The organism is Sphingobium sp. Leaf26 (assembly GCF_001421665.1).
Lineage (GTDB): Bacteria > Pseudomonadota > Alphaproteobacteria > Sphingomonadales > Sphingomonadaceae > Sphingobium.
In genome coordinates this window covers 56991-112945 of record NZ_LMKV01000033.1, presented here as the reverse complement: position 1 = coordinate 112945, position 55955 = coordinate 56991, and the positions used below count along the sequence as shown (strand labels likewise).

The following is a 55955-nucleotide window of genomic DNA, read 5'->3' as shown; positions in this document are numbered from 1 at the left end:
AATGTCCGACGTCAAAGTAATGAGCAGCTCGCTCTGGGCCGATTCGGTTTCCATTTTACCGTTTCCTACAAGGCTATATTGTTGTGCGACCCGCCCGAGGAATTTGTTTCAGGAGCGGTATATGTTCGCTAGACCTTGCCACAGGATTTCGCAAGGGCCTATTGTATCAACTCAGCATGTCGATGCGGAAACTCAGCGCATCATGAAGTTGACCGTCATTACCGCGATAGTAACCGGGGCGACGATGCACATATTCGAATCCTGTTTTCTCGTATAGTTTGACGGCCTTATTTGTCGAACGCACTTCCAGGTTCATGGAAGTGATGCTTCTGCGCCGTGCGGTGTGCAGACTGTGTCGTAACAGCGTTTCGCCGACGCCGCGTCCGCGCCAGATCGGATCGACCGCCAGCAGCAGCAATTCGCATTCGTCCAGCACCGACCGTACCAGAGCGAAGCCCAGTGGTGCGGCATCCAGTCGCGCAACCGTCAGCCATGTGCCGGGCATCAACATCACCCCGGATAGTTGGGACAGCGTCCAGGCCTCGCCATAGACGGGATCGAAGGCGCGGACCATGACATCCATCGTGTCACCCAGCGCATTGCGCTCGCCGTCGTCATAGGTGTCGAGTTGCACGGCCGGGATCATGACGCCGCGCGTTCTGCGATCGTCTTTGCGTCGGCGCCACGTCCGTAGATCGGGCTGGGCGGCAATGGCTCCAGCCCCGCGATCAGGCCATAGTCCGCCGCATCGGGATAAAGGCTGACGGCCGTGCCGCCACCACGCGCTGTCACCAGCGCCTCTGCGCCGGTGCCATATAAAAGGTCGGCGCAGAGCGTCGTCGCCAGTTCGGCGATCGGCGTGGAGGTAATGGCGCTGGTCGCGCACAACCCGTCCGCAGCGAAGCATTGCCAGAACAATTCGCCATGGCCGCCCGTGATGGTCACGGCGATCGGTCCGTCGCCATGTGCCTGTGCTGCCTTGGCGGCGATCATGGCAGGCGCGCTGTACCCGTATAGCGGAATCGACCAGGCCAGCGCCAGGGCGCGGGCCGCGGCGATGCCGATCCGTACGCCGGTGAAACTGCCCGGTCCCACGTCCACCGCAATCGCGTCGGCACGGCCGCCATCCGGCAGCGCGGCGATGGCCGGAAGCAGGGCTTCGGCATGGCCGCGCCCGACGACTTCGTGAAAGCGTCCGATAGGCACCCCATGTTCCAGCAGCGCGACGGACAGGGCCTGGGTGGCGGTGTCGATCACCAAAAGGCGCAAACGAAACTCCCCTTACGCATCCACATCCTATGGATTCGTCCTGCGGTTAGTCCATCCGCCGGGATTTGCCAAATGTCGCGCGGTGCGAAACGGTCGATCAGACCGCGCGCACCTCGGTCACTTCGGGCACATAATGTTTGAGCAACTGCTCGATGCCGTTCTTGAGCGTCGCGCTGGACGAAGGGCAGCCCGAGCAGGCACCCTGCATCTGGAGATAGACGGTGCCCTTGTCGAAACCGCGATAGACGATGTCGCCGCCGTCATTCGCCACGGCGGGGCGAACGCGGGTGTCGATGAGGTCGCGGATCTGCTCGATGATCTCGGCATCTTCCGGATCATCGGCGAAACTGGAGTCTTCGGCGGGGACGGTGATGCCGGACGCGCTGCCGGGGGTAAACAAGGGCATGTTCGCCGAGAAATGCTCCAGCAGAGTCGCCAGGACATCGGGCTTCACGTCGGACCATTCCGCGCCGGGCGCGATCGTGACCGACACGAAGTGGCTGCCAAAGAAGACGCCGGTCACATCGCCCAGCCCGAACAGTGCATCCGCCAGCGGAGAGGCTTCGGCATCCTCGGGCGTAGCGAAATCGCGCGTACCAGCGCCCATGACCTCGCGGCCGGGCAGGAATTTGATGGTCGCCGGATTGGGCGTCAGTTCGGTTTCGATCAGCATGGGCTCCATGTGGCGATGCCAGTGGAAGAGATCAAGCGTGTCACTTGCCGTGCCTGCATTTTCCGGCAAGGCTGTCCGGGTGGAAGAGGGGGACTGAATGCGTGATTTAGAGACTGCCGGGGGTGCGCGGACGAAGTGGTTGGGGGCTTTGTTATGCCTGTTCATCCTGATCGAAGGCGCGACGGCGATATCGCGGGCTTTTACCATTGCATTATTGTCGGGGGTGCGTGCCGGCGTCGGTGTCGATCCGGCTGCGGCTCAGGCCGATGACGATCGCACGGCGCTTCTGGCGGTCGTTTACCTTCTGATATTGCTGGTGACGATGATTGCCTATTGCCTGTGGCTCCGCCGTGCGTCGCACAGGGCGCATGCCGTGAGCGGCGGCAATATGGGAACCACGCCCGGATGGGCCATCGGCTGGCATTTCGTGCCGTTCGCCAATCTGGTCATGCCCTTTCGGACGATGGTGGAAATCTGGAAAGTCAGCGCCAATCCCCATGATCCCGAAGCGGTGCTCTGGCCGGAAGCGCTTCTGCGCGGTTGGTGGGGGCTATGGCTTGCGGGAAATTTTGCCGCCAATATCGCTTGGCGGTTCAATGATCCCGACCATCTTGATCTTCTCATCTTCGCGCAATGGCTGGACATGTTTTCGTCCCTGTTCGCGATCGGGGCGGGTGCATTGCTGATGGTCATCGTGCGTCGCATCGAAAAATTACAGGGGGAATCGCAGCGGGTGATGATGGTATTCGCCTGATCCATGTCGGAACTTCGGCGCGTTCCAGCCATTGAACCAGCAAACCGCAACAGGAGAGTTTCATGGCCGACGACACCGATATTCGCGACCGTTTCTGGGCCGAACTGTCGGCCAGTCCCTTCCTCATGATGGGGCTGAGCCACAGCACGGAGCATAGCCTGCCGATGACGGCACAACTCGATCCGAAGGCCGATCATTGCTTCTGGTTCTACACATCGCGCGACAACAGGCTGGCGCCCGGCGGCCCGGCCATGGCGCAATTCGCGGCGAAGGATCATAATCTCTTCGCCTGTATCGAAGGGGCGCTTGCGCCGGAAACCGATCCCGCGATCATCGACCGCTACTGGTCTAAGGAAGTGGAAGCCTGGTACCCTGAAGGACGCGACGATCCCAATCTGTTGATGCTGCGCTTCGATCTTGGCAACGCTGAAATCTGGCGGTCCGACATGTCGCTGAAGGGCGTGTTCAAGATGCTGTTCGGCGGCGATGTCCGTGACGAGATGAAGGGCAAGCATGCCGAAGTGGCGCTCTGACGCCATATCCGATTAAAGGGCGGCCGCGCATTTATGCGCGGCCGCTTGCTATTTGCATGCAACTTCGCCATATGCGTTGCAGCGCAGCAGACGGACCGCGTCGGTCCCCTAGCGATTGGCAGCGTGATCGTCCGCAATCCCAAGTGACCATCAGGTCAGGCGAGGACCACGGACCGGCCAATGAGAGTCTGCGCCGAGCTTGAGGCTTCCCTTTTCACGCGGGTCGTTTCGTAACCCGCCTCGCGCCCTTCCTGCGTCCGCAGAGCAAGTTGGCGCATGGCCCACTTGTGAGTTTTCCAAATGCAATTCAACGAACTTGGTCTCGCCGAGCCCATCATGAAGGCGCTCGCCTCCAAAAATTACGTCACCCCGACCCCGATCCAGCAAAAGGCGATCCCCGTCCTGCTGGAAGGCCGCGATCTGTGCGGCATCGCCCAGACCGGTACGGGCAAGACGGCGGCCTTCGCGCTGCCCAGCCTCGATTATTTCGCCCGCAATCCCAAGCCGACCCCGATCAAGGGCTGCCGCATGCTGGTCCTGGCCCCGACCCGCGAACTCGCCGCGCAGATCGCGCAGAGCTTCCGCGATTATGGCCGCTTCCTGAAGCTGTCGGTCGAAACCGTGTTCGGCGGCGTGCCGATCGGCAAGCAGATCCGCGCCCTGTCGGCCGGCGTCGACATCGTCGTCGCGACGCCCGGCCGCCTGCTCGACCTGATCGACCAGCGCGCCTTCACCATCAAGGACACGGAAATCTTCGTCCTCGACGAAGCGGACCAGATGATGGACATGGGCTTCATCCATCCCCTGAAGCGCGTCGCCAAGATGCTGCCGCAGGATCGCCAGAATCTCTTCTTCTCGGCCACCATGCCCAAGGAGATCGAAGCGCTCGCCGCGCAGTTCCTGAACGATCCGGTCAAGGTCAGCGTCGCCCCGCAATCGACTACGGCAGAGCGCGTGCGTCAGCAGGCGACCTTCGTCAATCAGGCGGAAAAGCAGGCGTTGCTGCACATCGTCCTCAAGAATGAGGATATCGACCGCGCGCTCATCTTCACCCGCACCAAGCATGGTGCCGACCGCGTCGTGCGTTTCCTGGAAGGTGCAGGCATCGATGCCTTCGCCATCCATGGCAACAAGAGCCAGGGCCAGCGCACCACCGCGCTTCAGGCGTTTCGTCAGGGCAAGGTGAAGTTGCTGGTCGCGACCGACATCGCCGCGCGCGGCATCGACGTGTCGGGCGTCAGCCACGTCATCAACTTCGAAATCCCCAACGTCCCCGAACAATATGTCCACCGCATCGGCCGCACCGCGCGCGCGGGTGCCGAGGGCGTAGCGATCAGCTTCGTGGCGGATGATGAACGGCCTTATCTCAAGGCCATCGAGCGTGCGACGCGCGTGAAGCTGGAAATCGAGCCGCTGCCGGAGAATTTCATGGAAGCGGTCCGCAACCTGCCCAAGCCCGCCGCGCCCAAGAAGGGACCGAGCCAGACGCCGCAGCAGCAGGCGCGTCGCGCCGATGGCCAGCGTCGCTATCAGGACGGCCAGAAGCAGCAGCGTGGCGCGCCCGACCGCGCCCATCGCGCCGATGCGGAAGGCGGCGAAAAGCGGCCCTTCCGTCGTCCCCGCAAGCCGGGTGGCGTGGGCGCGCACAAGAGCGCCGTCCAGCGTACCGGCGCACCGCGCTGATATAAAAAGACGGTTAAAAAAGGGGAGGGGCCTGCGCTGCGGCCTCTCCCTTTTCTGTGTCATGGCTGGAAAGCCCGCCCATCAGCGATAAACCTTTCTCCCTCCGACAGGCTCAGCCCGAACGGGTCAGGAATGGCGCGGTCTCGCAAACCCGGATATGACCGCTTTGTCAGTAGTCATTCATAAAAATGCCGCTAGGCTCCCATGCCTATGCGCTTTTCCCCCCGCCGTTCGGCCGCTTCGCTCTCTGTCCTTGCCTTGCTTCTGTCGGGAGCGCCGCTTGCGGCCCGGACCGACAATGCTCCTGCCGCCGCCACGCAGGGCGCGCCTGTCGGTCAGGCCCAGGTGCGGCCGTGGCTTTATGAAAATAGCGACGTGCCGATCGATCCCGCCTGGCATTTCGGTACGCTTCCCAACGGCCTGCGTTACGCCGTCCGCCGCAATGGCGTGCCGCCGGGGCAGGTGTCGATGCGTCTGCGGGTCGATGCCGGTTCCTTGATGGAGCGGCCCGAGGAACTGGGTTACGCGCATTTTATCGAACATCTTTCGATGCGTGGTTCGCGCCATGTGCCGGACGGCGAATCCAAACGTATCTGGCAGCGCCTTGGCGTCACCTTCGGCAGCGACAGCAATGCAGCGACGACCCCGACCGGCACCACCTATGCGCTCGACCTGCCGCAGGCGACGCCCGCCAGCCTTGCCGAAAGCATGAAGATCATCGCCGGCATGATGACCGATCCCAATATCGTGGATAGCGCCGTTGACGCGGAACGGGCGGTTGTGCTGGCTGAGCGGCGCGAGAGCGACGGGCCGCAAATGCGCATGTCCGACGCAAGCCGCCTCCATTTCTTCGCAGGCCAGCCGCTGGCCGACCATGCGCCGATCGGCACCGTGGCGACGCTGACGGCCGCCACCGCAGCCAAGGTGGAGGCCTTCCACCAACGCTGGTATCGCCCGGAAAATACCGTGATCGCGATTGCCGGCGATATCGACCCGGCGCAGGCCGAACAGTTGATCAAGGATCATTTCGGCAACTGGACTGTGCCCGGCAAGGGCGCGCCCTTGCCCGATTTCGGTGCGCCCGATCCCAAGTTGCCGGCTACCCGCGTTGTGGTGGAACCGGGGGTGCCGCTTGGCCTGACGCTCGCCTGGCTGCGTCCCTGGACGCCCCATGCCGACACGATCCTATACAATCAGGACAAACTGACCGACATGCTGGCGTTGCAGATCATCAGCCGCCGGCTGGAGCAGGCGGCGCGGGGCGGGGGCAGCTTCCTTCAGGCCGGGGTTGAGCAGCAGGATGTCAGCCGTTCCGTCGACGGCACCTTCATGACCATCATCCCGACCGGCGAGAATTGGGAGAAGGCGCTGGCCGACGTCCGTGCCGTGGTGGAGGACGCAAAAGCTGCGCCGCCCAGCCAGGCCGAAATCGACCGCGAATATGCGCAAATGGACACCGCGCTCTCCATCCAGGTCGAAAATGCGGACACTGAACCGGGGGCCAAGCAGGCCAGCGACCTCGTCAGCGCCGTCGATATCCGCGAAACCACGGTCAGCCCGGACGCAGCCGTCGAGATATTCCGCGCGGGCAAGCCGGCGATGACGCCACAGAAAATCCTCGACTCCACTCGTCGCCTCTTCTCCGCCGGCGTTTTCCGCGCGCTCTTGGTGACGGGCAAGGTCCAGCCCGGCCTCGACGCGAAGCTGGCCGCCGCCGTTGCGGCCCCGGTCAAGGCTGCCACCAATGCGCGGCTGGCGGACAAGGCGGTCACGATGGACGACCTGCCCAAACTTGGCCCGCCCGGTACCGTCGTATCCCGCACGCCGGTCGCCTTGCAGGGGATGGAAAGCATCACTTTCTCCAACGGCGTCAAGCTGACGCTCTTTGCCAATGATGCGGAGACGGAAAAGGTGCGGATCAACGTCCGGTTCGGCCATGGTCAGCAGGCCTTCTCGCCGACCAGGCCAGTGCCGAGTTGGGCCGCTGACTATGCGCTGGTCGCCAGTGGCATCGGCAAGCTGGGCCAGCGCGAACTGGACGACCTGACCAATGGCCGTCGCATGGGCATGGATTTCGATACGGACGATGATGCCTTTGAAATGCAGGTGGTGACGCGCCCGGCCGACTATAAGGACCAGTTGCGCCTGTTCGCGACCAAACTGGCGGCACCCGGCTGGGATCCCGCGCCACTCGCGCGGGTCAAGACCGGCGCGACAGTTGCCTACGACGCCATGTCGCGTTCGCCGGATTCGGTGCTGGGGCGCGACCTCAACTGGCTGCTGCATGACAAGGATGTGCGGTTCCGCACCCCGTCCCGCGAGGAGATTGACGGGCTGACGCCGCAGGCGTTCCGCGCGACCTGGGAGCCGATCCTCGCCTCCGGGCCGATCGAGGTGCAGATCTTCGGCCAGGTGAAGGCCGACGATGCGATCCAGGCGGTCGCGGCCACGTTCGGCGCGCTGCCCGCTCGCCCCGACGTGCCAGTGCCAGCCGCGAACAAGGCGATGCGCTTCCCGGCTCATGTCGAAAAGCCGGTCGTGTTGCGGCACAAGGGCGACAAGGAACAGGCAGCCGCCGTCATGGCCTGGCCGACCGCCGGCGGCTTTGACCTGCAAAAGGAAGGGCGCCAGCTCGAAATATTGACGCAGATTTTCAACGATCGTCTGTTCGACAAGCTGCGTTCGACCGAAGGTGCCGCCTATTCGCCCAGCGTCCAGAACAACTGGCCGTTCTCCTATGAAAGTGGCGGCTATATCCTCGTCACCAGCCAGGTGCGGCCCGACCGGATCGCCTATTTCTATGGCGTGGTGAAGGATACGGCGGCAGACCTCGCGAAAACGCCGGTCAGCGACGATGAATTGCAACGTGCGGTTGCGCCGATGCGCCAACTGCTGATGCGCGCCAGCACTGGAAATGCCTTCTGGATGAACCAGATGGAGGGGGCGACCCACGACGCCCGCTATGTCGAAGCGATGAAGAACATGTCGCAGGATATGCTGAGCGTGACGCCGGCTCAGTTGCAGGCCCTCGCAGCCAAATATCTGGTGCCGGGCAAGAGCTGGTCGGCTGTCGTCCTGCCCGAAGGAGGGGCGGCGCGCTGATGGTGCAGGGAAGCGCCGCCCTTTCTCGTCAGGCGGGCTGCGGCGCTTCCATCAATTGTTCGTACAGGCGGACATATTCCAGATGCAGGTCACGGATATTCGGATCGCTGGACTGCGCAGCAAGCTGACGGTTGCGCTCCATCCGCGCTTCAAAATAAGCGCGGTCGAAACTCGCTTCTATCTGCATGAAATGCCTCTCAAAAAACTTATGCAGGCTAAAGCCGCGGCAGGCCGGGAGGTTGCGGCGGCGCAGCGAAAGGCGCGATGGATGGAGCCTGGCACGGGACGGGACGGCCGTTGCGGATTTGCGCTTGCCTATCGGTCATTATGCCCGCTACCGCATTGTTTAGGGGGCTGTTACGCCTTGATGTGCAGGGAATGAAGACGCGATGATCCTACCGGTCGGCCGGGCCATGACCCGGATGTATGCGGATGCTGCGTCGCGGAACGTCGCTGCATGAGCCTGCGCGTCATCCTCTCGGTGGAGGCGCTGGAGCCGCGCCTGTCGGGGATCGGTCGCTATAGCTGGGAACTGGCGCAGCGCATCGGCCAGTCTGTCGATGCCCTCCGCTTCTATCGCAACGGCGAATGGATCGAAGATCCGGCCACCCTGCTTGAAGAGCCGGTACCGCGCAAACGCCGCCACAAGCTGCATCGCATGATCCGCAAGCGCACCGGCTGGTTGCGTGATTTGCAGCAGGCCAGCGTCATGCGCTCGCATCTCTTCCACGGCCCCAATTATTTCCTGCCCGCCGCCGGGGAAGGCGGGGTCATCACCATCCACGACCTGTCGGTCTTCCGCTATCCCGAAACCCATCCGCAGGCGCGGCTCCAGCAGTTCGAGCGCTATTTCCGCCTGTCGGTGGAGCGCGCCGCGCATTTCATCACGGACAGCGAGACGACGCGCGCCGAAGTCGCGGATTTCCTGTCGCTCGACCCGTCGCGCGTCACAGCGGTGCCGCTGGCCGCCAGCACGGCCTTTCGCCCGCGCGTTGCCGATGAGGTCGCGTCGGCACTGGCCCGCTACGATCTGGGCTATCGGGGCTATGCGCTCTGTGTCTCGACCGTCGAACCGCGCAAGCGCATCACCGAATTGCTGCGGGCATGGGAATCCCTGCCGCCCGCCGTCCGCACCCGCTGGCCGCTGATGGTCACCGGCGGTGCAGGGTGGCTCAGCGATTCCGTCCGCGACCTGATGGACAAGGGGGCGCGGCAGGGATGGGTTCGCTATCTGGGCTTCGTGCCCGACGAAGATCTGCCGCTTCTTTATGCCGGCGCGGCCCTGTTCGTTTATCCGTCCGTCTATGAAGGGTTCGGCCTGCCGCCGGTGGAGGCGATGGCCAGTGGCATTCCGACCGTGGTGTCAAATGCGTCCTGCCTGCCCGAAGTCACGGGCGGCGCGGCGATGCTGGTCCAGCCAGAGGATGTGGACGGCTTCGCCCGCCATCTGGAGCAGGCGCTGACCGATGATGCCTGGCGTGCTCAGGCGCGTGAGGTCGGGCTGGCCGTCGCGGGTGGCTATGGCTGGGATCGGTGCGCGCGTGAAACCGTCGATATCTATCGCCGCATCACCTGACTATTGCACACCGCGCAGCGCGGCGACGATCATCTGCGCTGTTCGTCCGGCCGCGACCGGAGCGGACAGGCGTGGACGCGATATACTGCGGTGACCCAGGCCGAATAGGCAGGCCAACAGCATGTCTTCCGCGGCATCCAGCGCTTCGCCCGACAGCGTGTCGTTCGCCGCGCAGGCAAAATAGCGGATATAGACGCGGAACCGCTGGCACATGGCGCCGATCGTGTCAGCCACTTCGCTGTTGCGGAAACTTTCGGCCAATATGTCGAAGGACAAGGCTTCGTCCTTTTCGTCGATCGTTTCCAGCAGCAATTGCTCGAATGTCTGTTCGACCGTCAATTCGGCTGCATCGAGGCGGACTTGCAGTGCGTCCATCTGATTGCACCACTGGTCGGCATCATCATGGACCAGCGCCTCGATAATATCTTCCTTGCTCTTGAACAGGCGATAGATCTGACCGACGGACACCTGCGCCGCCGTCGCCAGTTCGGCCATGGATGTCTGGTGAAAGCCGTGGCTATTGAATAAAGTGCGGGCAGCTGTCAAAATCCGCGCCTGACCGTTTCTCTCTTGCTGCACTGCAACCATATTTACCCTTTCGGCGTTTTTTGCCTCTTGAAATCCCATTGCCATGATCGTACCTGCCGGGCAAGCGGAATGAACGTTCATTCCAAATCTTCGATCCCTAAAAAACGGATGTAAAGCGATGCAAAAGGGGACAATCATCGGGCTAATGGCGTGCGCGTCAGCCTTCGCGCTGAGCGCGTGCGGGCAGCAGCAGCAGCCCGTGCCACCGCCACCCGCCGTCGGAGTCGTCACGCTCAATACCGAGTCGGCGCCGTTGATGAACGAGTTGCCGGGCCGGATCGTGGCGGTAGAGACGGCAGAGGTTCGTCCCCAGATCAGCGGCGTCATCCGCCGCCGCCTGTTCCAGGAAGGCGGCTATGTCAGCGCGGGGCAATTGCTCTACGAAATCGAGGATGCGCCTTACCGCGCGGCACTGGCGCAGGCGCAGGGTTCGCTCGCCAATGCCCAGGCGGCGATCCGCTCCACTGCGCTCCAGGCGCAGCGCTACAAGGAACTGGTCGGCATCAACGCCGTGTCGAAGCAAGAATATGACAATGCGGATGCCACCGCACAGCAGGCGCGCGCCAATGTTGCAGCGCAGCGTGGCGCGCTTCAGGCGGCGCAGGTGAACCAGAATTTCACCCGCATCCGCGCACCCATCTCCGGCCGGATCAGCCGCTCGCTCTTCACGCCGGGCGCATTGGTGCAGGCGGGCCAGGCGGATGCGCTGACCACCATCCAGCGTACCGACAGCGTCTATGTCGACGTTTCGCAATCGGCGGCCCAGATCATCGACCTCAAGCAGGCGATGAAGAAGGGCGGCATCAGCGAGGCGCAGGGCGCGCGTATCCAGTTGGTGCTGCCCAACGGCAGCCTATACCCGATCGAGGGGCGCCTGCAATTCTCCGAAGTCACGGTGGATGCCACCTCCGGCGCGGTCACGTTGCGTGCGATCTTCCCGAACCCCGACGGCCTGTTGCTGCCCGGCATGTATGTCCGGGCCAAGCTGGTCGAGGGCGAGCGTACACAGGCTATCCTCGCGCCGCAGCAGGGCATCAGCCGCGACGCGCGCGGCCGCGCGACCGCCATGGTCGTGGGCAAGGATAACAAAGCCGAAATGCGCCAGGTCACGGTCGATCGTGCGATCGGCGACAAGTGGATCGTCACCGATGGCCTCAAGCCCGGCGACAAGCTGATCGTGGAGGGGCTGGTCAACCTGCGCCCCGGTACCGTCGTGAAGCCCGGTGCACCGCAGCAGGTCACCGCAGCCGAAGGCGGCGCGGCCGCTCAGGCCGGCGCAGCTGCTGAAAAGCAGACCGGCAATCAGGGCGAGGCGCACTAAGCCATGGCCCGCTATTTTATCGACCGACCCATCTTTGCGTGGGTCATCGCCGTCGTCATCATGCTGGCCGGTTTGCTCTCGCTCCGGTCGCTTCCGGTTGCGCAGTTCCCGGAAATCGCGCCGCCCGCCGTGACGATCCAGACAACCTATCCCGGCGCGAACGCTCAGACGCTGGAAAGCACGACGACGCAGATCATCGAGCAGCAGCTCAAGGGCATCGACAATCTGCGCTATTTCTCGTCCACCAGCGACGGGTCGGGCACGCTGAACATCACCCTGACTTTCGAGCAGGGCACCGACCCCGACATTGCGCAGGTCCAGGTCCAGAACAAGCTGTCGCAAGCGACGCCATTGTTGCCGCAGGAAGTGCAGCAACAGGGTCTGCGCGTCGGCAAGTCGACCTCCAGCTTCCTCCTCATCATGGCCGTCTATTCCGATGACGGCATCCATGATCAGGAAGATGCGAGCGACTTCATCGCGTCCAGCCTGCAAGATCCGCTGAGCCGCGTGACCGGCGTCGGCGATACCCAGTTGTTCGGCTCGCAATATGCGATGCGCATCTGGCTCGACCCGTACAAGATGGCCAATCTGGGCGTCACCACCGGCGACGTCAAATCGGCGATCACGGCGCAGAATGCCCAGGTGTCGGCCGGCCAGATCGGTGGGTCGCCCTCGCCCAAGGGGCAGGCGCTCAACGCCACGGTCACCGCCCAGTCGCGCCTGCGCACGCCGGAGGAGTTCCGCAACATCCGCCTGCGCAGCAACAGCGACGGTTCGGTCGTGCTGATGTCCGACGTCGCCAAGGTCGAACTGGGTGCGGAAACCTACGGCTTCGGCGTGAAATTCAACGGCCATCCCGCCTCCGGCTTCGGCGTCAAGCTGGCGCCCGGTGCCAATGCGCTCGACACGGTTCAGTCCGTGAAGGACCGCGTCGACCAGTTGTCGAAGAATTTCCCGAGTTGGGTGAAATATGACTTCCCGGTCGACAACTCGACCTTCGTGAAGCTGTCGGTGGAACAGGTCATCCATACCCTGTTCGAAGCCGTGCTGCTGGTCTTCGTCGTGATGTTCCTGTTCCTCCAGAACTGGCGCGCCACGCTGATCCCGACCATCGCGGTGCCGGTGGTGCTGCTGGGTTCGCTCGCGATCCTCAGCGTCGCTGGCTTCACCATCAATACGCTGACCCTGTTCGGCATGGTGCTGGCGATCGGCCTGCTGGTCGATGACGCCATCGTCGTGGTGGAAAATGTCGAACGCCTCATTCAGGATGAAGGGCTCAGCCCCCGCGAAGCCGCCCGCAAGTCGATGGACGAAATCAGCGGCGCGCTGATCGGCATCGGCCTCGTGCTCTCGGCGGTGTTCCTGCCCATGGCCTTCTTCGGCGGGTCCACGGGCGTCATCTTCCGCCAGTTCTCGATCACGATCGTCTCCTCGATGGTCCTGTCGGTGCTGGTGGCACTGATCCTGACGCCCGCGCTCTGCGCCACCATCCTGAAACCAGCCTCGCACGGTCATAGCTGGAACGGACCGATCGGTTCGATCTTCGGCCGTTTCTTCGACTGGTTCAACCGCACCTTCGACAAGGGCGTGGTGCGCTATGGTCGTGGCGTGGAAAAGGTCGAACATCGCTGGGGCCGGACCATACTGGTCTATGGCCTGATCGTGGTCGGCATGGTGCTTGTTTTCCTGCGCCTGCCCAGCGGCTTCCTGCCCGACGAAGATCAGGGCATCATCATCAACCAGGTGTCCTTGCCTGCCGGCGCTACGCAGGAGGAAACCGAACGCACGCTGGCCAAGATGCGCGATCATTATCTGATCGATGAAAAGGCCAATGTGTCCGCCGTCTTCACCGTCGCCGGCTTCGGCTTCGTGGGGCAGGGTCAGAATGTCGGCATCGTCTTCGTCCGCATGAAGGACTGGGAGCATCGCAAGGGCGCGGACAATCATGTCCCGGCCATCGCGCTGCGCGCCAACATGGCGTTCCAGAAGATTTCGGCGGGCATGGCCTTCGCCTTCGTGCCGCCGGCGGTGCAGGAACTGGGCAATGCGTCCGGTTTCGACTTCCAACTGCTCGATCAGGGCAATCTGGGTCATGAAAAGCTGCTGGCGGCGCGCAACCAGTTGCTCGGCATGGCGATGGCCGACAAGCGCCTGGCGCAGGTTCGTCCCAATGGTCTGGAAGATACGCCGCAATTGAAGCTGAACGTCGATCAGGCGGCGGCGGGCGCATTGGGCATCGCCCAGTCCGACGTCAACGACACGATCAGCACCAATCTGGGTGGCGCCTACATCAACGACTTCATCGACCGCGATCGTGTGAAGCGCGTCTATGTGCAGGCCGAAGCGCCGTTCCGCATGACGCCCGAAGCGATCGGCGCCTATCATGTCCGCGGCAGCAGCGGCACGATGGCGCCTCTGTCCGCCTTCTCCACCACAGAGTGGATACAGGGGCCGGCCCGTCTGGAACGGTTCAACGGCGTACCGTCGATGAACATCCAGGGTGCGCCTGCGCCGGGCGTGTCGAGCGGCACCGCGATGAAGGCGATGGAGGAATATGCGGCCAAGCTGCCGGCCGGTGTCGGCTTCAGCTGGAATGGCATTTCCTATGAAGAGCAGACGTCGGGCGGCCAGTCCTCCTATGTCTATGCGCTCTCGATGCTGATCGTCTTCCTCTGCCTTGCCGCGCTGTATGAAAGCTGGTCGGTACCGATCGCGGTCATGCTCGTGGTGCCATTGGGCGTGCTGGGTGCGGTCATCGCCGCAACATTGGCAGGCCTCAACAACGACATCTACCTTCAGGTCGGCCTCATCACGACGATCGGTGTGTCGGCGAAGAACGCGATCCTGATCGTGGAATTCGCCGAAGAGAAGATGCGCGAAGGCATGTCGCCGGCCAAGGCGGCACTGGAAGCGGGCAAGCTGCGTCTGCGGCCCATCCTGATGACCAGCTTCGCCTTCATCTTCGGCGTGCTGCCGCTGGCGGTATCGACCGGGGCGGGCGCAGGTGGTCAGAATGCGATCGGCTGGGCGGTCGTCGGCGGCATGTTGTCGGCGACGGTGCTGGCGGTCTTCTTCGTCCCCGTCTTCTTCACTGTCGTGAAGCGGCTGTTCCGCGAACATAAGAACCATGATGAGGCGGCAGGCGAGACGGATACTCCGCCCGCGCCGCAGGAGGCTTGAACATGAAGCGCAACATCAAAGCGCTCGGCGCCATCACCCTTTCGCTGGCGCTGGCCGCCTGCGACATGGCGCCCAAATATGTGCGGCCGGAACTCCCGGTTCCGGTCGGCACGCCCCAGGGCGACGCTTATGCCGCCAATGGCGGGGCAGGGGCGGCGATCGTCCCGGCCGACACGGCCTGGCGCGACTTCTTCACCGACGCGCGCCTGGCTCGCGTCATCGAAACCGCGCTCGCCAATAATCGCGACCTGCGCATTGCGCTCGCCAATGTCGAGCAGGCGCGGGCGCAATATAAGGTGCAGCGTGCCGACCTGCTCCCCACCGTGGCGGGCACTGGCACGGCCACCTATTCGGAACAGCCGCTCGTCCAGTTCGGCCAGAGCCAGCGGCTCAACACCGATGTCTATCAGGCGCAACTGGGCATTTCCTCTTGGGAAATTGACCTGTTCGGTCGGGTGCGCAACTTGACGAAGGCGGCGCAGGAACAATATTTCGCCAGCGTCGAAACCCGCAATGCGGCGCAGACGGCGCTGATCGCGGAGACCGCCAATGCCTGGCTCACCATGGCGGCGGATCAGGAACGGCTGCGTATCGCCAGCGATACTGAAAAGGCGTTTGGCAAGACGTTGGAACTGAACAAGGCTCGCTTCGACAAGGGCATCGCGTCCGAATTGGAAGTGCGTCAGGCGCAGACCAGCTATGACAGCGCCCGGTCGGACATCGCGGCTGCCACGACGCTGGTGGCCCAGGATCAGAATGCGCTCAACCTGCTGGTCGGAACCACTGTCCCGGCATCGGACCTGCCGGACGCACTGGCCCAGAATGACGCCACGCTCGACAATCTGCCGGCGGACATATCGTCCGACGTGCTGCTGCGTCGTCCCGACATCGCATCGGCCGAGCATAATCTGCTGGCCGCCAACGCCAATATCGGCGCAGCGCGGGCGGCTTTCTTCCCGACCGTTTCGCTGACGGCGGCGCTGGGCACGGTCAGTCTCGGCCTGTCGGGCCTGTTCAAGTCGGGCAGCGACACATGGTCGGTCGCGCCCGGCGCAACCCTGCCGATCTTCGATTTCGGCCGGAACAAGGGCAATCTGCGTTATGCCAAGGCGACGTACGACGCGATGCTCGCCACTTATGAAAAGAGCGTGCAGACCGGCTTCCGTGAAGTGGCCGATGCGCTCGCCCGTCGCGGCACGATGACGCAACAGGTCGAGGCGCAGATGTCGCAGCGGGACAGCGCACGGGTGGCCTACACCTTGTCCAACGCCCGCTTCCGCGCCGGGGTGGACAGCTTCCTGACGACGCTGGATTCGCAGCGCTCGCTCTACAGCGCCGAACAGAGCCTGGTCGCCACGCGCCTGACCCGCGCGACCAACATGGTCGAACTCTACCGGGCGATGGGCGGCGGCCTGAAATAGGCGATCCGCCGACTTTGAAAGCAAGCCGGGGGAAGCGCCGGCATATAATCTCCGCTATCGGCCATAGGGCAGGTAGCGGAGATTTTCATATGCCCCTCGTCGAAACCCTTTTCCCCTCGCCGGTCGGCGACCTGACCCTGATCGCCAGTGATGCGGGGCTGATGGCGATCCTCTGGGAGGATGACGATCCCGCCCGCGTTCGCCTTGGCGAACGGGAAAGGCGCGCCGATCACCCGATACTGGCGCAGACGGGGCATCAACTGACGGCCTATTTTGCTGGAGACTTGCAGCAATTCACCGTGCCGCTCGATTTTCGCGGCACCGATTTCCAGCAAAAGGTCTGGGTGGCCCTGTGCGCCATCCCTTTCGGTGAAACACGCAGCTATGGCGATATCGCCCGCGCCATCGGCCATCCGACCGCCAGCCGCGCGGTCGGCGCCGCCAATGGCCGCAATCCCATCTCGATCATCGCACCCTGCCACCGCGTCGTCGGCACCAACGGCGCGCTGACCGGCTTTGCCGGTGGCGTCGAGGTAAAGCGCTGGCTGCTCGATCACGAACAAAGCCATGGCCGGCTGCTTTGACAAGAAATTTGAAGAAAATTCGTCAAGCCATTGAAAAATGGTGCACCCAAGTGGATTCGAACCACTGGCCTTTGCCTTCGGAGGGCAACGCTCTATCCAGCTGAGCTATGGGTGCATGACGCTGGTCAGGAGGGGCGGGTAGCAAAGTCCTTGCCCCTGCGCCAGCGTCAAAATCACCTCAGCCCATCTTATTTCGCCGCCTTCTCCATCGGCTGGAACTTGCCAAGGCCGCAACTGGCCCCCGGCTGCAATCCGGGGCCGGCGTTCCACAGCACGGTGATGATGTCGACCGAGCAAAGCTGCGACAGGCTGGTCTTGTAGAGGAACCGCTTCTCGAAGCCCAGGCTGGGGCAACTGTTGGGCAGGCTGTTCCGATAGACCTTGTTGCCGTTCATGATGAAATCGATGGTCCGGTCGTCGCGCACATTGGTGGACCGGATCGACCGGATCTGAACGCAGTCCAGGGCCGCGCCACTGGCCGGCACATAGGGATCTGGCTTTTCCTTGGCGAGCGCGGGCAGGGCGATGCTGGTCAATGCGGCACATAGAATGAATTTGGCGAAACGGACGGACATGGCTTCTCTCCTCATATCACGTCGAATCGACGGCGCGATGCGGGACTATCCGTCTTCTCTAACGCTTTTGTCATGAACCGCGCGAAAACGCCGCGTCCTTGATCAGGCTGCCTTGGGTAACGCAGTCTTCGGCGCCGGCGTCTTGGGCTTGAACCGGCACAGGTCGCTGACGATGCAGCGCCAGCATTCAGGCTTGCGCGCCTTGCACACATAGCGGCCATGCAGGATCAGCCAGTGATGCGCGTCGCGCCGGAACGGGCCGGGCACCCGCTTCTCCAGCTTGTCCTCGACCGCCAGCACCGTCTTGCCCGGCGCCAGCCCTGTGCGATTGCCGACGCGAAAGATATGGGTGTCGACCGCAAAAGTCTCCTGCCCGAAGGCGGTGTTCACCACCACATTGGCGGTCTTGCGTCCCACGCCGGGCAGGGTGGTCAGCGTGTCACGATCCTCCGGCACTTCGCCGCCAAAATCGCGCACCAAAATCTCCGACAAGCCAATGACATTCTTGGCTTTGGTATTGAACAGCCCGATCGTCCTGATGTGCTGCTTCAAACCTTCTTCGCCCAGATCGACCATCTGCTGCGGCGTCGTCACCTCGCGGAACAGCGCGCGCGTCGCCTTGTTCACGCCCACATCGGTCGCCTGCGCGGACAGGGTGACCGCAACCAGCAACTGGTAGGCATTGCCATATTCCAGCTCCGTCACCGGCGCCGGATTGGCTTCGGCCAGACGGCTGAAAAAGTCGAAGATTTGCGCCTTGTTCATTTACAGGCCCAGCACGCCCTTCATGTCGTACCGCCCCGCCGGCTGCCCGACCAGCCAGCGCGCCGCCTTCACCGCGCCGCGCGCGAAGATGGTGCGGTTCTCGGCGCGATGGCCGATCTCGATCCGCTCGCCTTCGGTGGCGAAGATGACCTGATGGTCGCCCGCAACCGATCCGCCGCGCAGAGCGACGAAGCCGATGTCGCCCGGCTTCCGGACGCCGGTGATGCCGTCGCGGCCACGATCGCTATGGTCGGCCAGCGGAATGCCTCGCCCGCGCGCAGCCGCTTCGCCCAGCATCAGCGCCGTGCCGGACGGCGCATCGACCTTGTGCCGGTGGTGCATCTCGACAATCTCGATATCCCAGTCGTCGCCCAGACCCGCCGCCGCCTTCTCCACCAGCGCGGCGAGCAGGTTGACGCCCAGCGACGTATTGCCCGTCTGCAACACCGGAATATGCGCCGCCGCCTCGTCGATCAGGGCATGATGCACTGGCTCCAGCCCGGTGGTGCCGATGACGATCGGCTTCTTTGCTGCGATGCAGGCGTCCAGATGCGCGGACAGCGCGCCCGGCACGGAAAAGTCGATCAGCACCTTGCTCGCTTCGGCCAGCGCCAGCGGATCGGCGGTCATGGCGATGCCCGGCGCAATCTCGCCGCTCGGATCGCGATCGGTGCCGCCGGCCAGGCCCAGCCCCGTGTCCGCCGCAACCTGCGCGATCGCGCGTCCCATCCGGCCCGCTGCTCCGAAAATGCCGATCGTCGTCATGTCCCGCCTCATCTCATATCCGTCAGGACGCCGCCGATGCCAGAGCGGCGCGGCTTTGTCATCCCTCCGCCTTGGCGCGGCAGCGCTAGCCTCCTAATAGTCTTATCATGCGTAGCGACATCCAGAACATCGTCATCCTCACCGGCGCAGGCATTTCCGCCGAATCCGGCCTCGCCACCTTCCGCGGCCCGGATGGCCTGTGGGAGGGGCACCGGGTCGAGGATGTCTGCACCCCCGAAGCATTGGCGCGCGATAAGGCGCTGGTGCATCGCTTCTATGATGAGCGGCGCGCGAAGCTGGCGGAGGTGCAGCCCAATGCCGCGCATCAGGCGCTGGCCGCGCTCGATGCCGCGTGGCCGGGCGACCTTTTGATCGTGACGCAGAATGTCGATGATCTGCATGAGCGGGCTGGGGCGAAGCGGTTGATCCACATGCACGGCGAACTCAAATCCGCCCTCTGTGCCGCCTGCGGCAAGGCGGTGGCGTGGGCGGATGCCCTCCCGCCCGGCAGCGCCTGCACCGGCTGCGGCGAGCCGCGCCTGCGCCCCGACATCGTCTTCTTCGGCGAAATGCCTTATGAAATGGATCGCATCGACGCCGCCGTGCGCGACGCTGACCTGTTCGTGTCGATCGGTACCTCCGGTGCGGTCTATCCCGCCGCCGGCTTCGTCCAGACCGCCCGCCATGTCGGCGCCCGTACGCTGGAACTCAATCTCGATCCGTCCGCCGGCAGCCTCTATTTTGATGAGACGCGGCTTGGCCCGGCCAGCCAGCTTGTGCCGGACCTGGTGCGCGCGTTGCTGGCCTGATCCCGAAACCCTCTCGCCCGAAACCCTCTCGCCCGAAACCCTCTCGCATTGGCCGGTGCTTATAGTATAGCGCGGCCTTTCAACATCCCTGCGCGGAGCAATCAGTGATTACTGTCCAGCGGGTGGCCAAGGCCGCCGGCAAGCATCTGACCAAGACTGCGCTGAAGCTGCGCAAGGCTTTGGGCGCGCGCCCGACGCGCAGTTGCCCGGCTTGCGGCAGCGCCGTCGTCGGTTTCTTCCGCTATGGCGACAATGCCGAATGGGGCTGCCCGGCTTGCGGCGCCTCGCCACGCGAACGGCTGATGAACTGGCTGATCCAGCATGGAACGCTGACGGTGCCGACGGCCGGCGCGATCCTGCACATGGCGCCCAATGAGGGCAGCCTCGTCAGGCGCTTCTCCGCCGCCGCCGATTATGTGCCGGCGGACCTTGATCCTGCTCGCTATGCTGTGCCCCACATGCACTGCGTCGACCTGATGGAACTGGCCGACAGCAACCGCTACGACCTCTTCTATGCCAGCCATGTGATGGAGCATGTGCCCGACGACATGGCCGTGCTGCGCAACATCCATCGCGCGCTCAAGCCCGGCGGTGAAGCCTGGCTGATCGTGCCATTATGGGACAAGCCGACCGAGGATGGCAGCTTCGACATCCCGCCGCGTGAGCGCGAGCGCCGCTTCGGCCAGTGGGATCATGTGCGCCAATATGGGCTCGATTTCGCCGATCGCATCCGCGCCGCCGGTTTCGATCTGGAGGAGATAGACGCCGGATCGATCGACGTCGCGACCCGTCATTTCCACGCGCTGGACGACCGGCTGTTCCGCGCGCGCAAGCCGGGCGGAGAGTCCGCACGGTGAGCCGCCTGGCGCGGCTGGAAGGCTCGGCCCGCTTCCTGGCTTTGGTGAAGCTCGCCAATGTCGGATTGGTGCTGATCTGGGGCTTCGCCGTCACCTTCGTCTTCGTGCGGGTGCTGCCGATCGCGGAGTTTCAGGCCTTTCTGCTTCTGGTCGCTTTCGGCAATTTCACCATCTCGGCGGAATTCGGCCTGACCAGTATCATCTATGCGCGGTTGCGTCGGCACTGGCTTGGCGGGGAGGAAGAGGCGGAGCGGGACGGCGGTTTCCGGCTGGAGGAAATGGGCGTCCTGTTCCTCTTCCTCGGCCTGCTGGTAGTCGGCCCCACGGCGATCCTGCTGGTCGCGCTGGTGGGCGGCTGGCTTACCACCGGCATGCCCTTGCTCTTCCTGCTTTTCTTCCTGTCCGCCTGCCTTAACCTTCCGGCCTTGCTCGCTAAGCGGGCATTGGCGGCGGTGGATGGCAATTTCCTGTGGGAAGGGCTGGACTGCGCCCGCCGCGTCGTGACCATCGGCCTTTTGCTCGCGATGCTGGCGGGCCTCGACCCGCGCCTGTCGGTGGCACTGCAACTGGCGGTCAGCGTTGGCGTGACCGGCTATGCGATCGTGCATGTCCATCGCCGCCTCGCCATGACGCGCCGCCATTGGCTGGCCTTCCGCGTCGGCGGCGGGCATGTCCGCGCCCATTATCTGCGCGACATCGGTTCGTCGGCGGCTTTCACCGTCTCCGACATCATCGCCTATAACGCCCCCTATTTCACGATAGCGCTGGCGACCAGCGACGCCCGGCCGATGCTGGTCTTCGATTTCTTCTTCAAGATGTCGCGTGCCCTTTCCATGCTGGTCCGCGCCACGGTGGAGGCCGCCTTGCCCCGCATCACCCGCGCTTTCCACGCCGGCGACACGGCCCGCCTGCGCCAGTTGCTCGGCCGCGCGCTGATGGCGGCCATGCTGTTCGCCATCGGCCTGTCCGCCCTGCTGCTGCTGGCAGGCGACAGGCTTTTCGCCATCCTGTTCGACGCTCGCGCTACGATCGACCGCGCGGATATTCTGCTCATCCTCCTCGCACTGGCGGCGCTGACCCTGCTCAGCGTGTCCGTCTATGTGCAGGCGGCGTTGGGGCGTTTCGGCGAACTGCTCGCCCGCTCGCTGCCCTTCCTTGCCGGATCGCTGGCCAGCGCGCCGCTTGCCCTCCTGCTCTGGCCGGCCCGGTTCGATGTCGCGTTCCTTGGCCTCTACGCTTTGACCTTGCTCGGCGTAGCCCTGTTGCATCTCCTGTCCCTACGTCGGCTGGTGCGGGTATGAAGGTCGCGATGGTCGATCCCTCGCTCTTCACCGGGCGCTATGACGACAGCCTCTGCGCGGCTCTGGCGGGGGAGGGCGCGGACGTCACCCTGCTCGGCCGCCCGATGCGCGATACCGACGCGATCGTGCCGCAATCCTACACCTACCGCCCGCATTATTTCCGTCACAGCGAAGCCTTGCGCGCGCGGCTGGGGGAGGGGCGCGTCTTCCGTCTCGCCAAGGCGGCGGAATATGGCCTGACCTGCGCTCTGGGTGACATCGCGCCGCTCACACGGGCCGATGTGGTCCATGTCCAGTGGCTCCCGCTCGCACCCGCCGATTGCCTCATGCTGAAGCGATTGAATGGGCGCACGGCGCTGGTCCACACCGTCCATAATGCCGACGCCTATCATGCCGATGCCGGTTTGCAGGGGCGCGGCTATCGCGCACTGCTGGACATGTTCGACGCGCTGGTCGTGCATGGCGACACCACCCGCGCGGCGCTGACGGGGCAGGGCGTCGACCCTGCCCGCATTCATGTGGCCCCGCACCCGCCCATGCGCCTCGCCCCCGCGACGCCCGCCGACCTCGCCGCCGTCCCGGCAGCGTCCGTCCCGCGCCTGCTCTTCTTCGGCACGATCCGCCCATATAAGGGCGTCGATATCCTGATCGAAGCCTGTCTCCAACTCTGGCGCGCGGGCCACCCCTTCGAACTGGTGCTGGCCGGCAAGCCCTTCATGGACGTCGCGCCCTTGACTGAGGCCGTCGTGCAGGCCGGCTTTGCCGACCGGCTCGTCACCGACTTCGGCTTCCTCACCGAACCCCGGCTCGACGCTCATATGGCCCGCGCCGACATGATCGTCTTTCCCTACCGGCACATCGATTCGAGCGGCGCTTTCCTGTCCGCGCTCCACCATGGCAAGGCGATGGTGACGTCCGACGCTGGCATGTTCGGCCAATTGCCGGATGGTGTCGCGGTCAGGGCGCGAGCGGGAAATGCGCCCGCGCTGGCCCAAGCCCTCTTGCCGCTGATCGAAAGCGCGGCCATCAGGCAGAGCCACGGGGCGCGGGCACGCGCCTATGGACAGGCAATGGGAAGTTGGAAGGATATGGCGGTGGCGACCATCGGCATTTATGAAACCGTACTGGCCGCACGCGCATGAACCGCTATCTGCGCGAACTCGCCGATCGCAAACTCGCCCTGCGCCTCGCGCTGGCCGGCCGCATCCATCAATATCCCGAAATTCAGGCGCTCAAGCGCTTCCTCTCGGCCGTCGCGGTGGACTGCCTGTTCGACGTCGGCGCCAATCGCGGCCAATATGCGATGATGCTGCGCAAGGAGGCGGGCTATAGGGGCTTGATCCTGTCCTTCGAGCCGAACCCGGACGTGTTCGCGCAATTGCAGAAGGCCGCCGCGTCCGATCGCGATTGGCATGTGTTCAACATGGCCCTGTCCGATTTCGACGGCACCGCCAGCTTCAACATCATGGCCGCCGACCAGTTCAGCTCCCTGAAAAAGCCATCCGGCGAGCAGGACGCCATCTTCGCCGATCGCAACAGGGTGACGAAGACGGTGGAGATGCAGTGCCGCCGTCTCGACACGCTGCTACCTGAACTGGTGGCGCAGCACGGCTTTGCGCGGCCTTTCCTCAAGATGGACACGCAGGGCCACGACCTTTCCGTCTGCGAAGGCGCGGGTGCGGTCATGACCGACATGCTCGGCGTCCAGACGGAATTGGGCGTGCGGCCCATCTACGAAGGCGGCACCGGCTATCGCGCGATGATCGACTGGCTGGACGCGCGCGGCTTCGCTCCCTCCGCCTTCTTCGCCAATAACAAGGGGCATTTCCCCCTGCTGGTCGAAATGGACGGCATCTTCGTCAACCGGACGCTGGTCGGGGCTTGACCATGGACGACAGGGCCAGCTTCGTCAGCGCGCGCCGCCTGTTTCTGGCGGGTGCGATCGGGCTGGCGCTGTGGCTGGGCGCGACCTTCCTCTGGCACGTCACCTATCGGCAGGGCGTCAGCCTGGCCGTCACCCTGCTGCTGGATCAGGATTTCCCCGCGCTGCTGGGGTCGCTCCTGCTGCTCGCGCTGGCCGCACCCTGGGCGGAAGGGAGGGGCTTTGCGTTCCCCCGGCCGACCGCGCGCATCGTCGTGCCGCTCATCGTCCTGCTCGGACTGGCCGCCTGGGCCGGCCATTATGCACTGTTTCAGGACTATGCGATCAGCCGGGATGAAGAGGTCGCCCGCTTCGCCGCAGCCTATATGCGCGAAGGGCTGTTCGCACGGCCGATCCCGATGGAATGGGAACCCTATCGCCGCGCGATCATGCCCGAATTTTTCTCGCCCTTCGGCGCGGCGGATTATTGGACGGCGGCCTATCTGCCAGTGAACAGCGCCATTCAGGCACTTTTCTGGCAATTGGGCGACCCCAATCTGGCCGGCCCGGTGCTGCTGATGGCGGGATTGTTCGCGCTGTGGCGAGTGGCGCTGCACCTGATGCCCGATCGCCCTGACGCTGTCTGGGTGACGGTGCTGCTGGGCGTCTCGTCCAGCCAGCTCTGGGTCACGGCCATGACCCCCTATGCCATGACCGGCCATTTCGCGCTGAACATGGTGTGGCTGGCGCTGGTCCTGCGCGGCGGTCTGGTCGGGCATCTGAGCGCCGGCGTGGTCGCCCTCATCGCGGCCGGCCTGCACCAATGGCATTTCCCGCCCATCTTCATCGCGCCTTTCATCCTGTGGATGCTGCTGGCCCGGCGCTGGGCGGTCGCGGCTTTCCATGTGCTGACCCTTGTGGCGATCGTCGTCATCTGGGCAAAGATCTGGCCCGGCTTCCTGATGCACGCGCTGGGTGCTCCTATCGACGTGCGCCCTTCGGCCGGCGTGGCGGACAAGGTGGGCAGCCTGTTCCAGCGCCTCGGCGATCGCTGGCAACCGCTGGTCAACCTGACCCGCTACATGGCCTGGAACAACATACTGATGGTCCCGCTGGCCGCGCTGGGCATCGCCGGGATGCGCTGGCGGGCGATGATCCGTGGGCACGAAATCGCGCTGCCGCTGGCGCTGGGCTGCGTTGCCGGCTGCCTGTTGGCACTGGCGCAGGGCTATGGCTGGGGTTTCCGCTACGCCCATGGCTTCATCGGTCCCTTCTGCCTGCTCGCCGGCCTTGGCTGGGCGCGTTTCCGGCCGCAGGGGGCGATGCGCCCGCTGATCATCGGCGTGGCGATCACCGCGCTGGCCAGCGGTTTCCTCGTGTGGCGCACCCATGTCTTCGTGGCGCCCTATGCCGCCAGCCATCGCCTCATCGATTCGAGCGAGGCGGACGTCGTGCTGGTGGACCCGCGCGGCGGCCTCTACGTCACCGATCTGGTGCGCGGACGCGATGGCGTGCCGGGCAAGCCGATGGTCATGAACCTTGGCATGCTCTCGCTCGATCAGGTGGACGACCTGTGCAAATCCTATGTGGTCGAACTGTTCGACCGGGCCGAATTCCGCCCGCTCGGTGTGCCGCTCGCACGCTGGAATCTCGGCCGCATGGACGCGCTGCGCGCCCATATGAAGGAGGAAGGCTGCGATCGGCCGGTCCAGCCGCCTCTACCCGAAACCCTGGACGACGCGCTCAACGCTGCCGACAATGCGATGTAGGATGCCTCAGTTGGCCGCCAGCGCTGCCGGTTCGTCGTCGCGATAGAGCAGCATCACCGATCCATCTTCGCCATGAACCGCGCGGATCGGCAGGCTCAGTTGCAGCGCCGACAGGAATTCCCGGCTGTCGTTGATACGGAAGCGCCCGCCGATGCGCAGCGCCGACACGCGCGAATCGCCGATCAGGATCGGCGTCGCGCGATAGCGATTGAACTCTCCGGCCGCCTGCTCGATCGTTTCGCCGTCCAGCTCGACCATCTGCTCGCGCCAGGCGGTGCGCTGGTCGATCAGCTTGGAACCAAGACGGGTGAGGGCGATGGTGCGCGGCTGGATCACGGCACCGCTGCCGGCCGCGACCTTCTGCGCCGTGCTGCCGCCCGAATGGACCGTCACCGCGCCTTGGGTCACCGTCAGTTCGACGATCGACGGGCGCATCCGTACGTTGAACGCAGTGCCGACCGCCCGGATCACTGCCGACCGGGCCTCGACGTCGAAGGGGCGCTTCTGGTCATGGGCGACATCGAAGGACGCTTCGCCCCTGATGATCCGCACCTTGCGGCCGTTGGCGGTGAAGCGGACCTCCGCCTCGCTGTCGCTGTTGAGGTGCAGGACGGACCCGTCGTCCAGCGCGATGTCGCGCAATTCGCCAATGTCGGTCTGATAGCGGTCGATGCCGCTGAACGTGCGCACGGTGACGATCGCGGCGACGATGAAGAAAAGTACCGCGACGGCGGCGGCGATCATGATGTTGCGCGACAGGCGGCGCTGCTGTTCCTCGCTGACGATCACGGCCATGGGCGGCAGCGTGATGTCGGCGGCGGCGCTCTTCAGCCGCTCGGCGGCTTCCCATGCGGCTTCGGCATGGGCGAAAGCTACGGCGTGGCGCGGGTCGCTTTCGACCCAGGCGCAGATATCTGCTTCGTCTTGCGGACTGGGGGCGCTGTTAAGCCGGGCTAGCAGGCATGCGGCCTGTGCCTCTATCGCGTCCCTGTCGCCGCTGTTCGAACCTGGTCCCGACGCCTGCACGCTCGAAGTCCGTTTCCTCACGTTCTGCCCAGGCCCGCATAACTATCGCGATGGCTTTGGCCAGATGTTTTTCAACAGTAGAAACGGATAGGGACATTTCCTCCGCTATCTCCAGCATCGATTTTTCGTGGATGCGGCGCAAAATGAATACGCGGCGGCATTGGGTCGGCAGCGACTCGACGATCGCCTCGACCTGGCGCAATGCTTCGCGGGCGTGCAGTTGTGCTTCGATATTATTCTCGCCGCCCAGCAATTCCAGATCGGCGATGGTTTCGAAACTCACCACCTTGTTACGCCGCGCCGTGTCGATGACGAGGTTGCGGGCGATGGTGAACAGATAGGCGCGACCTGTCGTCACATTCTCCCAATTTTCCGTGGCATAGGCGCGGGCCAAAACCTCTGCGACCATATCCTCCAATTCATGGGTGGATGGCAATATTCTGCGGAGGCGACCACGAAGGGCTGCTTCCTGCGGCAGGATGACCGTCTTGAACCAGTCTAGTTTAGCGCGAACCCTATGCACGATGACCCCCTTATTTTGTCAGCCGCGCCTCTCCAATTTTTATCTTTCTGTCTTCTCGATGACATATTTCAATCATGGTTGCAGGGGCCTGTCCAGCCGTCGAAGGGGCATTTTTCGGCAAACGACCAAAATGGTTCCCGCGATCGCAAATTAATTGTGGATATGTTGCCGCTAGCGCACACATATGTCTTCGCAATCCTTTGCCGATCCGACCACGCGCCTCAATCGGGCGGCGGCGGCAGTTCCACCGGGGCGCTGTCGGGCTGGTCATAATCCGGGCCGACGGGGCTGATTTCATCCGGCTCCGTCATTGGCGCCTCGGTCGGCGTGTTGGGCGGGGGCATCTCGTCGGGCGATTGCGGTTCGATCCGGTCGGGCGGGGGAAGGCCGTCGGGATTGCTGTCCGGGCGGGTGGCCATGTCTGTCTCTCCTTTGTAATGCAACGGACCTACGTTCGGGCAGCATCGCGGTTCCAATGGGGCATGCCACTATAGCTTGCCTCTTACCGCGCTTTTCTCTATGCCGCGCCGACCGGCGACCGATGCGGGCGTGGCGAAACTGGTAGACGCGCCAGATTTAGGTTCTGGTATCGTATGATGTGGGGGTTCGAGTCCCTTCGCCCGCACCAGACGCCGCCTGCGGCGACGCCACCGAAATTCAGCTGAAGAAAGCGTTTGAGAGAAGAGATGCAGACTGTCGAGACGTTGAACGAGGGCCTTAAGCGCGCCTACACCGTAACCATCACGTCGAAGGACATCGACGCCCGTGTCGATAAGGAAGTGCAGGCTATCGCACCGCAAGTGCGCATGCCCGGCTTCCGCGCCGGCAAGGTGCCTGCCAACCTTGTGAAGAAGATGCACGGTGAATCGCTTCAGCGCGACGCCCTGAACAACAGCATCCAGGAAAGCATCCAGAAGCTGATCGCCGACCAGAAGCTGCGTCCTGCGATGCAGCCCTCCGTCGAACTGGACGAAGGCTTCGAATTCGGCAAGGACGCCGAAATCAAGGTCGCGCTGGAAGTGCTGCCCGAAATCGCGGCGCCCAGCGTCGATGGTCTGAAGCTGGAGCGCCTGACCGTAGAGGTCGCGGACGCGCAGGTCGATGAGGCCGCCGGCCGCATCGCCAGCCAGCAGGGCGCGCTCGAAGAGCACGCCGCCAGCCACAAGGCGAAGGACGGCGACACGCTGAAGATCGATTTCGTCGGCAAGGTCGATGGTGAAGCGTTCGAAGGCGGTTCGGCCGAAGGCGTGAACCTCAAGATCGGTGCCGGACAGTTCATCCCCGGCTTCGAAGAACAGCTCACCGGCGTGAAGAAGGGCGAAGAAAAGACGATTACCGTCACCTTCCCCGAAGATTATGGCGCCGAGCATCTGGCGGGCAAGGAAGCGACCTTCGACGTCACCGTCCAGTCGATCCTGAACGCCGACAAGCCCAAGGTTGACGAAGAATTTGCCAAGTCGCTGGGGCTGGAAGGTCTGGACAAGCTCAAGGAGCTGCTCAAGGGCCAGATCGAGCAGGAGCATAACGGCCTGACCCGCACCCACATGAAGCGCAAGCTGCTCGACCAGCTCGCCGCCGCCCATGATTTCGACGTGCCGCCCAGCATGGTGGAAGCAGAATTCGACCAGATCTGGCAGCAGCTTCAGCATGAAGCGACCCATGAGGAAGATCCGGCCGCCGCGATCGCCGAAATGGAAGCGGAAAAGGAGGATTATCGCGCGATCGCCGTGCGTCGCGTCCGCCTCGGCCTGCTCCTCTCGGAAATCGGCCAGGCCAATGGCGTCATCGTCAACGATCAGGAAATGAACCGCCTGATCATGCAGGCTGCGCAGCAGTACGGCCCGCAGGACCGCGAGCGTTTCGTCCAGTATGTCCGCCAGGACCCGATGGCGGCCGCCCAACTGCGCGCGCCCCTCTATGAGGACAAGGTCGTCGACTTCCTGTTCGAAAAGGCGGAAGTCACCGATCGTGCCGTCAGCCGTGAGGAACTGGAAGCCGCGATCGAAGCCGAAGATGGCGATCTGAAGCCCCACGTCCACGGCCCCGACTGCGGTCATGACCATCATGACGAAAAGCCCAAGGCGAAGAAGGCTGCACCCAAGAAGAAGGCTGAAGAAGCCGTTGACGAGGTGAAGGCCGAAGAAACCGCCGAAGACGTAGCACCCAAGAAGGCCGCGCCGAAGAAGGCTGCTGCCAAGAAGGACGACGCTGTCGCCGAAGACGCTGCCGCAGAAGAGAAGCCCAAGAAGAAGGCTGCTCCCAAGAAGGCTGCCGCCAAGGCCGAATAAGCCCGTCCTTGCCGACATGATGAGCGCCCGGCTTCCGTGGGAAGCGCGGGCGCTTTTCATTGATGGCGCGCCATGGCAGATGAAATATTAAGGATGATGCGCCATGCCGTCCGGACGATCAGGCAGGGCGTGAGAGGCGATGAAGGAATTTCCCGCAGTGAATAGCGAAACGGCCGTCGCGACACCGCGCGTCGCGGTCATCCTGCCCTGCTATAATGAAGCCGGCGCGATCGTGCAGACGGTGGAGGATTTTCGCCGCGCGCTGCCCGCCGCCGACATCTATGTCTTCGATAACAACAGCACCGACGGCAGCCGCGAACTGGCGGCCGGGGCAGGGGCCATCGTCCGCCGCGTGACGCAGCAGGGCAAGGGCCATGTCGTGCGCCGCATGTTCGCCGACGTCGATGCCGATATCTACATCATGGCGGATGGCGACGCGACCTATGAGGCCGCCGCCGCGCCGCAGATGATCGCCGCCATGCTGGAGGATAATCTCGACATGGTCGTGGGTGCCCGCAAGTCGGAGGTGGAGGAAGCCTATCGCCGCGGGCACCGCTTCGGCAATTGGGCGCTGACCAGCTTGCTCAAGCAGTTGTTCGGCCGCAGCTTCACCGATATCCTGTCAGGTTACCGCGTCTTTTCCCGCCGCTTCGTCAAGAGCTTCCCGGTCCTGTCTGCCGGTTTCGAGATCGAGACGGAAATCAGCGTCCACGCGCTCGAACTCGCCATGCCCGTATCGGAAGTCATGACCGCCTATGGCGCCCGTCCCGAAGGATCGGTGAGCAAGCTCAGCACCTATCGCGACGGTTTCCGTATCCTCCGCACGATCATCACCCTCTATCGCATAGAGCGGCCGATCCTCTTCTTCGGCATCATCGCGGCCTTCCTTGCCGCGCTCGCGCTGGGCCTGGCGGCACCGCTGATCGTCACCTATCTCGACACCGGTCTCGTCCCGCGTTTTCCGACGGCGATCCTCGTCACCGGCGTCATGATCCTGGCGACCCTGTCCGCCATGTGCGGCCTCATCCTCGATACGGTCGTGCGCGGTCGCCGTGAAGTGCGCCGCCTTGCCTATCTCGCCTTCCGCGCGCCGTCCGACTACGCCCGTCGCGACTGAAAGGGCGGGGGACTGCCGTTCCCCCTTGAACCATTCGCCTTTTGTCCCGATGTAGGGGCTGGGCAAAAGCAACCATCCTGAAAGAGCAAAATGACCGATATCATGTCCGATCCCATGGCCGCGCTGGTTCCCATCGTCATCGAACAGTCGAACCGTGGCGAGCGCAGCTTCGACATTTTTTCGCGGCTGCTGCGTGAGCGGATCATCTTCGTCACCGGCCAGGTCGAGGATCATATGGCCTCGCTGATCGTCGCCCAGTTGCTGTTCCTCGAATCGGAAAATCCGAAGAAGGACATCTGGATGTACATCAACTCGCCCGGCGGCGTGGTGACGGCCGGCATGGCGATCCATGACACGATGAAATATATCCGTCCGCAGGTCGGCACCGTCTGCATCGGTCAGGCCGCTTCGATGGGCAGTTTCCTGCTCGCCGCCGGTGAGCCGGGCAAGCGTATCGCCCTCGCCAACGCCCGCATCATGGTGCATCAGCCATCGGGTGGCGCGCAGGGCATGGCGTCGGATATCGAGATTCAGGCGAAGGAAATCCTGCGCATCCGCCGTCGCCTGAACGACCTGTACGTCAAATATACCGGCCAGACGCTGGAAGCGGTCGAAAAGGCGATGGACCGCGATACCTTCCTCGAAGCGGACGAGGCCAAGGCCTTTGGCCTCGTCGACGAAGTGTTCGATCGTCGTCCGGTCGCGGTCGATCCTAACGAGGCTTAAAGACAATCTTTACCCCGGCGCGTCACTTTCACCCCTTGTGGAACGGGCGTGCCGCGGTCTAGAATGGCCTTTGGACCAGAAAATCCCTCACCGAATGCGGTTCTGGTGACTGTAAACCGGGGGGGAAGAGAGAATGGCGAATGACTAAGCTTACCGGTTCGGATTCGAAAAGCACATTGTACTGCTCCTTCTGCGGGAAGTCGCAGCATGAAGTGCGCAAGCTGATCGCAGGACCGACCGTGTTCATCTGCGACGAATGCGTGGAACTGTGCAACGACATCATCCGCGAGGAGACCAAGGGCGGTCTCGTCGGCAAGAAGGATGGCGGCGTGCCGACCCCGCAGGAAATCTGCGATGTCCTCGACGATTATGTGATCGGCCAGAAGCGCGCAAAGCGCGTCCTGTCGGTCGCCGTCCATAACCATTACAAGCGTCTCAACCACGGCTCCAAGCCCGGTGAGGTGGAACTGGCCAAGTCGAACATCCTGCTCGTCGGCCCGACCGGCTGCGGCAAGACCTTGCTGGCGCAGACGCTGGCGAAGACGTTCGACGTGCCCTTCACCATGGCCGACGCGACCACGCTGACCGAAGCCGGCTATGTCGGTGAGGATGTCGAGAATATCATTCTCAAGCTGCTCCAGGCGTCCGACTATAATGTCGAGAAGGCACAGCGCGGCATCGTCTATATCGACGAAATCGACAAGATCAGCCGCAAGGCCGAAAACCCGTCGATCACCCGCGACGTATCGGGCGAGGGCGTGCAGCAGGCGTTGCTCAAGCTGATGGAAGGCACCACCGCCTCCGTTCCGCCGCAGGGCGGCCGCAAGCATCCGCAGCAGGAATTCCTTCAGGTCGACACGACCAACATCCTGTTCATCTGCGGCGGTGCGTTCGCGGGCCTCGAAAAGATCATCGGCGACCGTCTGGAAGCCAAGTCGATCGGTTTCGGCGCTCATGTCGCGGCCCCCGAAGAGCGCAGGACCGGCGAGTTGCTGCGTCAGAGCGAGCCGGAAGATCTGCTCAAATTTGGCCTGATCCCCGAATTTGTCGGTCGTCTGCCCGTCATCGCGACGCTGGAGGATCTGGACGTGACCGCGTTGGTCAAGATCCTGGTCGAGCCGAAGAACGCGCTGGTCAAGCAATATGGCAAGCTGTTCGACATGGAGAATGTCGAACTCAGCTTCACCGACGACGCCCTGACCGCGATCGCGAAGAAGGCGATCGAGCGCAAGACCGGTGCCCGCGGCCTGCGTTCCATTCTGGAAGCGATCCTGCTCGACACCATGTTCGACCTCCCCTCGATGCAGGGCGTCGGCGAAGTGGTGGTCGACAAGGACGTCGTCGCCGGCACCAAGGAACCGATTCGGGTGTTCAGCGAAAAGGAAAAGCGGGCCGAGGACGCGGCCTGATTTAACCCCCTTTCTACCCGTATAAAATCAGGGGCCGGCAGCAATTGCCGGCCCTTTTTTATTGCGTCTGTGTGCGCTGCACAAAAATTCCTGCTGCGTTGCAAAATTGCACCAGTGTTAAACTGATGCCGCTCGCTGACAAATTGTCATTAAACTTCAATAAATTATCATCAAAGGCGGGGTGTCCCGAAGCCTGAGCGGGTGGGGCGGGAGAGGAATGTGACAGTCCTGTGGGTGCATTGTAACATAATTGCAATCGACGCATCACAGGGCCGTCGCCAGAGGCCGCCAAGAGCGGCGCCGGCTTGAAAGAGCAGACAGTTTTAAGAGGTGTGGCTCGCGCCACTCTTGAAAAGGGACAAGGGTCAAATGAAGAAATTTCTGATGGGCAGCGCCGCGATCATCGCCGTCGCCAGCCCCGCCATTGCATTCGCGCAGTCGACCGGTTCGGATGATTTCGACACCATCGTCGTGACCGGCGCAACCGTCAGCCAGGGCGTCGGCGGCATCAAGATCCCTGACTCACCCAAGGCGAAGGTGGTACTGGGTCAGGAAATCATCCAGGCTCAGCGCCCCGGCCAGACCATCAACGAAATCATCAACCTTGTACCGGGCGTCAGCTTCACCAACAATGACCCCTGGGGTTCATCGGGCGGCAGCTTCACCATCCGCGGTTTCAGTTCGGATCGTATCTCGCAGACCTTTGACGGCATCCCGTTGAATGACTCGGGCAACTATGCCGTCTACACCAACCAGCAGGTCGATGGCGAACTCATCGAGAACGTCAACGTCAACCTCGGGTCGACCGACGTCGACAGCCCGACGGCCGCAGCGGTTGGCGGCACCGTCAACATCAAGACGATGGAGCCGAGTGACGAATATGGCGTCCTGGCCAGCGTCAGCTACGGCAACATCCTTGCCGACGGCGCGGGCGATCGCCCCTATTTCCGTATGTTCGGCGTCGTCAACACCGGTGACCTGACCGGTCATGGCACCAAGGCCTGGTTCTCGGCCTCGCGCCTGCGCAACGACGCCGCCTTCGCCAACTATGGCAAGGTGTCGAAGCAGCAGTATAACGCCAAGATCTGGCAGGACATCGGCGACAACGGCGATTTCATCGCGCTGTCGGGTCACTACAACCAGAATCGCAACAACTTTGGTGGCTCGCCGCTGCGCGCCAACGCGATTACCGGCGACAAGTCGGGCCGTTTCTACAATATCGGCAGCACGGCTACCGGCGGCGGCTATCCCTGCAATGTCAGCGAAACCAGCACGCCCAACACCTGCGGCACCGAGTTCGAGCGTCGCTTCAATCCGTCCAACACCGGCAATGTCCGCCTGAACTCGAAGTTCACGCTGACCGAACGTCTGACCTTCTCGGTCGATGGCGCTTATCAGTGGGTGAAGGCCAATGGCGGCGGCACCACCAGCGCCAATGAAACCTCCTTCACCGATGCGACCGGGTTTACCGGTACCGGCAACTATAATGGCAGCTTCTACTTCGGTCGCGACCTGAACGGCGACGGTGTGCTCGGTCGTGTCACCGTGCTTCAGCCCAGCCAGACCAACACCCGCCGCTGGGTCGGTATCGCGAACCTTGCCTACGAAATCAGCGACGCCCACCGGGTTCGCCTGTCGTACAGCTACGATCGCGCCCGTCACCGCCAGACCGGCGCTGCCGGCTTCCTGGATCAGGGCGGCACACCGTTCGACGTGTTCCCGATCAACGATCCGATCACCGATGCCGCCGGCAATGTCCTGCAAAAGCGTGACCGCAAATCGATCGCAGAACTCAATCAGATCGCTGGCGAATATCGTGGCCAATTCTTCGAAGATCAACTGACCGTGCTCATCGGTGGCCGTCTGCCTTTCTTCAAGCGCGAGCTGAACCAGAATTGCTTCACCACCAGCTCGGGTGGCTTCGTCAACTGCGTGCCCACCGATCAGGTTGCAGACTATATCGCAACGCACCCGTACAGCTATGACGCGACCACGGGCAAGGCGACCGGTTCGGCTCTGCCGCAGGCGCGTAAGCTGAAGTACGACAAGTTCCTGCCCAACGTAGGCGCGACCTTCAAGATCACGCCGGAAATCAGCATCGCGGGCAGCTATGCCAAGAACATCTCGGTGCCCAGCACCGACGCGCTCTACAACGCCTTCGTGTTCCCGGCGGACAGCGACTCGGCCTACCGTGTCGCCGAGACCTCGGACAGCTTCGACGCCAGCATCCGCTACACCTCGTCGAAGGTGCAGGCTGCCGTCACTGGCTGGTATTCCAAATATAAGAACCGCCTCGTCACCGCCTATGACATCGACGGCAACGGCACGGACACCAACCTGGGTCCGGTGAAGAAGTACGGCATCGACAGCAGCATCTCGTACAGCCCGATCAAGGAAGTGACGGCCTATCTGTTCGGTTCCTACATCAAGTCGGAAATCCAGAATGACGCAGTGACCGGCAGTTGCGCCGCCGCCAGCGACATCGCGCTGGCCGGCCTGTGCTACATCCAGGACGGCGTTGCGTATCTGCGCACTGGCGGCAAGCGTGAGCGCAGCGCACCGAAATATCTGTTCGGTGGTCGCCTCCAGGGCAACTTTGGTGACTTCACCATGGGCGTTCAGGCCAAGAAGACCAGTTCGCGCTACATGAACGACATCAACGGCGAAGTGCAGTCGGTCACGCTGACCGATGGCACTACCAAGATCATCGCGCCCGGCGCCAAGTTCGGTGCCTACACCGTCGTCGACATCGACCTGCGCTACTCGCTCGCCAGCCTCGGCATGGAAAAGGGTGCGATCCAGCTAAACGTCAGCAACCTGTTCGACAAATTCTATGTCGGCTCGTTCAGTGGCGGTCTGGACACGTTGGCCAGTTCCTCGTCGGCCTTCGTGAACTTCGGTTCGCCGCGCGCGATCAGCGCCTCGCTCATCATCGGCTTCTAAGCTCGATCCACATCGCGAACAGAAAAGGGCGGGGAGCAATCCCCGCCCTTTTTGCGTGCTCGCCGTCCCGCTGTCCTATTCGCGCGAACCGGCCTATGCTCGGCACCGGCACTGTCCGATAGGATCAGGCCGACGCAACTTCATGTCAAAATCTGCGGGAAATGTGCGAAGTTAAGCGGCGGTTCAGCGCAGGCAGCTATCCAGCCCGTCCCGCTGAACCACGCCGATCCGCGCCGCGATCGTGTTGCCATAGCGCCGGGTAAAGCCACTCGGCGCCACCGCAGCCCGCTTCTTGGGCAGCGGCAGCACGGCGGCAATCCGTCCCGCCTCGGCCCGGTTCATCCTGCCCGCGCCATGATGGAAATACCGGATCGACCCGGCCTCCACGCCATAGGTGCCGATCCCCGTCTCCGCGACGTTCAGATAGACTTCCATGATCCGCGTCTTTCCCCAGATCGCCTCGATCAGGACGGTGAACCATGCCTCCAGCCCCTTGCGCACGAAACCGCCGCCCTGCCACAGGAAGACATTCTTCGCCGTCTGCTGGCTGATGGTCGATCCGCCGCGAATGCGTCCGCCACTGGCGTTATGGATCGCCGCCTTGGCGATCGCGTCCACGTCAAAACCGTGATGGCTACAGAATTTGCCATCCTCGCCAGCGATCGCCGCCCGCGCCATGTCCGGGTCGATCTCGTCCAGCGAAGTCCAGTCCTTGGTGATGCCATTGGGGTCGAACAGCATCGTCAGCGTCACCGGCGGCGGCACGAAGCGATAGATCACCACTATCAGCAGCGACAGGGCGATGAAACCGAGCAATATCCTGACCGGGATCATGATCCAGCGGGCGCGGCGGCGGGGCGATGCAGTGGGTGCTTTCATGCGCCCGTTGGTAGCGCGCCCGCCTTGCCCGTATCAAGCGGTCGCGAGCGTCCCGCGTCGCTGATCGCGATTGATCAGCAGCACCATCGCCGCCCCGATCAGGCAGAGGATGCCCGCGCCGATAAAGGCGGGCATATAACTGGCCCAGGCCGTCCGCGCCAGACCGCCGCCCAGCGCCGCACTCGCCGCGCCCAACTGGTGCCCGGCGAAGATCCAGCCGAAGACGATATTGGCCCGCTCAGGCCCGAAACGCTGCGCCGTCAGCTTCAGCGTCGGCGGCACCGTCGCGATCCAGTCGAGGCCGTAGAAGACCGCGAAGAGCGACAGGCTGTAGAGCGAAAAGTCGCTGAACGGCAGATAAAGGAGGGAGAGGCCCCGCAGGCCATAATAGACGAACAACAGCCAGCGATTGTCGAACCGGTCGCTCAGCCAACCCGATCCCAGCGTACCGAAAAAGTCGAAAAAGCCCATCATCGCCAGCATCGACGCCGCGCCTACTGCCGCCAGCCCATAATCGCCGCACATGGCGATGAAATGCGTCTGGATCAGGCCATTGGTGCTGGCGCCGCAGATGAAGAAGGAAAAGAAGAGAATCCAGAAGGTCGGTACCCGCGCCGCATCCCGCAGCACATGGATCGGCATGACCAGCAACGCGGCCAGACTGCCGGGCTGGGGCGGGGCCGCCTGAACCTCGCTTTCGCCATAAGGCGCCAGACCAAGGTCCGCCGGCCGATCCCGCATCAGCAGGATGACCGCAATACCGGCCACCATGATCGCCCCGCACACCAGCAGCAGCGCGGTGCGCCAGCCATGCGTTTCCGTCAACCCGGCCAGCAGCGGCAGGAACACCAGTTGCCCGGTCGCGGTACTGGCCGACAGCAATCCCATCACCAGCCCGCGCCGCTGCCCGAACCAGCGTGTCGCCACCGTCGCGCCCAGCACCATCGCCGTCATGCCGGTGCCCAAGCCGATCACCACGCCCCACAGCAGCACCAACTGCCATAGTTCCGTCATGCCGAGCGACAGCAGCAGGCCGCCGATCACGATGGATAGCGAAATCAGCATCATCCGCCGCACGCCAAAGCGGTTCATGAACGCTGCCGCAAATGGTCCCATGCCGCCGAACAGCAAGAAACGGATCGCCAGCGCGCCGCTGATATCCGCTGCGCTCCAGCCAAACTCTTTCTGCAACGGTATGATGAATACGCCCGGCGCTCCTACCGCGCCCGCCACGACCAGCATGGTCAGGAATGTCGCGCCGACCACCGCCCAGCCATAATGGATATTCCGCACGGACAGGCGGCGTGCAACATGAGTCGACAGCATCAACTTCTCCCGTTCGGGCGACAATCGGACTGGCGTTAAATGATGAACATCATATATAAGGTCAAGAGGCCAATGCAGGAGAGCCGGATATGAAGGTCAGCCGCGATCAGGCCGCACGTAATCGGGAGAAAGTGGTCGAGACAGCGTCTCGTCTGTTCCGGGCGCGTGGCGTGGATGGCGTCGGCATAGGCGAGGTGATGCGCGAATGTGGCCTCACCCACGGTGGATTCTATAATCAGTTCGGATCAAAGGACGCACTGGTCGCCGAAGCCTGCGCCGCCTCGCTCGTCAACAGCGCCGTCCGCTGGCGCAGCATCGTGGCTGAGGCGGAGGTGGGGGAACGCGATGCTCCCACCGCCATCGCCGCACACTATCTCAGCGCCCGCAACCGCGATGCCCCGGAAACCGGTTGCGTGCTGATCGCTCTGGGGTCGGATGCCGCCAGGCGCGGCGGCGATCTTGCGGGCGCCTTCCGTCAGGGGTTTGAGGAACTCACCGCCATCCTGCAACAGGAGGGCTCGGACATGGACCGGCAGGAAGCGCTGGCGCGCATGGCGCAGATGGTCGGTGCCATGCTATTAGCACGGGGCGTCGCCGATCCGGCACTGTCCGAAGAGATACTCGCCGCCGCCCGCCGCGCCCTGAACGTTCCGGCATGAGTGATTGGCGTCCCATGGTTGCGGCGGACATTCCTGCCGTCGCCGCGATCTCTGATGCTGTTCATGGCGATTATACCGAACAGGCGGCCGTCTATGTCGAGCGCCTGCAACTCTATCCAGCGGGTTGCTGGCTGCTGGAACGGGATGGCCAGGCGATAGGCTATCTGATCAGCCACCCTTGGGCGGGCCGGCGACCGCCGCCATTGAACCGTCCGATCCAGGCGTTGCCCGAACCCGCCGATCATTATTATCTGCATGATCTCGCCCTGCTACCCGATGCGCGAGGCAGTGGCGCGGCTCAGGCCGCGATCGGGATTGTGCAGGATCAGGCGCGAAGGGCGGGCTATGTGCGGATCGCACTCACCGCCGTCAATGGGGCAGACGCCTTTTGGACACGAAATGGCTTTACCGCGCTGACCGATGCTGAACCCTACGGAAGCGATAGTCTCGCGATGGAGCAGTGGCTCTAAGAGCGACGGCTTCTGACAGGGTTCGATCAGAGCCAGTACCGTCCATCCGGCCCCACGCAGCCGTGGGGCGGCAACTGACCGGCGAAGCGCGCCTGCATCTTGATTGTGGTGCAAGGGAAGGGGACGGACACCCTGCCGCTACGTTTGAGAACGATCACTCCTGTTGACCAATCGTCACCCGCGAACCGTGACAACAAAAAAGCCCCGGATCGCTCCGGGGCTATTTTGTTGTCATGTCGGACCGATCAGGCCAGCGCAAACCGCGCCATCTTACCCAGCTTGTCGCCGGCAATGCGCATCATCGCCTTTTGCAGCTTCTCGAAGGCGCGTACCTCGATCTGGCGCACGCGCTCGCGCGACACGCCATAGACCTGGCTCAGTTCCTCCAGCGTCTTTGGCTCTTCGGCCAGACGACGTTCGGCCAGGATATGCTTTTCACGATCATTGAGATCGGTCATCGCCTCGACCAGCATTTCGTGACGCTGGGTCTTTTCCTGCTCCTCAGCCACGCGCTCGTCCTGAAGCGGATCATTGTCCTGCAACCAATCCTGCCACTGGCCTTCGCCATCTTCCCGCATCGGCACGTTGAGCGACGTATCGCCCCCCATCGCCATGCGGCGGTTCATGGACACGACGTCATCTTCGGACACACCCAGATGGGTCGCAATCTTGGTCACGTCCTCGGGACGCAGATCGCCATCCTCGAACGCTTCGATGTTATTCTTCATCCGGCGCAGGTTGAAGAACAGCTTCTTCTGCGACGCGGTGGTGCCCATCTTGACCAGCGACCAGCTACGCAGGATGAATTCCTGGATAGAAGCGCGTATCCACCACATGGCGTAGGTCGCCAGACGGAAGCCGCGTTCCGCCTCGAACTTCTTCACGCCCTGCATCAGGCCGATATTGCCTTCGGAAATCAGCTCGCTGACCGGCAGGCCATAGCCGCGATAGCCCATCGCGATCTTCGCCACCAGGCGCAGATGCGACGTGACCAGTTGGGCGGCCGCGTCAGGATCCTGATGCTCCTCGTAACGCTTGGCGAGCATATATTCCTGCTCTGGCGTCAACAGGGGGAACTTCCGTATCTCCGAGAGATAGCGGTTGAGGCTGGCTTCACCGCCTAGCGCTGGCACCGCAGGGACATTGCTCTTGGCCATGTCGTTACCTTTCCCTTTCATGCGCGGCGGAACCCAGAAGAGGCGTCCTGCGCCGTCGCAAACTTGTCAGAACCTATACGTGGAGCTGGCTTAACAGTTCCTGCATATCGCCAGGCAATACACTTTGAAACATAAGCCGTTCGCTCGTTACCGGATGTATGAACCCCAGGCTTTTGGCGTGCAATGCCTGCCTTTTGAAACCCAGCGTTTCCAGTATTGATTTGAAACCTTTTCTTTCTCTACCGTAAACCGGATCACCGATCAAGGGGTGGCCGATATGGTGCATATGGACGCGAACCTGGTGTGTACGGCCGGTTTCCAGTCGACATTCGACCATCGCCGCGCCCTTCAACCGTTCCACCATGCGATAATGGGTCACGGCATGTTTGCCCCGGCCTTCCCGATGAACCGCCATCTTCTTTCGATCAGCGTCGGACCGGCCCACCCAGGCATCGACCGTGCCGGTACCGGGAACCGGCACGCCATAGACGATCGCGGCGTAGAGCCGTTCGATGCTGTGATCCTTGAACTGGCGTGCCAGCCCTTCATGCGCCTTGTCGGACTTGGCGACGACCAGCAGGCCGGACGTATCCTTGTCGATGCGATGGACGATGCCCGGCCGGGCCACGCCGCCAATGCCAGATAGCTGCCCCTGACAATGATGCAGCAGCGCGTTGACCAGCGTCCCGTCCAGATTGCCCGCTGCCGGATGCACCACCAGCCCCGCCGGCTTGTCCACCACGATCAGGTCGGCATCCTCATGCACGATGGTCAGCGGAATGTCCTGCGCCACCGTATCCAGGGGCACGGGCGCGGGCAGGGTGACGGTAAAGCTCTGGCCAACGGCAACCTTCATGGACGCATTGATCTTCGAGACGTCGGGCGACGCCACCTGTCCCTCGCCGATCAGGCTCTTCAGCCGCTCGCGCGACAGGTCTGGCAACAGGTCCGCCAGCGCACGGTCAAGCCGCAGGCCGGCCTGCGCCTGACTGATAATCGCTTCGATGATGGAAACCCCCGGAACCATTGGTTACGGATGTAGGAATGATTGTAGGAATTTCAAGATCGTTGTTGGAACAAATCGTGGCCCTGGCCGCGGCGGACGCCTTTGAGGTGTGCGGCCTGCTGCTCGGCACCCCGGATCGGATAGAGGCGATCATCCCGGCCGCCAATGTTGCCGCCGATCCCACGCGCCACTTCGAACTGGACCCGGCAGCGCTGATCGCCGCGCATCGTACCGCGCGTTCGGGAGGGCGTGCGATCATCGGCCATTATCATTCCCATCCGTCGGGTGTAGCCGCTCCGTCCCCAACGGACGCAGCCTGCGCGACGCCGGACGGGAGTTTATGGCTGATCGTCGGGGCCGGAGAGGCGACTTTGTGGCGCGCCGGGCCGGGCACGGCGGTTAACATCCAATTCACCAAAATCCGTCTCGACAGTCGGTGATCTAAAGGCGGCAAGCCGGGCTTGCATCAGGCGTCCGTGCAGCGCATTAGCCAGATGAGCGCTTCCTTTCCTCCTAATCCGGCGACCCTGATCCGCATGACCCATCCGACCGACAGTATCGAATTTGCCAGCCTGCTTTGCTCGCGTCTGTGCCATGATTTGCTCAGCCCGGTCGGTGCGCTCAACAACGGGCTGGAACTGATGGCGGACGAAACCGATCCGGAAATGCGTCAGCGCTGCCTGGACCTGTTGGCTGACAGCGCCAAAACCTCGGCCAACAAGCTCAAATTCTTCCGCCTCGCCTTCGGGTCCGCCGGTGGCTTCGGTGATGCCGTTCCGCCGCATGAGGCTAAGGTCGCGATCGAAGGCATGTTCGCGACAGCCGGCCGCGTGAAGGTCGGCTGGCTGGTCGAAGAACAGATGCTCGACAAGCTGGCGGCCAAGATACTGCTCAACCTGGCGCTGATCGCCGGTGATGCGCTGGTGCGTGGCGGCCAGCTTGACATCGGTGCGGAAAAGCGGCCGGGCCTGACCGAGATCGTCGTGCGCGGTGAAGGGCCAAAGGTCGTGCTCGATCCCGACCTGCGCGGCGCGCTGGCCGGTACCCTGCCGATCGAAGGTCTGGCGTCGCGTACCGCTGCGGCATGGATGGTTCGCCAGATGGTGTTGGAATGCGGCGGTGAGATCGCCCTGTCGCCGCCGGGTGAGCCGGTGTTGCTGTTCGGTGCATCTATCCCGGATCGCCGGCCGTAAACGCGCCAAATAACTGTCCAACTCGCTGTCGCAGGCCCGTCGGCGTCAACCGCCGGTTCCCTGCATTTCCGCGACCAGCAGTTTCATCAGATAGGCCGCTGGCAACGCGCGGGCCAACGGCGCACCCTGTCCTGCCCATTGCGCGCCATAACCGCCTTCGCCTGCCGTCTTGGCCGCCTGATTGAGCGCTTTCCCGGCGTCATATGCGATCGGATAGTCTGGAATGGGCAGGCCGGCCTCCATACCCCATTGGGTAAAGTGATTGGGCAGGCAGCGAGCCGGGCGGCCGGATATCGCCCGCGTCAACGCTGTGTGATAGGCGGCCGGGCCGAACAGGGCTGCGCGATAGGCATCGTCCGTACTGCTTTCCGGGCAGGCGATGAAGGCGGTGCCCAACTGCGCTGCGGCTGCTCCCAAATCCAGCGCTGCCCTGATACCCCGCCCATCCATGATCCCGCCTGCTGCGATGATCGGCACGCCGGCCTGGGCCACAAGCAGGCGGGTCAGGGATAGCACGCCCAATTCCGCATCCGGCGCATCGGGATCGAACATGCCGCGATGCCCGCCAGCCTCTATCCCCTGCGCCACCACGGCGTCGATACCGGCCGCCTTGGCCGCGACCGCTTCGTCCAGATTGGTCGCGCTGGCCAGAAGCAGGCAGCCCGCCGCTTTCAAGGCAGCGATCGCCGCGGCGTCTGGCAGCCCGAAATGGAAGCTGACCACCGCCGGCCGCATTTCGACCAGCATGTGCAGCATCGCATCATCCTGCGCGAAGCTGCGATAGATCTCCCGCAATGCCGATGGCGGCGTAGCGCCGTGACGTTCAAAGAGCGGTGCCAGCGCCTCGATCCAGCGCCTTTCCACCTCCGGCTTCGGCCGGGCAGGCGCGTGGACGAACAGGTTGACGTTGAACGGACGATTAGTCCGCGCCCGTACTGCGTCGATCATCGCGCGCGCGCCAGCCGCATCCACAGCCCCTACGCCGATCGATCCCAATCCACCCGCCTCACTCACTGCTGCTGCCATGGTCGGAGTCGACACGCCGGCCATGGGCGCCTGGATGATGGGATGGGTGAGGCCAAGCGAGGCGAGTGTCATCTGGCACATGTGGGCGTTGAATGGCCAAAGGAAAAGGCCCGGCCGCATCGCTGCGACCGGACCTCCCCGAATTCAGTCCTGATCGACGGATCAGCTGCTGTAGTACATGTCGAATTCGACCGGCGAAGGCGCCATTTCCCAGCGATATACTTCGGGCCATTTCAGCTCGATATAGGCGTCGATCTGATCCTTGGTGAACACGTCGCCCTTCAGCAGGAACTCGTAATCGGCTTCCAGGCTGTTCAGCGCTTCACGCAGCGATGCGCATACGGTCGGCACCTGGCTCAGCTCTTCTGGTGGCAGGTCGTACAGGTTCTTGTCCATCGCAGCACCCGGATGGATCTTGTTCTCGATGCCGTCCAGCCCCGCCATCAGCAGCGCCGAATAGCAAAGATAGGGATTGGCCATCGCATCGGGGAAACGGAACTCGACGCGCTTCGCCTTTGTCCCCGCACCGTAGGGAATACGGCAGGATGCCGAGCGGTTGCGTGCCGAATAGGCCAGCAGAACCGGTGCTTCGAAGCCTGGCACCAGACGCTTGTAGCTGTTGGTGGTCGGGTTGGTGAAGGCGTTCAGAGCCTTGGCATGCTTGATGACGCCGCCGATGAAGTAAAGGCACATATCGGACAGGCCGGCATAGCCGTCACCGGCGAACAGCGGCTTGCCGCCGTCCCAGATCGACATGTGGGTATGCATACCCGAACCATTGTCCTGCGCGATCGGCTTGGGCATGAAAGTCGCGGTCTTGCCATAGGCCTGGGCGACGTTCCACACGACATACTTATAGATTTGCATACGGTCGGCGGTCTGCACCAGCGTACCGAACGTCAGGCCCAGTTCGTGCTGCGCGGCAGCGACTTCATGGTGATGCTTGTCGCAGGGCAGGCCCATTTCCAGCATGGTCGAGACCATTTCGGCGCGGATGTCCGTCGCGGGATCGACAGGCGCGACGGGGAAGTAACCACCCTTGGCGCGCGGGCGGTGGCCCAGGTTGCCACCTTCATATTCCTTGCCGGTGTTGGTCGGCAGCTCGATATCGTCGATCTTGAAGTAGCTCTGCGAGTAGTCATTCTCGAAGCGAACGTCGTCGAACATGAAGAATTCGGCTTCCGGGCCGACATAGACGGTGTCGCCGAAACCGGCCGACTTGACGAAGGCTTCGGCACGCTTCGCGGTCGAACGCGGATCGCGGCTGTACAGTTCGCCGGTGTCCGGCTCGACGATGTCGCAGAACAGGATCAGCATCGGGGTGGCGCTGAACGGATCGACATAGACGGCGTCCAGGTCGGGCTTCAGGATCATGTCCGATTCGTTGATCGCCTTCCAGCCTTCGATCGACGAACCGTCGAACATCAGGCCATCGGTCAGTTCATCTTCGCCCAGCACGCTCGACACCATGGTCAGGTGCTGCCACTTGCCCTTGGGATCGGTAAAACGGACATCGACCCATTCGATCTCCTTTTCCTCGATCATCTTCAGGATGTCTTTTGGCGTGTTGGCCATGTGAACTTGCCCTTCTTTCATAATACCCCCCCGAAGGGGTAGGTTGATATGCGTCCGCCAAGGCTCCTGGAGGTCTTCCCCCCTGCAAGCCGGCGAGAACCCTTTAAAAATCAGATGGCGTCGCTGTCCCGTTCGCCGGTGCGGATGCGCACGGCGCCTTCGATCGCCGAAATGAAAATCTTGCCGTCGCCGATTCGGCCGGTCTGGGCGGCTGAACTGATCGCTTCCACCACGCGCTCGGCCATGGCGTCATCGACCACGACTTCCAGTTTCACCTTGGGCAGGAAGTCGACGACATATTCGGCGCCGCGATAGAGTTCGGTATGGCCTTTCTGGCGGCCAAAGCCCTTGGCTTCGGTGACGGTGATGCCGGATACGCCCACTTCGTGGAGCGCTTCCTTCACCTCGTCCAGCTTGAACGGTTTGATGATGGCTTCGATCTTTTTCATCACTCGTAATCCCAACCCATGACGCACGTTCGGAATGCAGGCGCGACCTGCATTCCTCTCTCCTTCAAGGAACGACCGTCATGCCCCCCAAAGGCAGGCGCCGTTCCCCTTAACAATCAATTACCGTGCCAAATGGCGAATCGCTAGAACATGCTTTCGGCGATGCAGCAATCTTTGTCCATATTGCCCGGATTACGGGCAATATCATGACGGAATGCCTGTTTTTTGGGCAGCAATCCGATGATCAGAGCGAATAAGGCGGGCAATCGAAACCGGCGGGACTTTTGGTGAAAATCTCGCAGCCGGTTTCCGTGATGCCGATGCTATGTTCAAACTGGGCGGAAAGGGTACGATCGCGCGTCACGGCGGTCCAGCCGTCGTCCAGCATCTTCACGCCCGGCTTGCCGATGTTGATCATCGGTTCGATGGTGAAGAACATGCCGGGGCGCAATTCGGGGCCAGTACCGGGGCGGCCGATATGCACGACCTCCGGACTGTCATGAAAGACCTGTCCCAGGCCATGGCCGCAGAAATCGCGCACTACGCCATAGCGATGCTTTTCGGCATGACGCTGAATGACATCGCCGATGTCGCCCAGATGGTTGCCGGGCCTGGCTTTCTCGATGCCCAGCATCAGACATTCATAGGTAATCTCGACCAGGCGACGAGCCTTGATCGCGGCTTCGCCGACAATGAACATCCGACTGGTATCGCCATGCCAGCCGTCGACCAGCGGCGTGACGTCGATATTCAGGATATCGCCGTCCTTCAGCCTGTAGTCGCCCGGAATACCATGGCAGATGACATTGTTGAGCGAAATGCAGCAGCTATGGGTATAACCGCGATATCCCAGTGTTGCCGGCACGCCGCCGCCATCCAGCGTCATGCGTCGGACGATATCGTCCAGTTCACCCGTGGTCACGCCCGGCACCACATGCGGCACCAGCGCGTCCAGTATCTCGGCAGCGAGGCGCCCCGCCTTGCGCATGCCGGCAAAGCCGGATTCGTCATACAGCTTGATCGCGGTCGAGCGGGTGGTCGGCGTGTCTGCCGTCATCGTCATATATTCGGTCATGGTGCATTTATAGGCGCAGAGACGGGATAATGCGAGAGGGCGGCTAGGCAGGGCGGATGGGGCAGGCTATGGGCTGGCCATGGCCGATCCCACCCGCATCTGGACCGCAGCGCTGATCGTCATCGGCGATGAAATCCTTTCTGGCCGCACCCAGGACAGGAATGTCAGCCAGATCGGGATTTGGCTGGGGGTACAGGGCATTCGCCTTCGTGAAGTACGCGTGGTGCCGGACGTCCAGGACGCTATTGTCGAAGCGGTGAATGCGCTGCGTAGCCGCAATGACTATCTCTTCACTACCGGCGGCATCGGCCCCACCCATGATGATATCACCGTCGATGCCATCGCGGCGGCGCTGGACGTGAGCGTAGAAATTCACGAAGGCGCGCGCGCGATTCTGTCAGGCTATTACGAGACGCGCGGCGGCCTGACCGAGGCGCGGCTGCGCATGGCGCGCGTCCCGGCGGGGGCCGAACTCATCGAAAATCGCATGTCCGGTGCTCCCGGCATCCGCCATGGCAACATCTTCATCATGGCCGGGGTGCCCTCCATCACCGCTGGAATGCTCGACAGCCTGACCGGCAAGCTGGAAGGCGGCTTGCCGCTTCAGTCGGTAACGATCGGTTGCTGGGTCGCGGAAAGCGAGATTGCCGACCTGCTGGCCGCCACCGAGCGGGCCTATGAAGGCTGCCAGATCGGCAGCTATCCCTTTTTCCGCGAAGGCCGCACCGGCGCCAATTTCGTGATTCGTTCGACCGATGCGGTGATGCTCGCCACCTGCGCCGCCGACCTCGGTGCCGCGCTGGAACGCGGCGGCCGGGTCGTTACGGCGGGCGGGATCTGATCCCGCTTTATTTGGTGGCAGTCGCCAGATAGGCGATCAGGTTGGCGCGATCAGTGGCATTGGGCAAGCCGGCAAAGGCCATGCGATTGGCTGGCACCAAAGCGGTCGGCTTGGTCAGAAAAGCATCCAGGCTCTTGGCGTCCCACTTGATCTTCGCCTTCTGCATGGCTGGAGAATAGGTAAAGCCGGTCATGGTTCCGGACGTCCGACCGAACAGACCGGCAAGCGAAGGGCCCATCTTCTTTGGGCCGGCCTTTACATCGTGGCAGAGTGCGCACCGCGCGAACACGGCCTTGCCCTTTGTCGCATCCCCTGTCTGCGCTACAGCAGGCGTGACCGAGGTGCAAAGGGCTGCCAGAAGGAAAATTCCGGAAGTCGATGTGAGTGCATTCATAAAGCTTACCGTTGGTCCCTGTCTCATGGCGAGGGCATTGGCCCTTCTGCCGCATGCCGTTTTAGGCTGGGCTGTCTGAATGACGGTTTAAGCATCCACACGCATGTGCGAATTTCCCCACCGAATGAATTCAAGGGCGATGAGCGATATAAGAGGGAATATGGTGGACGCACTTGGGCTCGAACCAAGGACCCGCTGATTAAGAGTCAGCTGCTCTACCAACTGAGCTATGCGTCCATGCTGGGGCGGCTGTGCGCTCCGGCGTGGCGGGCTGTTAGCAGCCGATTGCGATTCTGCAAACAGTAAAATGCCTTCTGACAGAATTTTCCTACGCGCCTTAGGTTCAGCGCCAGTGTCCCATGCCCGAACGGCGCTTCCCGGCGCGATCGATCGCCATGATGATACCCACGCACAGCATCACGGTCAGCATCGACGATCCGCCATAGGACATGAAGGGTAGGGGGATGCCCACTACCGGCGCCAGGCCCATCACCATCATCAAATTGATCGCGACATAGAAGAAAATGGTCGTGGTCAGACCTGCGGCAGCCAGGCGCGCAAACTTGTCCTGGGTTCGCATCGCCACGCGAATGCCCCAGCGAAACAGCAGCATGAAGGCCAGGATCATCAGAGTGCCCCCCAGCAAGCCCCACTCCTCCGCCATTGTGGCGAAGACGAAATCGGTATGGCCTTCGGGCAGATAGTCGAGATGGCTTTGCGACCCCTTGAGGAATCCCTTGCCCCAGATTCCGCCCGAACCGATCGCGATCTTCGATTGGCTGATATGATAGCCAGCGCCCAGCGGATCGCTCTCTGGATCGAGGAAGATCAGCACCCGGTTCTTCTGATAGTCATGCAGGAAGCTGAAGGCGATCGGGATCAACGCCGCCACCGTCAGGCCCGAACCGATGAACAGACGGAGCGGCAGGCCTGCCAGGAACATGACCGTGATGCCGCCAGCAAGGATCATCGTCGCTGTGCCAAGATCGGGTTGGATCAGGACCAGCGCCCACGGCAATCCGATCAGCACCAGGGCGGGCCAGATGGCATTCCATCGCCGTATCTCGCCGACCGGCAGCATCGCATAGAAGCGCGCGACCGTCAGGACGATGATCGGCTTCATGAACTCGGACGGCTGCAACTGCATGAAACCCAGGTTGATCCAGCGCTGGCTGCCGCCCGCGACGCCGCCGATCAGTTCAACCAGAAACAACGCGATCAGCACGGCGCCATAGGCTGGGAAGGCGAAGCGGGCGAAGACCTCGACGGGAATACGGCTGAGGCCCAGGGCCATGGCGGAAAAGATACAGAAACGCACCGCCTGATTGACGGCCCAGGGGAATATACTGCCACTTGCAGCACTGTAGAGCACGACCGTGCCGAAGCCGGCGATGGCCAGCAGCAGCGCCAGGATACGCCAGGGAAATTCGGTCAGGGGCTTGGGAACGATGCTCATGGCGCGGCCGTGCTGTTGGCAGGCGGCGGAACATCATCGTCTTCCGCCGCTGCGGGAGGAGGCTGCGACGCAGCCGGTGCAGATGAATTCCCGCTTGCTGCGTTCATCGCATTGTCCGCCGGCGGTGGCACCTCGCCCTTCTCGATCGCCTTGGCAATGCGGAAAGACGCCATCTGGCGAGCCTGCCGCTCGGTCGGCGTGCCACCCCAGCCTTTCTCCAGTGTTTCCAGCTTCTCCATCGCCTTGGCCGGGTCGAACAGATAGGACAGCGTGTCGCTGGCGATCATCGGCGCGTCCTCATTGCGGATCATGTGCCCACCATGCTCGATGATGCAGGCGATGGCGTATCGCGGGTTATCGAATGGCGCAAAACCCTGGAACAGGGCGTGATCGCGCAGCTTGAATGCCAGAGAGCTATTGCCGCGCACGCCACCGGCGCGTTCCGCCATGGTGATGCGTCGCACTTGCGCGGTACCGGTCTTGCCTGCCACCATGACGCCGGGAATGGAACTGCGCGCCGCACCGCCGGTGCCGCCGCCATTGACCACCGCATTCATGGCGTCGCGGATCACCACCAGATGCTCCTCGCTCGCCCCGACCGATACAGGATCGGGCCGGGGTGCACCGAAGATGAAATTGGGCATCAATTGTTTGCCGGTCGCCAGCCGCGCCGCCATCACCGCCATCTGTAGCGGGTTGATCAGCATATAGCCCTGACCGATGGTGGCGTTCACCGTGTCATAGACTTGCCATTTCTGATTATATTTCCGTTCCTTCCACGCCGGGTCTGGTACAGTGCCATAACTTTGGCTGGGGAAGGGCAGGTCGAACTTCTGGCCCATACCGATACGTCGCGCCATGCTGGCGATCCGATCCATGCCGATGCGCTGGGCCATCTGGTAGAAATAGATATCGCAACTCTGGGCGATGGCGCCGCGCATGTTGAGCGAACCATGGCCACGCCGCTTGTGGCAATGGAAAAGCGTGTTGCCGACACGGATCGCACCGGGGCAGTTGATCGTCTCCTGCGGGCCAATGCCGGCCTCCAGGAGCGCCAGCGCCACCATCGGCTTGACCGTCGAGCCCGGCGGATACAGGCCCTGCAATGTCTTGTTACGCAACGGAACATGATCGTCCTTCGACAGCATCTCATATTCCAGATGGCTGATGCCGTCGGAAAAGCTGTTCGGATCGAAACTGGGCATGGACGCCAGCGCGAGCACGTCGCCATTATGGCAGTCGATCACCACGACCGAGCCGCTCTGCGTCGCCAGGCGACGGCCGGCAAATTCCTGCAAGCCCGCGTCGATTGTCAGCTTGATCGTGCGCCCCGGCGTGTCAATGCGCGTCGTCAGTTCCTGCATGATCTTGCCGCGCGCCGTCACCTCGACCCGCTTGGCGCCGGGCTTGCCGGTCAGGTGACGATCGAACGCCCTTTCCAGCCCGTCCTTGCCGACCTTGAAACCGGGCGTGATGAGCAGCGGATCGCGCCGCGCCTTATAATCTTCGGCCGTCGCCGGGCCGACATAACCCAGCAGATGGCCGACCGTCGCGCCGGCGGGATAGTGGCGCGAAAAGCCCTGGCTCGGCGCCACGCCCGGCAAGTCCGGCAGGCGCACGCTGATGGCGGCATATTGGTCGTAGGTCAGCTTGTCGGCAACCTGCACCGGGCGAAATCCGGCGGATTTTTCCAGATCCTCGCGGATACGGTCGACATCGTCCGGTTCCAGCTTGAGCAACTGGGCCAGATGCGTGATTGTGGCTTCGGCATCGACGATGCGTTGCGGGATGAGGTCGACGCGGAAGTCGGTGCGGTTGTTCGCCAACGGTCGCCCGTTGCGGTCGATGATCCAACCCCGTCGCGGCGGGATCAGCGTCAGGTTGACGCGGTTGCTTTCCGATAACAGGCTGTATTTTTCGTTCTGGACCACGCTGATCCAGGCCATACGCCCGACCAGCACGGCGCCGATCGCGCCCTGCAATCCGCCCACCACCATCGCACGGCGCGAGAAGGTGAAGGATTGGGTGGCTTCAGTAACGATCTTGCGCTTGGGAAACGGAAATTTCATGCCATCACGCGCCAGCGGTCGATCCGCGCGCATTGGCGGACGATGAAGGGAAACAACAATACCGTCCAGACCATCTGCGGCGCGACCAGGAAAAGCGTCACGTTACCTCCACCGGTGATCCGTGCGAAAAACAGGCCACCGGAGATGCAGAAGACAATGGCGAGGGTCGCGATTAGCCAGTCCTGACGATAGCTGCGCCACACCATGCGATGTTCGATCGTGTCTATGCCGATCAGCGCCACCGTCCACAGGAACATGGCCGATCCGATCGGCTGCCCGCTCATGACATCGTCGAACAGGCCGAGCGGCAGGCCAATCCATGCGCGCCAGAGATCCGCGCGCAACAACCGCCAGGCGAGCATCAGCAGCAGGCCGAAGGGGGGCAGGACCGGCGACTGAGCGATGATCGGCAGGGCTGTCAGGCAGGAGCCAAGCAACACGGTGATGATCGGCGTGCCTGCCAGCCGGAGGCGGGATGGGTGCCGACCCAGCCGTGGGACATGGTACAGGTGCGGATCAATCATGGTTGGGCGACGTTGCTGGCAACGGGTTCGTCCGCCACGTTGGGCGCCGCCGGGCCGGGGCGGGTCACTGCATCCTCGAATGCGCGTTCCACCACTACCGCATCGACGCGGGCGGGGTTGGCCAGCGGCACTGCATAGGCGATCTCGCCCTGCGCGCGAACAACGACTGCGACAGGTATATTGGGTTGATAGACGCCGCCGATACCAGATGTCACCAGCAGGTCGCCGGGCTTGAAGGGATTGCGTCCGGCCGTCAGTGCTCGCACCTCGACCGATCCGTCACCGAGGCCCGTCGAAATGGCCGGAATACTGTCATTGGCACGACGGACCGGCACGATATTGCTCGTGTCGGTCAGCAACAGCACTTCGGCGCTGTTGGGCATGGTGATGTGAATGCGGCCGATCAGGCCTTCGGGTGCGCGCACGGGCATGCCGGGCCGTACGCCCTGCCACCGTCCTGCGTTCAGTCGGGCAAACCGTCGGGCGCTGGTGGCGGAGGATGCGATCAGGCGGGCGGTCAGCACTTCGCTGGCATCGGCGTCGACCAGCTTGAGCAGCTTCTTCAGGCGCACATTCTCCTGCGCGACGCCCTTGGCCTCGATGATGCGGTTGCGGTCAGCCTCGACCTGCCGGCGCAGCGCGACATTCTGCGATCCGGCGCGCCAATAGGCGGCCAGCACTTCGTCCACCGAACCCACGCCGCTCACCATGCCTTTCAGCGCATTGGAAACGGGACGACTGACTTCGGACGTGGCGATGCGAATGGCGGCAAAGCCAGTGGGATCGAAGATCGCGACCACCACCAGCAGCAGGCCAATGGCCGCACCGGTCACCGCCACGACATAGCTGGCGAACAGGCTATATTGCGCCTTCCGGTTGATACCGGGGCGTCGGCTGGCTGGCCGCGCCATCTAATCGTCCTTCCCGATCAGGCGGTTTGCAGCACGCCCCGGAAGATCGGGTCTTCCATAGCGCGGCCCGTGCCAATGGCGACGCAGGTCAGCGGATCTTCGGCGATGGTTACGGGCAGACCCGTTTCGTCGCGCAGTTCGTCGTCCAGTCCCTTGAGCAGAGCGCCGCCGCCGGTCAGGACGATGCCCTGATCCACGATATCGGCGGCCAGTTCGGGTGCAGTGTTTTCCAGCGCGATCCGAACGCCCTCAACGATGGTGCTGATCGGTTCGGCCAGCGCATCGGCGATCTGGCCCTGATTGATGCTGATCTCCTTTGGCACGCCGTTGACCAGGTCGCGACCCTTTATATGGATCGTTTCGCCGACACCGTCTTCGGGCGGCTGGGCAACGCCGAACTGCTTCTTGATGCGTTCGGCCGTAGCTTCACCGATCAGCAGATTATGATGGCGACGCACGAAGCTAACGATCGCTTCGTCCATTTTGTCGCCGCCGACGCGGACCGATGTGGTGTAGGCAAGGCCACGGAGCGAGAGGACCGCGACTTCGGTCGTGCCGCCGCCGATGTCGACCACCATCGAACCGATCGGTTCGGTCACGGGCATGTCGGCGCCGATCGCGGCGGCCATCGGCTCTTCGATCAGGAATACCTGGCTGGCGCCGGCATTGCTGGCGGCGTCGCGGATGGCACGGCGTTCGACGCTGGTGGAGCCAGAAGGCACGCAGATCACGATTTCGGGCGCGCGCCAGGGGCTGTGCTTGCCGCCATGCACCTTGGTAATGAAATGCTTGATCATCTGTTCGGCGACGTCGATGTCTGCGATCACGCCGTCGCGCAGCGGCCGGATGGCCTCGATCGAATCCGGGGTCTTGCCCATCATCAGTTTGGCGTCGACGCCCACGGCCTTCACCCGCTTCACGCCGTTCAGCGTCTCGACAGCGACGACCGACGGTTCGTTCAGAACGATGCCGCGACCGCGCACATAGACCACCGTATTGGCGGTGCCGAGATCGATGGCCATATCCTGCGAGGAGAATTTGAAGAGACGCGAGAAGATCGACATGCCTTATCCTGTATCGCCCGCCGTCCCCGCGACGCGATAAGGGGAACGGTCGGAAGCTGTTCTGCTTGTACCGCAACCCGCTTGTTCCTTGCGCTTTGCAGTGCAAAAAAATCAGGATCGCGGCTCGCGGAAAGCGCTCGATTGGGCTAGTCCCTAATCAATGTCAATACGCCGTCTGCCCGAACATCTGGTCAATCGTATCGCTGCCGGTGAAGTGGTCGAAAGACCCGCCAGCGCGCTCAAGGAGATCGTCGAAAACGCTTTGGATGCGGGCGCGACTCGCATCGCGGTGCGCCTGTCCAATGGCGGGCTGGACCGGATCGAAGTGAGCGATGACGGCTGCGGCATGGATTCGGCCGACATGGCGCTGGCGCTGGAGCGCCACGCCACGTCCAAATTGCCGGATGATGCCATTGAAAATGTGGCTACCTTGGGTTTCCGGGGGGAAGCGCTTCCGTCCATCGCCAGCGTCGCGCGTCTCTCGATCGACAGTCGGCCGGTTGGGAGCGATGGCTGGAATCGTACGGTGGACAATGGGCAGTTGGTGTCGGAGGGGCCTGCCGCGCTTCCGCCTGGCACCCGCGTCACCGTGGAGCAACTGTTCGGCAAAGTGCCGGCGCGGCGCAAGTTCCTGCGATCGCCCAAGGCGGAATATGCCGCTTGCCTCGATATCATCCGGCGTCTCGCAATGGCACATCCCGCCGTCGCTTTTTCCGTCGAACATGATGGTCGGCGCGTGCTGGGCGTGCAGGGCGGGGAAGCGCGGGAGGAGCGGGTCGCCGCGCTGACCGATCGGGCGCTCGCCGACAATCATGTCATCGTTTCACTGGAGCGGGAAGGCGTGCAGCTTTCCGGCGTGGCTTCGCTGCCCACCTACAATCGCGGCGTTGGCGACCATCAATATCTGTTCGTCAATGGCCGGCCGGTGCGGGATCGCTTGCTGATCGGGGCGCTACGCGGCGCCTATGCAGACATGCTGGCGCGCGATCGCCATCCGGTCGTCGCCCTGTTCCTGGACGTCCCGCCGCTGGAGGTGGACGTCAACGTCCATCCCGCCAAGACGGAAGTGCGTTTTCGCGACCCGGCGATGATCCGGGGCATGATCGTGTCCGGCCTGCGCCGCGCGCTGGATGCTGAAGGGTTCCGGGCGGTGCAGCATGCCGATCCGGCAGCCTTGTCCGCCTGGAAGCCAGAACCGATTTCGCCCACGCCGATCGGGTCGATGCCGATCTTCGAGGCGGCGGGGGCAGCGCCACCGCCCAGTTACAACCAGTTCGCGCCCAGTTCGTTCGCGGACCGTCGTTCGTCCTTCATCACGCCCCCGCCGCAGGCCCGCGCCGAACCGGCCGCCGCGCCAGCACCGGAAGGCCATAGCTTTCCCCTCGGCGTCGCGCGCGGACAAGTGGCGCGCACCTATATCGTCGCGGAGGCGGAGGATGGCCTCGTCATCGTAGACCAACATGCCGCGCATGAACGGCTGACCCTGGAACGGATGCGCCGTGCGATGGAGGGACAAGGGGTCGCGTCGCAGGCGTTGCTGCTGCCCGAAGTCGTCGAACTGGAGGAAACCGCTTGCGATCGGCTGGAAGCGCGGATCGCCGAACTCAAGGATTTCGGCCTCGATCTGGAGCGGTTTGGTCCTTCGGCGATACTGGTCCGTTCCGTCCCCGCCATGCTTGGCCAGTCCGACGTGCAGGGCATGGTGACGGATCTGGCCGATGATCTGGCCGCCTATGATAGCGCGCTATCACTGAAAGAACGGCTCGATCTCGTCGCGGCGACCATGGCCTGTCACGGCTCGGTCCGGGCCGGCCGTGTGCTGAGTGTTGCGGAAATGAACGCGCTGCTCCGCGAAATGGAAGTCACGCCGCGCTCTGGCCAGTGCAATCATGGCCGCCCGACTTGGGTGAAACTGGGCCATGGCGATATCGAGAAGCTGTTCGGGCGGAAATAGGTCGGTTCAAACCGGCCGTGTCCGCCACATGGCGATCGGGATCATCGTCAGGACCGGCTTTTCGTCCTGATTGAAGATCGTGACCTTGTTGCGGACGATCCCCATTTCCGGGCGGCTTTGCGACGCTTTCTTGTCGATTACTTCGCTGCGACCGCGCAGCGTGTCACCGGGGCGGACCGGGCGGAGCCAGCGCAGTTCGTCCACGCCCATCGCGCCCAGGCTGGCCGCCTGCCGCCCCGGATGCGCCTGCATCTCCGCCACGAACATCTTCATGAACAAGGCGGTCGTGTGCCAGCCGCTGGCCGAGATCGTGCCGAAGTGAGTGGTTGCAGCGGCTTCGTCCGACAGATGGAAAGGTTGGGGATCGAATTCTGCCGCGAAGCCGACGGTTTCCTGGCGCGAAACGGTGAGTGGCCCGAAGTCGAATCCGTCGCCGACTGCGATATCCTCGAAATAGACTATGTCTTCCATCCTCATCCGTCTCCACTTGCAACGGATGAGGATGTAAG

General features: G+C 63.0%; 53 protein-coding genes and 3 tRNA genes (1 of these 56 only partly in view). 27 read left to right on the top strand and 29 right to left on the bottom strand.

Features of this window, described 5'->3' with window-relative positions; genetic code table 11:
* The 4 genes from ASE85_RS21850 to ASE85_RS21835 form a co-directional block, all read right to left on the bottom strand.
* Positions 1 to 54, bottom strand: the 5' portion of a protein-coding gene (locus ASE85_RS21850; RefSeq protein WP_056693983.1) for a MucR family transcriptional regulator. Its footprint begins 375 nt before the window's first position; only the first 54 of its 429 coding nucleotides appear in the window; it begins with the start codon at positions 52 to 54; its stop codon lies off the left edge, out of view.
* A gap of 112 nt (positions 55 to 166) precedes the next feature.
* Entirely contained in the window at positions 167 to 646 is a 480-nt protein-coding gene (locus tag ASE85_RS21845) for a GNAT family N-acetyltransferase (protein WP_056693980.1), read from the bottom strand.
* Positions 643 to 1269: a tRNA (adenosine(37)-N6)-threonylcarbamoyltransferase complex dimerization subunit type 1 TsaB gene (tsaB, locus tag ASE85_RS21840; protein WP_056693977.1), complete on the bottom strand. Its 627-nt coding sequence runs from the start codon at positions 1267 to 1269 to the stop codon at positions 643 to 645. The genes ASE85_RS21845 and tsaB overlap by 4 nt, the downstream gene beginning before the upstream one ends.
* Positions 1270 to 1366: 97 nt before the next feature.
* Positions 1367 to 1942 (bottom strand): NifU family protein, encoded by a 576-nt coding sequence (locus tag ASE85_RS21835; protein ID WP_056694177.1) that lies wholly within the window; start codon positions 1940 to 1942, stop codon positions 1367 to 1369.
* 97 nt (positions 1943 to 2039) lie between these two features.
* On the opposite strand from ASE85_RS21835, the gene ASE85_RS21830 reads away from it, so the two are divergent.
* The 4 genes from ASE85_RS21830 (at position 2040) to ASE85_RS21815 (ending at position 8014) form a co-directional block, all read left to right on the top strand.
* A complete protein-coding gene (locus ASE85_RS21830) occupies positions 2040 to 2696 on the top strand; it encodes a DUF4328 domain-containing protein (RefSeq protein WP_082462975.1) in 657 nt (218 codons plus the stop codon).
* 62 nt (positions 2697 to 2758) lie between these two features.
* Positions 2759 to 3229, top strand: coding sequence for a pyridoxamine 5'-phosphate oxidase family protein (locus ASE85_RS21825; protein ID WP_056693971.1), 471 nt, complete (start codon positions 2759 to 2761; stop codon positions 3227 to 3229).
* A gap of 300 nt (positions 3230 to 3529) precedes the next feature.
* Positions 3530 to 4912, top strand: a complete 1383-nt coding sequence (locus ASE85_RS21820; protein ID WP_056693968.1) for a DEAD/DEAH box helicase — start codon at positions 3530 to 3532, stop codon at positions 4910 to 4912.
* A 210-nt stretch (positions 4913 to 5122) separates the two neighbouring features.
* On the top strand, positions 5123 to 8014 hold the full coding sequence (locus tag ASE85_RS21815; protein ID WP_056693965.1) for a M16 family metallopeptidase: 2892 nt from the start codon (positions 5123 to 5125) through the stop codon (positions 8012 to 8014).
* 28 nt (positions 8015 to 8042) lie between these two features.
* On the opposite strand, the gene ASE85_RS23630 is transcribed toward ASE85_RS21815, so the two are convergent.
* Positions 8043 to 8201, bottom strand: coding sequence for a hypothetical protein (locus ASE85_RS23630; RefSeq protein WP_200928432.1), 159 nt, complete (start codon positions 8199 to 8201; stop codon positions 8043 to 8045).
* A gap of 270 nt (positions 8202 to 8471) precedes the next feature.
* Between ASE85_RS23630 and ASE85_RS21810 the strand changes: the two genes are divergently transcribed.
* Entirely contained in the window at positions 8472 to 9590 is a 1119-nt protein-coding gene (locus ASE85_RS21810) for a glycosyltransferase family 4 protein (RefSeq protein ID WP_082462974.1), read from the top strand.
* Here ASE85_RS21810 and ASE85_RS21805 read toward each other — a convergent pair whose 3' ends face one another.
* Positions 9591 to 10178 carry a TetR/AcrR family transcriptional regulator gene (locus ASE85_RS21805; RefSeq protein ID WP_056693962.1) on the bottom strand — a complete coding sequence of 196 codons (588 nt, stop codon included), beginning with the start codon at positions 10176 to 10178 and terminating at the stop codon, positions 9591 to 9593.
* Positions 10179 to 10296: 118 nt separating this feature from the next.
* Here ASE85_RS21805 and ASE85_RS21800 point away from each other — a divergent pair, with 118 nt between their 5' ends.
* The 4 genes from ASE85_RS21800 (at position 10297) to ASE85_RS21785 (ending at position 16684) form a co-directional block, all read left to right on the top strand.
* Entirely contained in the window at positions 10297 to 11499 is a 1203-nt protein-coding gene (locus tag ASE85_RS21800; RefSeq protein ID WP_056693958.1) for an efflux RND transporter periplasmic adaptor subunit, read from the top strand.
* Positions 11500 to 11502: 3 nt separating this feature from the next.
* Complete coding sequence (locus ASE85_RS21795; RefSeq protein WP_056693953.1) at positions 11503 to 14679, top strand: efflux RND transporter permease subunit; 3177 nt, start codon at positions 11503 to 11505, stop codon at positions 14677 to 14679.
* Between the two features lie 2 nt (positions 14680 to 14681).
* Positions 14682 to 16100 (top strand): efflux transporter outer membrane subunit, encoded by a 1419-nt coding sequence (locus tag ASE85_RS21790; protein WP_056693950.1) that lies wholly within the window; start codon positions 14682 to 14684, stop codon positions 16098 to 16100.
* 89 nt (positions 16101 to 16189) lie between these two features.
* On the top strand, positions 16190 to 16684 hold the full coding sequence (locus tag ASE85_RS21785; RefSeq protein ID WP_056693945.1) for a methylated-DNA--[protein]-cysteine S-methyltransferase: 495 nt from the start codon (positions 16190 to 16192) through the stop codon (positions 16682 to 16684).
* A 38-nt stretch (positions 16685 to 16722) separates the two neighbouring features.
* Here the strand turns inward: ASE85_RS21785 and ASE85_RS21780 are convergent.
* The 4 genes from ASE85_RS21780 to dapB all read right to left on the bottom strand — a co-directional run bounded on the left by ASE85_RS21780 (position 16723) and on the right by dapB (position 18789).
* Positions 16723 to 16799 (bottom strand) — tRNA-Arg (locus ASE85_RS21780).
* 73 nt (positions 16800 to 16872) lie between these two features.
* Positions 16873 to 17259: a hypothetical protein gene (locus ASE85_RS21775; RefSeq protein WP_056693940.1), complete on the bottom strand. Its 387-nt coding sequence runs from the start codon at positions 17257 to 17259 to the stop codon at positions 16873 to 16875.
* A 102-nt stretch (positions 17260 to 17361) separates the two neighbouring features.
* Complete coding sequence (nth, locus tag ASE85_RS21770; RefSeq protein WP_056693937.1) at positions 17362 to 18024, bottom strand: endonuclease III; 663 nt, start codon at positions 18022 to 18024, stop codon at positions 17362 to 17364.
* Positions 18025 to 18789: a 4-hydroxy-tetrahydrodipicolinate reductase gene (dapB, locus tag ASE85_RS21765; RefSeq protein WP_056693935.1), complete on the bottom strand. Its 765-nt coding sequence runs from the start codon at positions 18787 to 18789 to the stop codon at positions 18025 to 18027. It lies immediately after the preceding gene.
* 107 nt (positions 18790 to 18896) lie between these two features.
* Between dapB and ASE85_RS21760 the strand changes: the two genes are divergently transcribed.
* The 6 genes from ASE85_RS21760 to ASE85_RS21735 all read left to right on the top strand — a co-directional run bounded on the left by ASE85_RS21760 (position 18897) and on the right by ASE85_RS21735 (position 25386).
* Positions 18897 to 19598 (top strand): NAD-dependent deacylase, encoded by a 702-nt coding sequence (locus ASE85_RS21760; protein WP_056693931.1) that lies wholly within the window; start codon positions 18897 to 18899, stop codon positions 19596 to 19598.
* A 104-nt stretch (positions 19599 to 19702) separates the two neighbouring features.
* Positions 19703 to 20455 (top strand): methyltransferase domain-containing protein, encoded by a 753-nt coding sequence (locus ASE85_RS21755; RefSeq protein ID WP_056693928.1) that lies wholly within the window; start codon positions 19703 to 19705, stop codon positions 20453 to 20455.
* Positions 20452 to 21756: a hypothetical protein gene (locus tag ASE85_RS21750; protein ID WP_200928431.1), complete on the top strand. Its 1305-nt coding sequence runs from the start codon at positions 20452 to 20454 to the stop codon at positions 21754 to 21756. Before ASE85_RS21755 ends, ASE85_RS21750 begins: the two co-directional genes overlap by 4 nt.
* Positions 21753 to 22898 (top strand): glycosyltransferase family 4 protein, encoded by a 1146-nt coding sequence (locus ASE85_RS21745; protein ID WP_056693925.1) that lies wholly within the window; start codon positions 21753 to 21755, stop codon positions 22896 to 22898. Before ASE85_RS21750 ends, ASE85_RS21745 begins: the two co-directional genes overlap by 4 nt.
* Positions 22895 to 23641, top strand: coding sequence for an FkbM family methyltransferase (locus tag ASE85_RS21740; protein ID WP_056693922.1), 747 nt, complete (start codon positions 22895 to 22897; stop codon positions 23639 to 23641). The genes ASE85_RS21745 and ASE85_RS21740 overlap by 4 nt, the downstream gene beginning before the upstream one ends.
* A gap of 2 nt (positions 23642 to 23643) precedes the next feature.
* The gene (locus ASE85_RS21735) at positions 23644 to 25386 is read left to right on the top strand and encodes a hypothetical protein (RefSeq protein WP_056693919.1); all 1743 of its coding nucleotides are present in this window, start codon (positions 23644 to 23646) and stop codon (positions 25384 to 25386) included.
* Positions 25387 to 25392: 6 nt separating this feature from the next.
* On the opposite strand, the gene ASE85_RS21730 is transcribed toward ASE85_RS21735, so the two are convergent.
* The 3 genes from ASE85_RS21730 to ASE85_RS21720 all read right to left on the bottom strand — a co-directional run bounded on the left by ASE85_RS21730 (position 25393) and on the right by ASE85_RS21720 (position 27354).
* Positions 25393 to 26412 (bottom strand): FecR family protein, encoded by a 1020-nt coding sequence (locus tag ASE85_RS21730; RefSeq protein WP_056693915.1) that lies wholly within the window; start codon positions 26410 to 26412, stop codon positions 25393 to 25395.
* A complete protein-coding gene (locus tag ASE85_RS21725) occupies positions 26330 to 26935 on the bottom strand; it encodes an RNA polymerase sigma factor (protein ID WP_056693913.1) in 606 nt (201 codons plus the stop codon). Before ASE85_RS21725 ends, ASE85_RS21730 begins: the two co-directional genes overlap by 83 nt.
* A gap of 221 nt (positions 26936 to 27156) precedes the next feature.
* Complete coding sequence (locus ASE85_RS21720; protein WP_056693909.1) at positions 27157 to 27354, bottom strand: hypothetical protein; 198 nt, start codon at positions 27352 to 27354, stop codon at positions 27157 to 27159.
* 124 nt (positions 27355 to 27478) lie between these two features.
* On the opposite strand from ASE85_RS21720, the gene ASE85_RS21715 reads away from it, so the two are divergent.
* The 6 genes from ASE85_RS21715 to ASE85_RS21690 all read left to right on the top strand — a co-directional run bounded on the left by ASE85_RS21715 (position 27479) and on the right by ASE85_RS21690 (position 35418).
* Positions 27479 to 27563, top strand: a tRNA-Leu gene (locus ASE85_RS21715).
* Positions 27564 to 27621: 58 nt separating this feature from the next.
* Positions 27622 to 29223 (top strand): trigger factor, encoded by a 1602-nt coding sequence (tig, locus tag ASE85_RS21710; protein WP_056693906.1) that lies wholly within the window; start codon positions 27622 to 27624, stop codon positions 29221 to 29223.
* A 139-nt stretch (positions 29224 to 29362) separates the two neighbouring features.
* A complete protein-coding gene (locus ASE85_RS21705) occupies positions 29363 to 30340 on the top strand; it encodes a glycosyltransferase family 2 protein (protein WP_056693903.1) in 978 nt (325 codons plus the stop codon).
* 90 nt (positions 30341 to 30430) lie between these two features.
* Positions 30431 to 31066, top strand: a complete 636-nt coding sequence (gene clpP, locus ASE85_RS21700; RefSeq protein WP_056693901.1) for an ATP-dependent Clp endopeptidase proteolytic subunit ClpP — start codon at positions 30431 to 30433, stop codon at positions 31064 to 31066.
* Positions 31067 to 31206: 140 nt separating this feature from the next.
* Entirely contained in the window at positions 31207 to 32475 is a 1269-nt protein-coding gene (gene clpX, locus ASE85_RS21695; RefSeq protein ID WP_056693897.1) for an ATP-dependent Clp protease ATP-binding subunit ClpX, read from the top strand.
* A gap of 369 nt (positions 32476 to 32844) precedes the next feature.
* Positions 32845 to 35418 carry a TonB-dependent receptor gene (locus tag ASE85_RS21690; protein WP_056693894.1) on the top strand — a complete coding sequence of 858 codons (2574 nt, stop codon included), beginning with the start codon at positions 32845 to 32847 and terminating at the stop codon, positions 35416 to 35418.
* A 183-nt stretch (positions 35419 to 35601) separates the two neighbouring features.
* On the opposite strand, the gene mtgA is transcribed toward ASE85_RS21690, so the two are convergent.
* Positions 35602 to 36297 carry a monofunctional biosynthetic peptidoglycan transglycosylase gene (gene mtgA / locus ASE85_RS21685; protein ID WP_056693892.1) on the bottom strand — a complete coding sequence of 232 codons (696 nt, stop codon included), beginning with the start codon at positions 36295 to 36297 and terminating at the stop codon, positions 35602 to 35604.
* Positions 36298 to 36330: 33 nt separating this feature from the next.
* On the bottom strand, positions 36331 to 37623 hold the full coding sequence (locus ASE85_RS21680) for an MFS transporter (protein ID WP_056694169.1): 1293 nt from the start codon (positions 37621 to 37623) through the stop codon (positions 36331 to 36333).
* Between the two features lie 89 nt (positions 37624 to 37712).
* Here ASE85_RS21680 and ASE85_RS21675 point away from each other — a divergent pair, with 89 nt between their 5' ends.
* Both ASE85_RS21675 and ASE85_RS21670 read left to right on the top strand, forming a co-directional pair.
* On the top strand, positions 37713 to 38282 hold the full coding sequence (locus ASE85_RS21675; RefSeq protein ID WP_056693888.1) for a TetR/AcrR family transcriptional regulator: 570 nt from the start codon (positions 37713 to 37715) through the stop codon (positions 38280 to 38282).
* Positions 38279 to 38752, top strand: coding sequence for a GNAT family N-acetyltransferase (locus tag ASE85_RS21670; RefSeq protein ID WP_056693885.1), 474 nt, complete (start codon positions 38279 to 38281; stop codon positions 38750 to 38752). The genes ASE85_RS21675 and ASE85_RS21670 overlap by 4 nt, the downstream gene beginning before the upstream one ends.
* A gap of 245 nt (positions 38753 to 38997) precedes the next feature.
* Here ASE85_RS21670 and rpoH read toward each other — a convergent pair whose 3' ends face one another.
* Both rpoH and ASE85_RS21660 read right to left on the bottom strand, forming a co-directional pair.
* Positions 38998 to 39909, bottom strand: a complete 912-nt coding sequence (rpoH, locus tag ASE85_RS21665) for an RNA polymerase sigma factor RpoH (RefSeq protein ID WP_056693882.1) — start codon at positions 39907 to 39909, stop codon at positions 38998 to 39000.
* Between the two features lie 73 nt (positions 39910 to 39982).
* A complete protein-coding gene (locus ASE85_RS21660; protein ID WP_056693879.1) occupies positions 39983 to 40936 on the bottom strand; it encodes an RluA family pseudouridine synthase in 954 nt (317 codons plus the stop codon).
* A gap of 17 nt (positions 40937 to 40953) precedes the next feature.
* Here ASE85_RS21660 and ASE85_RS21655 point away from each other — a divergent pair, with 17 nt between their 5' ends.
* The gene (locus tag ASE85_RS21655; RefSeq protein ID WP_056693876.1) at positions 40954 to 41355 is read left to right on the top strand and encodes a M67 family metallopeptidase; all 402 of its coding nucleotides are present in this window, start codon (positions 40954 to 40956) and stop codon (positions 41353 to 41355) included.
* Between the two features lie 96 nt (positions 41356 to 41451).
* A complete protein-coding gene (locus tag ASE85_RS21650; protein WP_056693872.1) occupies positions 41452 to 42108 on the top strand; it encodes a histidine phosphotransferase family protein in 657 nt (218 codons plus the stop codon).
* 45 nt (positions 42109 to 42153) lie between these two features.
* On the opposite strand, the gene ASE85_RS21645 is transcribed toward ASE85_RS21650, so the two are convergent.
* The 4 genes from ASE85_RS21645 to map all read right to left on the bottom strand — a co-directional run bounded on the left by ASE85_RS21645 (position 42154) and on the right by map (position 46233).
* The gene (locus tag ASE85_RS21645; RefSeq protein ID WP_443018565.1) at positions 42154 to 43215 is read right to left on the bottom strand and encodes an NAD(P)H-dependent flavin oxidoreductase; all 1062 of its coding nucleotides are present in this window, start codon (positions 43213 to 43215) and stop codon (positions 42154 to 42156) included.
* 81 nt (positions 43216 to 43296) lie between these two features.
* Entirely contained in the window at positions 43297 to 44709 is a 1413-nt protein-coding gene (gene glnA / locus ASE85_RS21640; RefSeq protein WP_056693867.1) for a type I glutamate--ammonia ligase, read from the bottom strand.
* Between the two features lie 110 nt (positions 44710 to 44819).
* Positions 44820 to 45158 (bottom strand): P-II family nitrogen regulator, encoded by a 339-nt coding sequence (locus ASE85_RS21635; protein ID WP_056693865.1) that lies wholly within the window; start codon positions 45156 to 45158, stop codon positions 44820 to 44822.
* A 244-nt stretch (positions 45159 to 45402) separates the two neighbouring features.
* On the bottom strand, positions 45403 to 46233 hold the full coding sequence (gene map / locus ASE85_RS21630) for a type I methionyl aminopeptidase (protein WP_056693863.1): 831 nt from the start codon (positions 46231 to 46233) through the stop codon (positions 45403 to 45405).
* Between the two features lie 79 nt (positions 46234 to 46312).
* On the opposite strand from map, the gene ASE85_RS21625 reads away from it, so the two are divergent.
* A complete protein-coding gene (locus tag ASE85_RS21625) occupies positions 46313 to 47074 on the top strand; it encodes a competence/damage-inducible protein A (RefSeq protein ID WP_056693859.1) in 762 nt (253 codons plus the stop codon).
* 7 nt (positions 47075 to 47081) lie between these two features.
* Here ASE85_RS21625 and ASE85_RS21620 read toward each other — a convergent pair whose 3' ends face one another.
* The 7 genes from ASE85_RS21620 to ASE85_RS21590 all read right to left on the bottom strand — a co-directional run bounded on the left by ASE85_RS21620 (position 47082) and on the right by ASE85_RS21590 (position 53492).
* Complete coding sequence (locus ASE85_RS21620; RefSeq protein ID WP_082462973.1) at positions 47082 to 47468, bottom strand: c-type cytochrome; 387 nt, start codon at positions 47466 to 47468, stop codon at positions 47082 to 47084.
* A 161-nt stretch (positions 47469 to 47629) separates the two neighbouring features.
* Positions 47630 to 47705, bottom strand: a tRNA-Lys gene (locus ASE85_RS21615).
* Positions 47706 to 47811: 106 nt separating this feature from the next.
* Positions 47812 to 48924 (bottom strand): rod shape-determining protein RodA, encoded by a 1113-nt coding sequence (rodA, locus tag ASE85_RS21610; RefSeq protein ID WP_056693856.1) that lies wholly within the window; start codon positions 48922 to 48924, stop codon positions 47812 to 47814.
* Positions 48921 to 50993, bottom strand: a complete 2073-nt coding sequence (mrdA, locus tag ASE85_RS21605) for a penicillin-binding protein 2 (RefSeq protein ID WP_056694160.1) — start codon at positions 50991 to 50993, stop codon at positions 48921 to 48923. The genes rodA and mrdA overlap by 4 nt, the downstream gene beginning before the upstream one ends.
* Entirely contained in the window at positions 50990 to 51517 is a 528-nt protein-coding gene (gene mreD, locus ASE85_RS21600; RefSeq protein WP_056693853.1) for a rod shape-determining protein MreD, read from the bottom strand. Before mreD ends, mrdA begins: the two co-directional genes overlap by 4 nt.
* Positions 51514 to 52428 carry a rod shape-determining protein MreC gene (gene mreC / locus ASE85_RS21595; protein WP_056693851.1) on the bottom strand — a complete coding sequence of 305 codons (915 nt, stop codon included), beginning with the start codon at positions 52426 to 52428 and terminating at the stop codon, positions 51514 to 51516. The genes mreD and mreC overlap by 4 nt, the downstream gene beginning before the upstream one ends.
* Positions 52429 to 52445: 17 nt before the next feature.
* Entirely contained in the window at positions 52446 to 53492 is a 1047-nt protein-coding gene (locus tag ASE85_RS21590) for a rod shape-determining protein (protein ID WP_024019606.1), read from the bottom strand.
* 160 nt (positions 53493 to 53652) lie between these two features.
* Here ASE85_RS21590 and mutL point away from each other — a divergent pair, with 160 nt between their 5' ends.
* On the top strand, positions 53653 to 55446 hold the full coding sequence (gene mutL, locus ASE85_RS21585) for a DNA mismatch repair endonuclease MutL (protein WP_056693846.1): 1794 nt from the start codon (positions 53653 to 53655) through the stop codon (positions 55444 to 55446).
* Positions 55447 to 55452: 6 nt separating this feature from the next.
* On the opposite strand, the gene ASE85_RS21580 is transcribed toward mutL, so the two are convergent.
* Entirely contained in the window at positions 55453 to 55917 is a 465-nt protein-coding gene (locus tag ASE85_RS21580) for a MaoC family dehydratase (protein ID WP_056693842.1), read from the bottom strand.
* Positions 55918 to 55955: the final 38 nt, after the last annotated feature.

What these genes read in the sequence shown, in the direction of transcription:
- ASE85_RS21680 (WP_056694169.1), bottom strand. Translation starts at nt 37,623, where the DNA reads ATGCTGTCGACTCATGTTGCACGCCGCCTGTCCGTGCGGAATATCCAT.
- ASE85_RS21580 (WP_056693842.1), bottom strand. Translation starts at nt 55,917, where the DNA reads ATGGAAGACATAGTCTATTTCGAGGATATCGCAGTCGGCGACGGATTC.
- ASE85_RS21720 (WP_056693909.1), bottom strand. Translation starts at nt 27,354, where the DNA reads ATGGCCACCCGCCCGGACAGCAATCCCGACGGCCTTCCCCCGCCCGAC.
- ASE85_RS21655 (WP_056693876.1), top strand. Translation starts at nt 40,954, where the DNA reads ATGATTGTAGGAATTTCAAGATCGTTGTTGGAACAAATCGTGGCCCTG.
- mtgA (WP_056693892.1), bottom strand. Translation starts at nt 36,297, where the DNA reads ATGAAAGCACCCACTGCATCGCCCCGCCGCCGCGCCCGCTGGATCATG.
- nth (WP_056693937.1), bottom strand. Translation starts at nt 18,024, where the DNA reads ATGAACAAGGCGCAAATCTTCGACTTTTTCAGCCGTCTGGCCGAAGCC.
- ASE85_RS21835 (WP_056694177.1), bottom strand. Translation starts at nt 1,942, where the DNA reads ATGCTGATCGAAACCGAACTGACGCCCAATCCGGCGACCATCAAATTC.
- clpP (WP_056693901.1), top strand. Translation starts at nt 30,431, where the DNA reads ATGACCGATATCATGTCCGATCCCATGGCCGCGCTGGTTCCCATCGTC.
- ASE85_RS21625 (WP_056693859.1), top strand. Translation starts at nt 46,313, where the DNA reads ATGGCCGATCCCACCCGCATCTGGACCGCAGCGCTGATCGTCATCGGC.
- ASE85_RS21830 (WP_082462975.1), top strand. Translation starts at nt 2,040, where the DNA reads ATGCGTGATTTAGAGACTGCCGGGGGTGCGCGGACGAAGTGGTTGGGG.
- ASE85_RS21845 (WP_056693980.1), bottom strand. Translation starts at nt 646, where the DNA reads ATGATCCCGGCCGTGCAACTCGACACCTATGACGACGGCGAGCGCAAT.
- ASE85_RS21775 (WP_056693940.1), bottom strand. Translation starts at nt 17,259, where the DNA reads ATGTCCGTCCGTTTCGCCAAATTCATTCTATGTGCCGCATTGACCAGC.
- clpX (WP_056693897.1), top strand. Translation starts at nt 31,207, where the DNA reads ATGACTAAGCTTACCGGTTCGGATTCGAAAAGCACATTGTACTGCTCC.
- glnA (WP_056693867.1), bottom strand. Translation starts at nt 44,709, where the DNA reads ATGGCCAACACGCCAAAAGACATCCTGAAGATGATCGAGGAAAAGGAG.
- mreD (WP_056693853.1), bottom strand. Translation starts at nt 51,517, where the DNA reads ATGATTGATCCGCACCTGTACCATGTCCCACGGCTGGGTCGGCACCCA.
- ASE85_RS21815 (WP_056693965.1), top strand. Translation starts at nt 5,123, where the DNA reads ATGCGCTTTTCCCCCCGCCGTTCGGCCGCTTCGCTCTCTGTCCTTGCC.
- rpoH (WP_056693882.1), bottom strand. Translation starts at nt 39,909, where the DNA reads ATGGCCAAGAGCAATGTCCCTGCGGTGCCAGCGCTAGGCGGTGAAGCC.
- ASE85_RS21825 (WP_056693971.1), top strand. Translation starts at nt 2,759, where the DNA reads ATGGCCGACGACACCGATATTCGCGACCGTTTCTGGGCCGAACTGTCG.
- ASE85_RS21790 (WP_056693950.1), top strand. Translation starts at nt 14,682, where the DNA reads ATGAAGCGCAACATCAAAGCGCTCGGCGCCATCACCCTTTCGCTGGCG.
- rodA (WP_056693856.1), bottom strand. Translation starts at nt 48,924, where the DNA reads ATGAGCATCGTTCCCAAGCCCCTGACCGAATTTCCCTGGCGTATCCTG.
- ASE85_RS21645 (WP_443018565.1), bottom strand. Translation starts at nt 43,215, where the DNA reads ATGTGCCAGATGACACTCGCCTCGCTTGGCCTCACCCATCCCATCATC.
- ASE85_RS21670 (WP_056693885.1), top strand. Translation starts at nt 38,279, where the DNA reads ATGAGTGATTGGCGTCCCATGGTTGCGGCGGACATTCCTGCCGTCGCC.
- ASE85_RS21590 (WP_024019606.1), bottom strand. Translation starts at nt 53,492, where the DNA reads ATGTCGATCTTCTCGCGTCTCTTCAAATTCTCCTCGCAGGATATGGCC.
- ASE85_RS21760 (WP_056693931.1), top strand. Translation starts at nt 18,897, where the DNA reads ATGCGTAGCGACATCCAGAACATCGTCATCCTCACCGGCGCAGGCATT.
- mreC (WP_056693851.1), bottom strand. Translation starts at nt 52,428, where the DNA reads ATGGCGCGGCCAGCCAGCCGACGCCCCGGTATCAACCGGAAGGCGCAA.
- ASE85_RS21675 (WP_056693888.1), top strand. Translation starts at nt 37,713, where the DNA reads ATGAAGGTCAGCCGCGATCAGGCCGCACGTAATCGGGAGAAAGTGGTC.
- ASE85_RS21690 (WP_056693894.1), top strand. Translation starts at nt 32,845, where the DNA reads ATGAAGAAATTTCTGATGGGCAGCGCCGCGATCATCGCCGTCGCCAGC.
- mutL (WP_056693846.1), top strand. Translation starts at nt 53,653, where the DNA reads ATGTCAATACGCCGTCTGCCCGAACATCTGGTCAATCGTATCGCTGCC.
- ASE85_RS21635 (WP_056693865.1), bottom strand. Translation starts at nt 45,158, where the DNA reads ATGAAAAAGATCGAAGCCATCATCAAACCGTTCAAGCTGGACGAGGTG.
- mrdA (WP_056694160.1), bottom strand. Translation starts at nt 50,993, where the DNA reads ATGAAATTTCCGTTTCCCAAGCGCAAGATCGTTACTGAAGCCACCCAA.
- dapB (WP_056693935.1), bottom strand. Translation starts at nt 18,789, where the DNA reads ATGACGACGATCGGCATTTTCGGAGCAGCGGGCCGGATGGGACGCGCG.
- ASE85_RS21810 (WP_082462974.1), top strand. Translation starts at nt 8,472, where the DNA reads ATGAGCCTGCGCGTCATCCTCTCGGTGGAGGCGCTGGAGCCGCGCCTG.
- ASE85_RS21785 (WP_056693945.1), top strand. Translation starts at nt 16,190, where the DNA reads ATGCCCCTCGTCGAAACCCTTTTCCCCTCGCCGGTCGGCGACCTGACC.
- ASE85_RS21800 (WP_056693958.1), top strand. Translation starts at nt 10,297, where the DNA reads ATGCAAAAGGGGACAATCATCGGGCTAATGGCGTGCGCGTCAGCCTTC.
- ASE85_RS23630 (WP_200928432.1), bottom strand. Translation starts at nt 8,201, where the DNA reads ATGCAGATAGAAGCGAGTTTCGACCGCGCTTATTTTGAAGCGCGGATG.
- ASE85_RS21620 (WP_082462973.1), bottom strand. Translation starts at nt 47,468, where the DNA reads ATGAATGCACTCACATCGACTTCCGGAATTTTCCTTCTGGCAGCCCTT.
- ASE85_RS21820 (WP_056693968.1), top strand. Translation starts at nt 3,530, where the DNA reads ATGCAATTCAACGAACTTGGTCTCGCCGAGCCCATCATGAAGGCGCTC.
- map (WP_056693863.1), bottom strand. Translation starts at nt 46,233, where the DNA reads ATGACCGAATATATGACGATGACGGCAGACACGCCGACCACCCGCTCG.
- ASE85_RS21795 (WP_056693953.1), top strand. Translation starts at nt 11,503, where the DNA reads ATGGCCCGCTATTTTATCGACCGACCCATCTTTGCGTGGGTCATCGCC.
- ASE85_RS21745 (WP_056693925.1), top strand. Translation starts at nt 21,753, where the DNA reads ATGAAGGTCGCGATGGTCGATCCCTCGCTCTTCACCGGGCGCTATGAC.
- ASE85_RS21650 (WP_056693872.1), top strand. Translation starts at nt 41,452, where the DNA reads ATGACCCATCCGACCGACAGTATCGAATTTGCCAGCCTGCTTTGCTCG.
- ASE85_RS21705 (WP_056693903.1), top strand. Translation starts at nt 29,363, where the DNA reads ATGAAGGAATTTCCCGCAGTGAATAGCGAAACGGCCGTCGCGACACCG.
- tig (WP_056693906.1), top strand. Translation starts at nt 27,622, where the DNA reads ATGCAGACTGTCGAGACGTTGAACGAGGGCCTTAAGCGCGCCTACACC.
- ASE85_RS21735 (WP_056693919.1), top strand. Translation starts at nt 23,644, where the DNA reads ATGGACGACAGGGCCAGCTTCGTCAGCGCGCGCCGCCTGTTTCTGGCG.
- ASE85_RS21740 (WP_056693922.1), top strand. Translation starts at nt 22,895, where the DNA reads ATGAACCGCTATCTGCGCGAACTCGCCGATCGCAAACTCGCCCTGCGC.
- ASE85_RS21660 (WP_056693879.1), bottom strand. Translation starts at nt 40,936, where the DNA reads ATGGTTCCGGGGGTTTCCATCATCGAAGCGATTATCAGTCAGGCGCAG.
- ASE85_RS21805 (WP_056693962.1), bottom strand. Translation starts at nt 10,178, where the DNA reads ATGGTTGCAGTGCAGCAAGAGAGAAACGGTCAGGCGCGGATTTTGACA.